General features: G+C 57.7%; 42 protein-coding genes (1 of these 42 only partly in view). 23 read left to right on the top strand and 19 right to left on the bottom strand.

Annotated elements, in window-relative coordinates; all coding sequences use genetic code 11:
* A protein-coding gene (gene hpxK, locus RTX96_RS10715) for an allantoate amidohydrolase (protein WP_312670950.1) crosses the window boundary here: on the top strand, window positions 1–409 show its 3' end. Its footprint begins 833 nt before the window's first position; 409 of the gene's 1242 nt are visible here — the last part of the coding sequence; its start codon lies off the left edge, out of view; the stop codon is at window positions 407–409.
* A 20-nt stretch (window positions 410–429) separates the two neighbouring features.
* Here hpxK and RTX96_RS10720 read toward each other — a convergent pair whose 3' ends face one another.
* From RTX96_RS10720 to RTX96_RS10730, 3 genes are read right to left on the bottom strand one after another with little or no spacing between them, the layout of a single operon-like run.
* Window positions 430–1296: an ABC transporter permease gene (locus tag RTX96_RS10720; protein ID WP_312268953.1), complete on the bottom strand. Its 867-nt coding sequence runs from the start codon at window positions 1294–1296 to the stop codon at window positions 430–432.
* Window positions 1268–2110 (bottom strand): ABC transporter ATP-binding protein, encoded by an 843-nt coding sequence (locus RTX96_RS10725; protein WP_312268952.1) that lies wholly within the window; start codon window positions 2108–2110, stop codon window positions 1268–1270. The genes RTX96_RS10720 and RTX96_RS10725 overlap by 29 nt, the downstream gene beginning before the upstream one ends.
* Window positions 2111–2131: 21 nt before the next feature.
* Window positions 2132–3139, bottom strand: a complete 1008-nt coding sequence (locus tag RTX96_RS10730) for an ABC transporter substrate-binding protein (protein WP_312670951.1) — start codon at window positions 3137–3139, stop codon at window positions 2132–2134.
* Between the two features lie 185 nt (window positions 3140–3324).
* On the opposite strand from RTX96_RS10730, the gene RTX96_RS10735 reads away from it, so the two are divergent.
* The 10 genes from RTX96_RS10735 to zigA all read left to right on the top strand — a co-directional run bounded on the left by RTX96_RS10735 (window position 3325) and on the right by zigA (window position 14040).
* Window positions 3325–4338, top strand: coding sequence for a malate/lactate/ureidoglycolate dehydrogenase (locus RTX96_RS10735; protein ID WP_312670952.1), 1014 nt, complete (start codon window positions 3325–3327; stop codon window positions 4336–4338).
* 144 nt (window positions 4339–4482) lie between these two features.
* Window positions 4483–5451 (top strand): TauD/TfdA dioxygenase family protein, encoded by a 969-nt coding sequence (locus RTX96_RS10740; RefSeq protein WP_103819566.1) that lies wholly within the window; start codon window positions 4483–4485, stop codon window positions 5449–5451.
* On the top strand, window positions 5438–6769 hold the full coding sequence (locus tag RTX96_RS10745) for an extracellular solute-binding protein (RefSeq protein ID WP_312670953.1): 1332 nt from the start codon (window positions 5438–5440) through the stop codon (window positions 6767–6769). Before RTX96_RS10740 ends, RTX96_RS10745 begins: the two co-directional genes overlap by 14 nt.
* 8 nt (window positions 6770–6777) lie before the next feature.
* Window positions 6778–7680 (top strand): carbohydrate ABC transporter permease, encoded by a 903-nt coding sequence (locus RTX96_RS10750; protein WP_219817871.1) that lies wholly within the window; start codon window positions 6778–6780, stop codon window positions 7678–7680.
* Window positions 7661–8527, top strand: coding sequence for a carbohydrate ABC transporter permease (locus tag RTX96_RS10755; RefSeq protein ID WP_312670954.1), 867 nt, complete (start codon window positions 7661–7663; stop codon window positions 8525–8527). Before RTX96_RS10750 ends, RTX96_RS10755 begins: the two co-directional genes overlap by 20 nt.
* A 2-nt stretch (window positions 8528–8529) precedes the next feature.
* Window positions 8530–9591: a sn-glycerol-3-phosphate ABC transporter ATP-binding protein UgpC gene (locus RTX96_RS10760; protein WP_312670955.1), complete on the top strand. Its 1062-nt coding sequence runs from the start codon at window positions 8530–8532 to the stop codon at window positions 9589–9591.
* Between the two features lie 14 nt (window positions 9592–9605).
* The gene (locus RTX96_RS10765; protein WP_312670956.1) at window positions 9606–11399 is read left to right on the top strand and encodes an alkaline phosphatase family protein; all 1794 of its coding nucleotides are present in this window, start codon (window positions 9606–9608) and stop codon (window positions 11397–11399) included.
* On the top strand, window positions 11396–12157 hold the full coding sequence (locus RTX96_RS10770) for an SDR family oxidoreductase (RefSeq protein ID WP_312268945.1): 762 nt from the start codon (window positions 11396–11398) through the stop codon (window positions 12155–12157). The genes RTX96_RS10765 and RTX96_RS10770 overlap by 4 nt, the downstream gene beginning before the upstream one ends.
* A 249-nt stretch (window positions 12158–12406) precedes the next feature.
* Complete coding sequence (locus RTX96_RS10775) at window positions 12407–12673, top strand: hypothetical protein (RefSeq protein ID WP_312670957.1); 267 nt, start codon at window positions 12407–12409, stop codon at window positions 12671–12673.
* Between the two features lie 143 nt (window positions 12674–12816).
* Window positions 12817–14040, top strand: coding sequence for a zinc metallochaperone GTPase ZigA (zigA, locus tag RTX96_RS10780; RefSeq protein ID WP_312670958.1), 1224 nt, complete (start codon window positions 12817–12819; stop codon window positions 14038–14040).
* 113 nt (window positions 14041–14153) lie between these two features.
* Here the strand turns inward: zigA and RTX96_RS10785 are convergent, their stop codons facing one another.
* Window positions 14154–15572 carry an L-fucose/L-arabinose isomerase family protein gene (locus RTX96_RS10785; RefSeq protein ID WP_103819557.1) on the bottom strand — a complete coding sequence of 473 codons (1419 nt, stop codon included), beginning with the start codon at window positions 15570–15572 and terminating at the stop codon, window positions 14154–14156.
* 222 nt (window positions 15573–15794) lie between these two features.
* Here RTX96_RS10785 and RTX96_RS10790 point away from each other — a divergent pair, with 222 nt between their 5' ends.
* Entirely contained in the window at window positions 15795–16745 is a 951-nt protein-coding gene (locus tag RTX96_RS10790; protein ID WP_312268941.1) for a sugar-binding transcriptional regulator, read from the top strand.
* Between the two features lie 47 nt (window positions 16746–16792).
* Here RTX96_RS10790 and RTX96_RS10795 read toward each other — a convergent pair whose 3' ends face one another.
* The 8 genes from RTX96_RS10795 to RTX96_RS10830 all read right to left on the bottom strand — a co-directional run bounded on the left by RTX96_RS10795 (window position 16793) and on the right by RTX96_RS10830 (window position 22612).
* Window positions 16793–17881: an ABC transporter permease gene (locus tag RTX96_RS10795; RefSeq protein ID WP_103819555.1), complete on the bottom strand. Its 1089-nt coding sequence runs from the start codon at window positions 17879–17881 to the stop codon at window positions 16793–16795.
* A 1-nt stretch (window position 17882) separates the two neighbouring features.
* On the bottom strand, window positions 17883–19409 hold the full coding sequence (locus RTX96_RS10800; RefSeq protein ID WP_181016606.1) for a sugar ABC transporter ATP-binding protein: 1527 nt from the start codon (window positions 19407–19409) through the stop codon (window positions 17883–17885).
* Window positions 19409–20017: a DUF2291 family protein gene (locus tag RTX96_RS10805; RefSeq protein WP_103819554.1), complete on the bottom strand. Its 609-nt coding sequence runs from the start codon at window positions 20015–20017 to the stop codon at window positions 19409–19411. Before RTX96_RS10805 ends, RTX96_RS10800 begins: the two co-directional genes overlap by 1 nt.
* Before the next feature lie 12 nt (window positions 20018–20029).
* Entirely contained in the window at window positions 20030–20971 is a 942-nt protein-coding gene (locus RTX96_RS10810) for a D-ribose ABC transporter substrate-binding protein (RefSeq protein WP_103819553.1), read from the bottom strand.
* A gap of 166 nt (window positions 20972–21137) precedes the next feature.
* On the bottom strand, window positions 21138–21398 hold the full coding sequence (locus RTX96_RS10815) for a PerC family transcriptional regulator (RefSeq protein ID WP_286140692.1): 261 nt from the start codon (window positions 21396–21398) through the stop codon (window positions 21138–21140).
* 73 nt (window positions 21399–21471) lie between these two features.
* Window positions 21472–21723 (bottom strand): late histone H1, encoded by a 252-nt coding sequence (locus tag RTX96_RS10820; protein ID WP_312670959.1) that lies wholly within the window; start codon window positions 21721–21723, stop codon window positions 21472–21474.
* 184 nt (window positions 21724–21907) lie between these two features.
* Complete coding sequence (locus tag RTX96_RS10825; protein WP_103819551.1) at window positions 21908–22237, bottom strand: lysozyme inhibitor LprI family protein; 330 nt, start codon at window positions 22235–22237, stop codon at window positions 21908–21910.
* A gap of 135 nt (window positions 22238–22372) precedes the next feature.
* Window positions 22373–22612 (bottom strand): DinI family protein, encoded by a 240-nt coding sequence (locus tag RTX96_RS10830; protein ID WP_103819550.1) that lies wholly within the window; start codon window positions 22610–22612, stop codon window positions 22373–22375.
* Window positions 22613–22767: 155 nt separating this feature from the next.
* On the opposite strand from RTX96_RS10830, the gene RTX96_RS10835 reads away from it, so the two are divergent.
* On the top strand, window positions 22768–23295 hold the full coding sequence (locus tag RTX96_RS10835) for a hypothetical protein (RefSeq protein ID WP_312670960.1): 528 nt from the start codon (window positions 22768–22770) through the stop codon (window positions 23293–23295).
* 43 nt (window positions 23296–23338) lie between these two features.
* On the opposite strand, the gene RTX96_RS10840 is transcribed toward RTX96_RS10835, so the two are convergent.
* The 4 genes from RTX96_RS10840 to RTX96_RS10855 form a co-directional block, all read right to left on the bottom strand.
* Window positions 23339–23566: a YccJ family protein gene (locus RTX96_RS10840; protein ID WP_042392585.1), complete on the bottom strand. Its 228-nt coding sequence runs from the start codon at window positions 23564–23566 to the stop codon at window positions 23339–23341.
* 13 nt (window positions 23567–23579) lie between these two features.
* The gene (gene wrbA, locus RTX96_RS10845) at window positions 23580–24182 is read right to left on the bottom strand and encodes an NAD(P)H:quinone oxidoreductase (protein WP_103819548.1); all 603 of its coding nucleotides are present in this window, start codon (window positions 24180–24182) and stop codon (window positions 23580–23582) included.
* A 436-nt stretch (window positions 24183–24618) separates the two neighbouring features.
* Window positions 24619–26130, bottom strand: coding sequence for a lysine--tRNA ligase (gene lysS / locus RTX96_RS10850; RefSeq protein WP_312670961.1), 1512 nt, complete (start codon window positions 26128–26130; stop codon window positions 24619–24621).
* A gap of 125 nt (window positions 26131–26255) precedes the next feature.
* Window positions 26256–26786: a helix-turn-helix domain-containing protein gene (locus RTX96_RS10855; RefSeq protein WP_103819546.1), complete on the bottom strand. Its 531-nt coding sequence runs from the start codon at window positions 26784–26786 to the stop codon at window positions 26256–26258.
* A 188-nt stretch (window positions 26787–26974) separates the two neighbouring features.
* Here RTX96_RS10855 and RTX96_RS10860 point away from each other — a divergent pair, with 188 nt between their 5' ends.
* From RTX96_RS10860 to RTX96_RS10880, 5 genes are all read left to right on the top strand, one after another.
* Window positions 26975–27214 (top strand): transcriptional regulator, encoded by a 240-nt coding sequence (locus tag RTX96_RS10860; protein WP_103819545.1) that lies wholly within the window; start codon window positions 26975–26977, stop codon window positions 27212–27214.
* A gap of 131 nt (window positions 27215–27345) precedes the next feature.
* The gene (potE, locus tag RTX96_RS10865) at window positions 27346–28665 is read left to right on the top strand and encodes a putrescine-ornithine antiporter (RefSeq protein WP_103819544.1); all 1320 of its coding nucleotides are present in this window, start codon (window positions 27346–27348) and stop codon (window positions 28663–28665) included.
* 10 nt (window positions 28666–28675) lie between these two features.
* Window positions 28676–30817 (top strand): lysine decarboxylase, encoded by a 2142-nt coding sequence (gene cadA, locus RTX96_RS10870; protein WP_312670962.1) that lies wholly within the window; start codon window positions 28676–28678, stop codon window positions 30815–30817.
* 321 nt (window positions 30818–31138) lie between these two features.
* Window positions 31139–31330 carry a general stress protein gene (locus RTX96_RS10875; protein WP_042392600.1) on the top strand — a complete coding sequence of 64 codons (192 nt, stop codon included), beginning with the start codon at window positions 31139–31141 and terminating at the stop codon, window positions 31328–31330.
* 168 nt (window positions 31331–31498) lie between these two features.
* Window positions 31499–32416, top strand: coding sequence for a DMT family transporter (locus RTX96_RS10880; protein WP_103819542.1), 918 nt, complete (start codon window positions 31499–31501; stop codon window positions 32414–32416).
* 10 nt (window positions 32417–32426) lie between these two features.
* Here RTX96_RS10880 and RTX96_RS10885 read toward each other — a convergent pair whose 3' ends face one another.
* Together RTX96_RS10885 and putA are read right to left on the bottom strand one after the other, a co-directional pair.
* Window positions 32427–32822: a lysozyme inhibitor LprI family protein gene (locus tag RTX96_RS10885; protein ID WP_103819541.1), complete on the bottom strand. Its 396-nt coding sequence runs from the start codon at window positions 32820–32822 to the stop codon at window positions 32427–32429.
* Window positions 32823–32920: 98 nt separating this feature from the next.
* Window positions 32921–36883 (bottom strand): trifunctional transcriptional regulator/proline dehydrogenase/L-glutamate gamma-semialdehyde dehydrogenase, encoded by a 3963-nt coding sequence (putA, locus tag RTX96_RS10890; RefSeq protein WP_312670963.1) that lies wholly within the window; start codon window positions 36881–36883, stop codon window positions 32921–32923.
* A gap of 420 nt (window positions 36884–37303) precedes the next feature.
* On the opposite strand from putA, the gene putP reads away from it, so the two are divergent.
* The 4 genes from putP (at window position 37304) to efeB (ending at window position 42338) form a co-directional block, all read left to right on the top strand.
* Window positions 37304–38809 (top strand): sodium/proline symporter PutP, encoded by a 1506-nt coding sequence (gene putP, locus RTX96_RS10895; protein ID WP_312670964.1) that lies wholly within the window; start codon window positions 37304–37306, stop codon window positions 38807–38809.
* Window positions 38810–39038: 229 nt separating this feature from the next.
* Entirely contained in the window at window positions 39039–39872 is an 834-nt protein-coding gene (gene efeU / locus RTX96_RS10900; RefSeq protein ID WP_312670965.1) for an iron uptake transporter permease EfeU, read from the top strand.
* A gap of 52 nt (window positions 39873–39924) precedes the next feature.
* On the top strand, window positions 39925–41052 hold the full coding sequence (gene efeO, locus RTX96_RS10905) for an iron uptake system protein EfeO (RefSeq protein ID WP_312455973.1): 1128 nt from the start codon (window positions 39925–39927) through the stop codon (window positions 41050–41052).
* A gap of 2 nt (window positions 41053–41054) precedes the next feature.
* Window positions 41055–42338 (top strand): iron uptake transporter deferrochelatase/peroxidase subunit, encoded by a 1284-nt coding sequence (gene efeB, locus RTX96_RS10910; RefSeq protein WP_312670966.1) that lies wholly within the window; start codon window positions 41055–41057, stop codon window positions 42336–42338.
* A gap of 256 nt (window positions 42339–42594) precedes the next feature.
* On the opposite strand, the gene RTX96_RS10915 is transcribed toward efeB, so the two are convergent.
* Window positions 42595–42735 (bottom strand): hypothetical protein, encoded by a 141-nt coding sequence (locus tag RTX96_RS10915; protein ID WP_312455975.1) that lies wholly within the window; start codon window positions 42733–42735, stop codon window positions 42595–42597.
* Between the two features lie 104 nt (window positions 42736–42839).
* Here RTX96_RS10915 and phoH point away from each other — a divergent pair, with 104 nt between their 5' ends.
* A complete protein-coding gene (phoH, locus tag RTX96_RS10920) occupies window positions 42840–43628 on the top strand; it encodes a phosphate starvation-inducible protein PhoH (protein WP_181016605.1) in 789 nt (262 codons plus the stop codon).
* Window positions 43629–43792 lie beyond the last annotated feature (164 nt).

Genomic DNA, 43792 nt, shown 5'->3' on the forward strand with positions numbered 1-43792 from the left:
CGTTATACCTGGCGAAGTGGCGCTGTCGCTGGATATTCGCGGACCGCAGGACGCGCCGCTGGATGCTTTGCTGAATGAGCTGCTGGCCCAGGCGCAGGCTATCGCCACCCGCCGGGGGCTGACGTTCAGCGCCGAGGAGTTCTACCGCATCGCCGCTACGCCTTGCGATCGACGTTTACAGAGCTTGCTTACCGATGCGGTCCATCAGGCGCAGGGTGCGTCGCTGTCGCTGCCCAGCGGAGCCGGGCATGACGCCATCGCGATGGCTGAACGCTGGCCGGTGGGGATGCTCTTTGTACGCTGCAAGGGTGGCATCAGCCACCATCCGGCGGAGTCGGTGGAAGCTGATGACGTCGCGCAGGCCATTACGGCGTTTAGCTATGCGGTGACTGCCCTGGCGAGCGCTTAGCGAAAGCGGCGCTGAACCCGCTAGCGCTGCATTCCCCAGCGCTTGACGGTGACCTTCTCCAGGGTGGCGAAGACTACCCCCTCCACCAGTAGACCGATGGCGATCACCGTCAGCAGCCCGGCGAAGACCCGATCGGTAAACAGCTCGTTGCGGTTCTGGAAGATATACCAGCCCAGCCCGCCTTCGCCGCTGGAGGCACCAAACACCAGCTCGGCGGCGATCAGCGTCCGCCAGGCAAAGGCCCAGCCGATCTTCAGCCCGGAGAGAATAGCAGGCAGCGAGGCCGGGATCAGGATGGTGGCGACGTAGCGCGGCCCGCTCAGGCCATAGTTGCGTCCCGCCATGCGCAGGGTCTCCGGCACGCTGCTGAACCCCGACCAGGTGTTGAGGGCGATGGGCCAGGTAACCGAGTGCACGATAACGAAGATCAGGCTGGCGTTGCCCAGCCCGAACCAGAGCAGCGCCAGCGGCAGCAGGGCGATAGCCGGCAGCGGGTTAAGCATGGAGGTGAGGGTGCTGAGCAGATCCCGGCCAAACTGGGTGGTGACCGCCAGGGCGCTGGCCACCAGCGCCAGTACGCTGCCGATCAGGTAGCCCTTCAGCAGGATGCTGAGCGAGTTGGCAATTTTCCCCGGCAGCTCGCCGTTGTGCATATCCTCGCTAAAGACGCGCAGGGTTTGTAGCACGCCGGGCAGCATCAGATCGTTCTGCTGGATGCGGGCAGCCATCTCCCACAGCGCCAGCACCAGCAGCACGATCAGGGACTTGCGCAGCCAGGCCTGGTTCCACAGACGCTGACCAATGGGGAGCGGTGTCTCTACCGACAGATTGCGCAGCGGCGGCAGCTCGCGCTCAAACTCAGGACGGATGTACGGTGGCTGCGACATAGGCGGGCTCCTTGCCGGTTGAGTGTGAAGTAATGTTCCCGTTAGCCGGGAAGAGCAGGTCGTGAATATGGCTGGCGGCGTGCTGGAACGCCTCGCTGCCAAAGTCGTTCAGGGTGAACTGGTGGCAGTTCAGCTCCGCCCGCACGCGGCCAGGGTGCGGAGAGAGCACCAGGATGCGGCTGCCCACCACCAGCGCCTCCTCAATGGAGTGGGTAACAAACAGCAGGGTGAAGCGCTCCTCCTCCCACAGGGCCAGTAGCTCCTCCTGCATCGTGCGGCGGGTGAGGGCATCCAGCGCGGCGAACGGCTCATCCATCAGCAGGATGCGCGGCTTCATCGCCAGCGCTCGGGCAATGGCCACCCGCTGCTTCATGCCTCCGGAGAGCATATGCGGCATCACGTCGGCAAACTCCGCCAGCCCCACCTTGTTGAGGAAGTGCAGCGCCCGCTCTTTAGCTTCGGCGCGGCTGGCCTTGCGGCTCGCCAGCAAGGGGAACATCACATTCTCCAGCACCGTTTTCCACGGCGGCAGCTGATCGAACTCCTGGAACACCATCATCCGCTCTGGCCCGGGTTCCTTAATCGCCGTCCCCGCCAGCGAGATCTGCCCGCTGCTGGGGGAGATAAAGCCACCGGCGGCCTTCAGCAGGCTCGATTTGCCGCAGCCCGACGGCCCGAGCAGAATAAAGCGGTCCCCTGGCCAGACATCAAAGCTGACGTCGTGGGTGGCGCGCACCTGCCGCTCGCGGGTCCGGTATTCAATATCGACGTTGCTGACCTGCAATAGTGGTCCATCGCTGTGCTGAGTTGCCATCTGGGCCTCCTGGGTTGCGGCTTAGCTGCCTGGGTTTTCCCACGCTTCGTTGAAAAAGTAATCCTGCCATGAGCTGGCCCTGTTCTTCAGGACGCCAAGCTCATAGAGCTTCTCGGCGTAGACGCCGGTGCGCTCGGGGGAGACGGTAAAGCTGATTTCCGGATCGTTCACAATCTTCTGCACCAGCGGCAGCGGCAGGCGCGACTTCTCTACGCGAATGTAGGTCTCGGCAGCGGCATTTTTATCGGCATTGATAATCTTTGCCGCCTCGCTCAGCGCCCGGTAGAACGCTTTGTAGGTTTTCGGGTTCTCGTCGTGGAACTTCTGCGTGGTGTAGAGCACGTTAAAGGTCGCCTGTCCGCCCAGCACATCGTAGGAGCTGAGAATTTTGTGCACGTTGCTGTGCTCCAGGGCCTGATACTGGAACGGCGGGCTGGAGAAGTGGGTGGTGATCTCGGAGCCACCGGCAATCAGGGCCGCGCTGGCGTCCGGATGCGGCAGGCTAACGCTGATTTTATCGAAGCGCTTGAAATCGTCGTTGCCATACAGTTTTGCGGTTTCGATCTGCAACGTACGCGACTGGAAACCCACCCCAGCCGCCGGAACCGCAATGCGGTCTTTATCGGTCAGATCCTTAACGCTCTTCACCGCCGGATTGTTGCTGAGCAGATAGTTAGGCATCGATCCCAGCGAGGCGATGGCCTTGACGTTCTGCCTGCCTTTAGTGCGATCCCAGAGAGTCAGCAGCGGCGGCAGACCCGCCGAGGCGACGTCCAGCGCGCCTGAGAGCAGCGCCTCGTTCATTCCGGTTGCCCCGGAGATGGTGCGCCACTCGACGTTAATATCCAGCCCCTCTTTTTTGCCCTCTTTTTCAATCAGCTGCTGGTCGCGTACCACGTCCAGAATTAAATAGCCGATACCAAACTGCTGGGCAATGCTGATATTCCCCTCAGCAAACGCCGACTGACTTATTCCACCCAGCGTTGAAAGCGCCAGCGTCCAGGCCACTAAGCTATTCCGTTTATTCATGCCAAACCCCAGAAAAGTATTTATTAATAATGAGCAATCATGGTCAGAGCAGCGGCGCCAAAGGAAATGATTTAACCAGAAATAGATTCCCGGAAATGAGATAAGGCAGCGGAAACGATCCCGCTATAATCGAAACTCGTTTAAATATCCCCTGGCATTTCAGGGATAATATCGCGGGTACATGTATGCCTCTATTTTCACATCAGCAGCTTCGCACGCTATTAACGCAGCATCTGATGGCAGTTAATACCGCGCCAGAGATCGCGCAAAAGGTAGCGGATAATCTTGTTGACGCCTCTTTAAAGGGGCATGACTCCCACGGCGTCACGCTGCTGCCGCGCTATATTCGCGCTATCGTCGCGGGGGATCTCAATCCTAAAGCGCATTTAGCACAGGTCCGCGATGCCGGGCCGGTTATCTCCTTTGACGGCGGGCACGGCTTCGGCCAGCTATTAGGCGAGCAGGCCATGACGGCGGGGATTGCCCGGGCACGGGAGTTTGGCGTGGCGATGGTCGGCCTCGCCAACGCTCACCATCTGGGACGCATTGGTGCCTGGGCTGAGCAGGTCGCTGAGGCTGGGCTGGTCTCAATTCATTTTGCCAACGTGGCCGCCCCCTCGGCTGTGCTGCCGTTTGACGGCCTGCAGGCCAGACTGGGCACTAACCCCTTCTGCGTCGGCGTACCGTTGCAGGGCCGTCCGCCGGTGGTGCTCGACTTTGCTACCAGCGCCATTGCCGGGAACAAAGCCCGCGTGGCCTGGAACGAGGGCCGCCAGGTGCCGGAGGGGTGCATCGTCGACGCCAACGGCCAGCCGACCACCGATCCGGCGGTGTTGATGACCGAACCGCGCGGCGCGCTGCTGCCCTTTGGCGGTCATAAGGGGGCCGGGCTGTCGCTGATATGCAGCCTGCTCGGCGCGGCGCTGACCGGCGGCGAGACCGAGAGCCATAACATCCCTCCCCGGGCGGGCATCATCAATAATATGCTGTCGATTATCTTCGACCCCGAGCGGCTGGGGGCAGGAGAAAGTTATAAGCAGGCGCTGCTGGCGCAGGTCGACTGGGTCCGCACCGGGCAGGATGGCCGCGACGTGCAGATCCCCGGCGAGCCGGAATTAAGGGCCTATGCCCGCCGGGTGGAGGAGGGGATCTGGATCGATGAGGTAAGCTGGCAGGAGTTTGAAGCGCTCAGTCAATAATGCCTAAGAGCGGAATTATCCGCTCTTGCGTTTTTTAACTTAGCTTATGCAAAGCGAATTACTATATTATGACCAAAAGATATTTTTGCCTGCATTAGTTTATTAATAAAGTTGTTTTCCCGACAATACTGAAGGAAAACAGCCATGACCTTAGCCAGCCGCATTGCTAATCAAGATGTCGAATTATTAGATATTCACCCCGTCGCCGGAAATATTGGTGCGGAGGTGCGTAATATTTCCCTCTCTGCTGAACTGGACGATGCGCTTTTTCGCCAAATAGAGACGGCGCTGGTGAAATATAAGGTGCTGTTCTTCCGTAAGCAGTCGCATTTAACCGATGAGCGCCATCAGGCCTTTGGCGCGCGCTTTGGCAACATCGTGGCGCATCCGACCGTCCCCGCCCCGCAAGGGACCCGCCTGTTTGAGCTGGATGCCTCCAAAGGCGGCGGCCGGGCTGACTCCTGGCATACCGACGTCACCTTTGTAGAAGCCTTTCCAAAGATTTCGATTCTGCGTGGCGTGACCATTCCCGAGTACGGCGGCGATACCGTCTGGGCCAACACTGCCCGAGCCTACGAGCAGCTGCCCGAGTCGCTGAAGCGGCTGGCCGACTCCCTGCGTGCCATCCACAGCAATAACTATGACTATGGCGCAGAGCGCATCGTCACCGAAGAGCATCGTCTCAATCACCACAAAAACGTCTTTGTCTCGTCGGTGTGGGAGGCGGAGCATCCGCTGGTGCATGTCCACCCGGTAAGCGGCGAGCGTGCGCTGCTGCTTGGCCATTTCGTCAAGAAGCTGGTGGGGCTGAACAGCCGTGAATCGGCGCAGATTTTTGATCTGCTGCAAAACCGCGTTATCCGCCTCGAGAATACCGTGCGCTGGCAGTGGCAGCAGGATGACGTGGTCATCTGGGATAACCGCAGCACCCAGCACTATGCGGTTAACGACTACGGTGACCAGCCGCGCGTGGTGCGCCGGGTTACCGTTGAGGGCGAACCGGCGATAGGAATTGACGGCAGCCGCAGCCGCACCGTTACCCGCCCGCAGCCGGCAGGCAATGAATCCCTCTCCGCAAACCAGCATACGGATGTGAACTATGCAGCGTCGTGATCTCTTAAAAGCGATGGCGGCGTTTGGCGTTTACAGCATGATGCCCGCCATCGCTCGCGGCGCCAACGTCGCGCGTAAATATGAGGGCGTGACCCTTAACGTCTCTATCTTCAGCACCGCGTGGCCGCAGCTGATCCGCAAGTGGCTGCCGGAGTTTGAGGCTCTGACCGGGGCGCGGGTGCAGCTGGATACCCCGGCGTTTCCGGTTTACAACCAGCGCGCCGACCTGGAGCTATCGACCCGCGGCTCGGCCTATGACGTGGTGAACGTCACCTTTATCTACACCAGCCGCTGGATCAACGCTGGCTGGCTGACGCCGCTGGATGAGTTTATCGCCAACCCAAACCTGACCCCGCAGGATTGGGGGCTCCAGGACTTCCTGCCCGCCACGCTGGCGGCGGAGACCGGGCGCGACGGCAAGCTCTACGGGATCCCCTATGTGGTTGAAGCCATGCTGGCGGGAGCCTCGCGCTACGACCTGATCCAGCAGGCCGGGCTGGAGTTTCCTAAAACCACCGACGAGCTGGTGAAGGTATTGCAGGCGGTGAACAAAAAGGATCGCGTAGCGGGGTATATTACCGACAACCACTACGGCTGGACCTTTATCCCCTATCTGCAGGCCTTCGGGGGCAACGTCTTCCGTACGCCGCCGGACGATCTCTTCCCCACTCTCGATACGCCGGAAGCCGTCGAGGCGGCGGACTACTTTGCCCGCCTGATCCGTGATTTCGGCCCCAACGGTGGGATCACCTATACCGCCGACCAGTCTCTGCAGGCGTTAAAGCAGGGCCGGGTCAACGTCTCCGACGCCAGCCAGACCTACCTCGCCCAGTTGGGCAATGCCCAGACCTCGCGCACCCTGAAAACGGCGCATTTTGGTTCGATGGTTAGCGGGCCGAAAGGGGCCTTCCCTGGCATGGCGACCCATGCGCTGGGTATTCCGGCCGGTTCGAAAAATAAAGAGGCAGCATGGGCCTTTATCCAGTGGTCACTGTCGAAGCAGATGACCGCCCGGGCGCTGGAGGCAGGCTACGGCTCGCCTACCCGCCACAGCGATATCGACTCCCAGGCGTTTCGCAGCAGGCAGGTGATCAACGGCGTCGACCTTGCTCAGCTCTCTATCGACGCCATCGACCAGGCGGGCAAGGGCGGCTACATGAAGTACCGTACCGTGGAGTTCTATCCGCAGGTCGACCAGCAGCTCAATAAAGCTATCGCGCTGATCGCATCAGGCCAGCTGTCGGCGAAAGAGGCGATGGCCCAGGCGCAGGCCGGGACGCTTGCCGACCTGAAACGCGCGGGCGCGAAACTCTCATGAGGACGGCGATGGGACAATCACTCGGCTGGCGGCAGCGCCAGCGTTATGCCTGGATGCTGGGGCTGGCCCCCTCGCTGGTGGTCCTGACCCTGCTGACGCTGATACCGGCGGCGGCGCTGCTGATCGTTAGCCTGACGCCGTTCAGCCTGACCAATCCAGAGGCGACCTTCACCTTCAGCAACCCGCTGGTTAACTATCAGCAGCTGCTGCATGACGATCGCTTTCTCAACTCGCTGGTGACGCAGCTTAAGCTCTCCGTGGTCAGCGTCCTTTTTCAGGTACTGATTGGCCTCCTGCTGGCGCTGCTGCTAAACGGCACCTCGCGCTGGCTGAACGGCGTACGCACGCTGCTGTTGATCCCGATGGTGCTGCCGCCGATTATCGTGGCGCTGATCTGGAAGATTATCTACACCCCGGATATCAGCCCGCTGCACCAGGTGCTGGACCGGTTTAACCTGCCGCTGGATTCGCTGATTGCCAACCCTGACACCGCACTATGGGCAATTGTGGTAGCGGATGTCTGGCAGTGGTTTCCCTTTACCATGCTGATGGTGCTGGCGGCGTTACAGATGGTGCCCAATGAGCCACGGGAAGCGGCCAGCCTCGATGGGGCCTCGCCGTTCAACATTTTCCGCTACGTGGTCTTTCCGCACCTGAAGCCGGTGCTGGCGGTCTGTATCCTGTTTCGCCTTATCGACAGCTTCAAGGCCTTTCCGCTGATCTACATCCTCACCGATGGCGGGCCTGGCTCGGTAACGGAGGTGACCAACTACTACGGCTTTATCCAGGCGTTTAACTTCTCCTGGTGGGGCTACGGCAGCGCCATCGCGGTGGTGATCCTGGTAGGCGTGTTTATCTTAAGCTGGCTGATTGGCCGGGCAGGGTGGAACGATGACAATACAACAGAGTGAGGTGGGCCGCCCGCAGGTGAGAGCCGCCGTCCGGCGTAAAACATGGCGGCTGAAGGGGAAGCGCACGCTGCTGGCCCTGCTGCTGATGGTCATCATCCTCGCGCCTTTTCTGTGGATGGTGATTATGTCCCTGCGCCCGGCGCTGGACGCGTTCGAGCTAACCCTGCTGTTTACGCCGACGCTGGACGCCTACCGGGCGCTGATTGCCGGAAACTTTCTCGAGCCGTTTGGCAACAGCCTGATGGTGAGCCTACTCTCTACTTTCTTCTCCCTGCTGCTCGGCGTGCCGGCGGCCTGGGTGCTGACCCGCTGGCGTTTTCGCGCCCGCCGCTACGTGGCGCTCTGGATCCTGGTGACGCGCATGGCCCCGCCCATCGCCTTTACCATTCCGTTCTTTCTGGCCTGGCGCTGGCTGGGGTTGCAGGACACCATTATTGGTCTGGCTATTGTTTACCTCACCTTTAACCTGGCGATTGTGATCTGGCTAATGCAGACCTTTTTCTCCGCCGTGCCGGTGGCGCTGGAGGAGGCGGCCTGGATGGACGGGTGTCCCCTGTGGCGCAGCTTCTGGCTGGTCTCACTGCCGCTGGTGAAGCCCGGTCTCGCGGCCACCGCCATTCTCTGTTTCATCTTCTCGTGGAACGACTTTTTCTACGCGCTGATCTTAACCCGGACTAACGCCGTCACCGCCCCGGTCGCCATTGTGAATTTCCTGCAATACGAAGGGTGGGAGTGGAGCAAAATTGCCGCCAGCGGCACGCTGGTGATGCTGCCGGTAGTGGCCTTTACGCTGCTGGTGCGCCGCTATCTGGTTCATGGCTTAACTGCCGGAGGAGTGAAGGATTAACTATGGCAACCCTGACGCTACAGAATATCGTAAAAACCTTTAATGGGCAGACCATCATCCCCGGTCTCGATCTGGCTATTCACCACGGTGAGTTTATCGCGCTGGTGGGACCCTCCGGCTGCGGCAAGTCTACGCTGCTGCGGATGATCGCCGGGCTGGAGAGCATTGACGGCGGCGAGCTGATTCTGGACGGCGAGGCGATTAACGATCTCTCGCCCCAGGCACGCAACATAGCGATGGTCTTCCAGAACTACGCCCTTTACCCGCACATGACGGTGGCGGAGAACCTTGGCTTTTCGCTGAAGATGCAGAGCATAGCGAAAGATGAGATCGCCAGGCAGGTACGCCAGGCCGCCGAGACGCTGGGCCTGACGCCGCTGCTGGCGCGCAGGCCAGCCCAGCTCTCCGGCGGCCAGCGCCAGCGCGTGGCGATGGGCAGGGCAATCCTCCGTCATCCAAGAGTATTTCTCTTTGACGAGCCGCTCTCCAACCTCGACGCCAAGCTGCGCGTAGAGCTGCGCACCGAGATCAAGGCGCTGCATCAGCGGCTTAACACGACCATGATCTACGTGACCCACGATCAGATCGAGGCTATGACTATGGCTGATCGCATCGTAGTCCTGCGTGATGGGCGTATTGAGCAGGTAGGCACCCCGCTTGAGCTGTACGATCGTCCCGCGAATGCCTTTGTCGCCAGCTTTATCGGCTCACCGTCGATGAACCTCTTTACCGGGCGCGTGGAGCAGCCGGGGGTTGTGCTTACCGACGATGGCGTGGCGCTGCCGGTGGCGCAGACGCCGGGGCTGAACGTCGGCCAGCGGGTGCTGTATGGGGTCCGTCCCCAGCACTTTACCCTCGCCACGGGAGCGTCGATTAAGGCACAGGTCAACGTGGTGGAGCCGACCGGCTCGGAGACGCAGATTATGCTCAACATCGGCCAGCACAAGGTCACTACGCTTTTTCATCAGCGCGTAGCGGCCCAGCCGGGTGAGACGCTTAACGTTCTGCCCGATGCCCGTCATGCGCATCTGTTTGATGCCGACAGCGGCGTGCGGCTGAATTGATCGGGAGAGGGGGAATGCATAAAAAAGTGATTGTGTTTGGCGTCGATGGATTAATGATGCCGCTGATCCAGAAGTTTGCCGCCGAGGGCGAGCTGCCACATATCAGCCGGATGCTGGAGCAGGGGGCAGCCACCGAGCTGCTGCCCTATATCTCTGCCTGGGGCGATGTTAACTGGGCGGCGTTTATTAGCGGACAGAGCCCTGGCACCTCGTGGCGGGGGCAAGCGCTACCGGCTGACTATTCACGCACGCAGCCGCTGCTGCAAAAGATGGCAGCGCAGGGGCTGCGCGCCGCGCTGATCCACTTCCCGGAGAGCGTGGCTGCGCCGACGCCCCATTTCACCCTCTCTCCCTACTGGTCCGCCCCGGAGCCGAATCCGCACACCTTTGCCGCACCGGCGATCTTTACCACCGACGCCGCCCGCTTTGATCCGCCCGGCAAAGCCCGCCAGCAGACGCTGGGCTGGCCGCCATCCTCGCCGCTGGCCTATCATGACAAGGGGCTGTGGCAGCCGCTGATTGGCGATGAGGAGGGGCGGCGCTACCGCCTGACGATCCGGTCAGCGCATGGCCCAGAGGTGACGCTCGCGCTGGATGTGCAGACCCGTACGCTGGGCGTGGGCGATACGCAGGTCACCTTAACGCCGGGGGCGTGGAGCAGCTGGCTGCCGCTGGGGGACGTGGCTGAAGGTGGCGCGGTCCGCTTCTGGCTGGCACGTTTTGCACCGCACACCCGGGAGATTGAGATTATCCAGAGCGAGGTGAGCTATCCTCAGCGCCTCGCCTCAGACAGTGTGCTGGCGCGGCAGCTTATCGACGAGCTGGGACCGTTCCATAGCCAGTGGGCGGTGAAGGCTTCGCCGGATGAGGCGCATTTAGCCTCTACCCTGGAGGATGCCGAACGCCAGTCGCTGTGGCTGGCGGAGAGCGCCCTCCGTTTAACGCATCAGCACGGCTACGCCCTTTGGGCGGCGGTGCACCACCTGATCGATGAGTCGCACCATCTCTGTCTTGGGCAGTACGATCCGGCCTCGCCGTTTTACGATCCGCAGCAGGCTTCGCGCTATGAAGCCGTCATTCGCGAGTGCTATAAGGTGCTCGATCGCTCGATCGGCAAAATCATCGACAGCATGGATGACGAGACTACGCTGCTGCTGGCCTCCGACCACGGGGCGGTGCCGAATCACTTTATGTGTGACGTAAACCGCTACCTGGCGAAACAGGGTCTGGTGACGCTGGACGCAAACGGCCTGCCGGTGCGCAGCCAAAGCCAGGTCTATCTAAAGGATGAGCGCGGCGGGCTGGAGATCTTTATCAACACTGCCAGGGTTGCCCCGGAGGAGTATGGTGCAATTCAGGATAGACTCCTGCACCTGCTGCATAACTGGCATATTGAACACCGGGGGCAAACCCGCTACGCCGTGGCCTGGGCGGTGCGCAAAGAGGATGCGGTGGGGATCGGCTACTGGGGAGAGCATGCTGGCGATGTGCTCTTTACCTATGATACCGGCTTTGTCTGGGGTACCAGCCTCGGCGGCGAGGATATTTGTCCGGTAGCCGCACCGGGGGCCAATCACGGCCCGCAAAAGCCGACGGCCGAGACGGCGCATACCGCTAACTACGGCGTGCTGCTTGCCTTCGGGGCGGGAATTCGCAAAGGCTACTCTCACGATCGCCATCGTTATGGCCCGTACCGGATGGCGGATCCCGGCGCAACCATTGCTCATCTGCTGGACGTGGAGCAGGATACCCTGGACGGCACGGTCATGCAGGCCCTGCTGACAGGAGAAAGAGAGGAGACGCGATGACCGAGCACCGTTATACCCGTTATGCCAGCCTGGAGGATAAGGTGGTGGTGATTACCGGCGGCGCCAGCGGGATTGGCGCCGATCTGGTTGCGGCCTTCAGCCAGCAGGCGAGCCGCGTACATTTTCTCGATATCGACAGCCACGCCGGAGCCGCGGTGGCGGAGGCCAGCGGTGCGCAGTTTCACTTTACCGATTTGCGCGATATTCCGGCCCTGAGAGAGGCAATTGCGTCTATTGCCGAACAGGAGGGGGGGATTGACGTGCTGATCAACAATGCTGCCCGTGACGATCGCCACGATACCTTCGCCGTGGAGCCTGAAGGGTGGCGTGCCAGCCTGGAGGTAAATCTCGATCACCAGTTTTTTGCCAGCCAGGCCGTTGCGGCCCTGATGAAGAGCCAGGCAGGGGGCAATATTATTCTTACCAGCTCAACCTCGTTTATGAAGGGGCGGCCGGGCATGGTGGGCTACACCACGGCAAAGGCGGCCATTGTGGGGCTGAGCCAGACGCTGGCGCGGGAGCTGGGGCCGTCTGGCATTCGGGTGAACTGTATTGTTCCCGGCGCAATCTCTACCCCGCGCCAGCAGGCACTGTGGCGTACGCCGCAGTCAGAGCAGGAGATCAACGCTATGCAGTCGCTTGATATTACCCTGGAGGGGCGGGATGTGGCCGCGATGGCGCTGTTTGTCGCCTCTGACGACGCGCGCGGCTGTACAGGCGCGCTCTTTTTTGTCGATGCCGGTATTCGTCTGGTTTAAATAACGATCGCACCAGAGGATCCTGCTGCGGGCTCTGGCAGAAATGGGGATGCCGTCTACACTATCGGAGGTACCTTTTTGCCATAGATATTTTTTCGGTATCACCATAACTGAAACTACCTGATCAATGTGGGGAGTTGGAGTCTGAAAATCGGGTTGTGATAGATGAAAACCCTGTACAATGCGGGCTCGATTATTTAGCGTCGTACCGTATTAAGATACCCGGCAAAAGAAGCAACTGGCACAGATATGACTAGATTTGATGATAAAAGATTGACTGATATTGTGCTGGGAGAAGCCATTCTTGCTCTTTTTAGCGAAGGCGATCCCATTACGCCATACAGTTTGATAGAAAAACTGCAGTGTATGGCCGTTTCAGAAAAGATGGCATTCAGAAAGCAGGCATGCACCAACGCCATTATTGAGGTACAAAGCAGCCTTATGGCGCAATCCTCGGAGTACGGCAGCTTTCAGGTAGGTAACGAATACCTTACTGGCAGTAAAACGATCCACTGAACCACGGTTATCGTCGCTTCGCTCTGTGCCGATGCCCCACACGCCTCGATTTTTTCTTACTCCATCCTGCTTCGCTATCTCCATCCTTTAACGCTCGCTTTTGTTATGTTATAACATTTCTAAAATAACACAGGGTGAGCGAAATGGCAGAAACACGCATTAACACAGGCGAAGTAAAAAGATTACCGGTCACTGTCCTGTCTGGTTTTTTGGGCGCAGGGAAGACCACGCTGCTTAACCACATTTTGAACAACCGGGAGAGCAGACGCGTGGCGGTTATCGTTAACGATATGTCAGAGGTCAATATTGACGCCGCGCTGGTAAGGGATGGTGGGGCCGAGCTGTCGCGCACCGACGAGAAACTGGTGGAGATGAGCAACGGCTGCATCTGCTGCACGCTGCGGGAGGATCTCCTTATTGAAGTCAACCTCCTGGCGCGGGAGGGGCGTTTTGATCAGCTGGTCATCGAGTCTACCGGCATCGCCGAGCCGCTTCCGGTGGCGGAGACCTTTACCTTTGCCGACGACGAGGGGCGAAGCCTCGCGGACGTGGCGCGCCTCGATACGATGGTTACTGTCATCGATGCCTTTAACTTTCTTAACGACTACGGCTCGGAAGAGAGCATCCACTCGCGGGGTGAATCATTAGGGGAGGACGATACCCGTAGCGTGGTGGATCTGCTGATCGAACAGGTTGAGTTTTGTGATGTGCTGGTAATTAACAAGATCGACCTGATTAGCGACGAGCAGCAGCGCAGGCTACTGGCTATTCTGCGCTCCCTCAACCCGGGGGCAAAAATAGTCACTACGCAATTCGGCCAGGTGCCGCTTAGCGAGGTATTGAATACCGGCCTGTTTGATTTCGCCAAAGCCGCCCAGTCGCCGGGCTGGCTCAAGGAGCTACGCGGAGAGCATACCCCGGAGACGGAGGAGTATGGCATCACAAGCTTTGCTTACCGCGCCCGGCGGCCGTTCCACCCGGCCCGTTTTGCACGGGTGCTGGAGAACGAGCTGACCGGTGTGGTGCGCTCAAAAGGCTACTTCTGGCTCGCTAGCCGGCCAGAGTTTGCCGGCTCCTGGTCCCATGCGGGGGGCGTAGCGCGTCAGGGTCTGGCGGGAAGCTGGTGGGCGAGCACTCCCCGTGAGCGCTGGCCGGAAGATGAGGCGTCGTTGCAGTTTATTATGGCCAACTGGCTTGAGGGGGTCGGGGATGCCCGTCAGGAGCTGGTGTTTATCGGGATGGAGATGGACGAGGCGCGGCTACGGGCGCAGCTGGATGCCGCCCTGCTGACGGATCGGGAGATGGCCGAAGGCCCGCAGCGCTGGGCAGGCTATGACGACCCGATTGACGGCTGGTTCGAGGAGTAACTTTTTACACCTGAAACTGCCCGGTGGCGCTGCGCTTACCGGGCCTACGAGGCAACAAATTTCTCCGTGCCGTAGGCCGGGCAGGCGCAGCGCCGCCCGGCATAACCCTCATCCTACCGGTGCAGATAGGTGCTGACCCCGAGGTAGCGCGTGAAGGCCTCCTGCAAAATCTCGGCGCTGGCGGAGTGGTTCATGGCCACGTGATGCTCGAAGCCGTTGCGGCAGATCCAGGCCAGCAGGTTCTCCAGGTGCGGGACCTGAATTACCGCCCGGCAGCCGACGGTATCCAGCGGATCGTCCACCGACTGGCCCTCGCCGACGTAGGCCTTGATCTCGCCGGTGAGATCGTCCGTGCTCAGACGGAAGTAGGTCAGGTTCCCGCTCTTCAGGCGACCATGCACCGCCCCGCAGGTGTTCTCTTTCCCGACGGTAGTGCCGATAATATCGGCGGTGCCCATATGCGGGTCCTCAAGGCTGGCCGCCGCGAAGTTGCCGCAGTGGAACAGCACGCACTTGTCACGATCGTCGCCAAAGTTGTTGTTCCAGTCGGCAATCGACGCCGGGCTCATATTGCTGCTGGCGAGGGCGTACATTGAGAGCGCACCCATCACATCCACCTCGCAGGCGCTGGGCATCAGCTGTCCGGACATGATGCTCATAATCGAGCAGACGTTGATGCCAAGGTTCTCCTGCAACGAGGTCCAGCACTGGATGGCGGTGGTGTCGATGTCGTTGGCGATGACCCATTCGCTGATCACCACGAACAGCTTCGCCATCGTGACAATCTTGTCTGCCGGGATCCCACTGGCGTCAGCGTTATCGAGCAGCAGGCGGCGCTTCTCATCGACGCGAATATCATCATCGCGCAGCTGCTTAACCCGGGTAAAGACCTCGGAGAGGTCCAGCGTCTCAACGGCGATACCCAGCCGCTCAAGCAGTTTCTCGCTGTAGCGCACGGTGTTGAACCCGGCCGGGCGAGCACCGATGGCGCCGACGCGTACGCCGCGCATGCTGCTCACCACGCGGCAGATCTGCTCGAAGCGACGGAGATCTTTTTCAAATACCTCGCCGCTGAGGGCACAGACGTGCTGGGTAGTCAGGGTAAAAGGGATGCCGTACTGGCGCAGGTTGTTGCAGAGGGAGATCTTGCCGCAGAAGCTGTCCCGGCGGGTCGCCAGCCCCATCTTATCGAGATTGTCCTCCTCGGCCTGGATCAGCACCGGGACGTTGAGCCCTGAGAGGCGCAGGGTTTCAGCCACCGCTTTCTCATCGCCAAAGTTAGGCAGCAGCACCACCACGCCGTGGATCTCATCCCGGTGGGTGCGGAACAGCTCGGCACAGATCTTCGCATCCTGGCGGGTTTCGACCCCGCCCAGCTCGGTCTGCGTATCGTCAAGCATAATCGTGTTGATACCCAGCCGGGCAAAGAGCGCCGTGGCCTGTTCGCGCGCTTCAGCGACCAGATAGCTGGGGAAAAACCCACGGTTGCCGATAATGACGCCCAGGGTGAGGTTCTGCGGAATTCGGGACATTGCTCTCTCTCCAGTAATCTCTCTTGAATATATATTCATTTATGATTTATTATTCATGAGAGTAAGATATGCGCTACTTTTCCCTTTGTCACGAGGTGTGCAGGCAATTTTCTGAGAAAGGAGAAAACGATCACAGTTGCTTCATCAAGCAAAAATCAGGGCGTGCTTGTTATCTATTCAGGTATGCATAAAAATAACAGACATAAAATCAAGGGGAATGTTATGTCGAAGCAGGATGAACAACGCTTGCTGGTGAAGATCGCCACGCTCTATTACAGCGAAAACAGAAAGCAGTCTGAAATCGCCTCACTGCTGCACCTGTCACAATCATTTGTCTCACGCGCGCTGACGCGCTGTCAGAAAGAGGGCCTGGTGAAAATCACCGTGGTTCAGCCGACCAATATTTTTGTCGAGCTGGAGAAGGCCATTGAAGAGCGCTACGGCATTCGTCAGGCCATCGTAGTGGATGTTGGCGAGAGCGCCAGCAACGGGCAGCTTAAACACGCTATTGGCAGCGCGGCGGCGCACTATGTTGAAACCCGCGTCCGGCCAGAAGACCTGGTGGGCATCTCCTCGTGGAGCAGCACCATTCGCTGTATGGTGGATGAGATGCATCCGCAGAATATCCGCGCAGCAGGGGTGATCCAGCTGCTGGGGGGCGTCGGCCCCAACGGCAACGTGCAGGCCACTATTCTTACCCAGCAGCTGGCGGCCCACCTGGGCTGCCCGGCGTGGCTGCTGCCTTCCCAGAGCATTGAGCACTCGGTGGAAGAGCGCGCCCGACTGGTCAACAGCCCGGACGTGGCGGCGGCAGTGGCGAAATTTGACGAGGTGGATGTTGCCATCGTCGGCATCGGCGAGCTGGAGCCATCCCAGCTGCTGAAAAATTCGGGCAACTACTACAACGAAGAGATGCTGACCCTGCTGGCCGAGCGCGGTGCGGTAGGGGATATTTGCCTGCACTACTACGATGCGGCGGGCAATCCGGTGCTGAGCCAGGAGGAAGATCCGGTAATCGGCATGGAACTGGCGCAGATGCGCGCCTGCCAGCACGTTATTGCCCTGGCGGGAGGCTTAGAGAAAAGCAACGCCATTCGCGGCGCGCTAGAGGGGAACTACATCGATGTGTTAATTACCGACTTCGCCACCGCCCGCAGCCTGATGAAGAAGTAATCTGCCTCTTCCCGGGCGTGTACCGCCCGGGAAGAGAGAGCGAGGCGCTATTTGCCCTCCATCACCGCTTTCTGCGCCACTACGGCGGCTTTCTGCTGCATGCGGTTCTGCATCTGGTCGATGATGACCGCCACGATAATGACGATGCCTTTAATGACCATCTGCCAGAATTCGCTAACACCCATCATCACCAGACCATCGGCCAGGAAACCGATGACGAAGGCGCCGATCAGCGTGCCGAGAATGGTGCCGCGCCCGCCCGCCAGAGAAGTACCGCCAAGCACCACCGCTGCGATAGCGTTCATCTCAAAGGCGGTGCCGTTGGCCGGATGGCTGGCTACCAGCTGTGCGGAGACCACAATCCCGGCAATCGCCGCGCACAGGCCGGAGAGCATATAGACCAGAATCTTAACCTGTTTAACCTTGACGCCGGAGAGTTCGGCGGCGCGCTCGTTATCGCCAATGGCATAGACGTGGCGGCCAAAGGGCAGGCGGCGAGCCACGTAGGCAATAATGAGCGCCAGCGCGATCATCATCCAGATCGCCCACGGAATGCCGAATAGCGATCCGGCCCCGATCTCATCAAAGCCGGTATTGCCCAGCAGCGGGTTTCCGGAGAGTCCGGGGAAGGTCTGCCCATCGGAGGTGAGCATCGCCGCGCCGCGCAGCACGTACATGGTGCCAAGGGTACAGATAAAGGGGGCGACGTTATAGCGGGTGATGATCCAGCCGTTGGCCGCGCCTATCAGCGCGCCGATCAGCAGCACCACCGGGACGATTACCCAGACGCTGGGAAAGATAGCGATACCAAACATCGGCAGCACAATACCTTTGGTGATCATCCACCCGGCGATCATCCCGCACAGGCCCAGCGTTGCACCGATAGAGAGATCGATTCCGGCGGTGATTATCACGAAGGTGATCCCCAGCGCCAGAAACGCGTTGATGGCGATGTGCTTAATCATGATCACCATGCTGCCTGCCGACAGGAATCCCGGCACCATCACGGTGAAGAAGCCGACGATCAGAAAAAGGGCAATAAAGGTACGTAGCTTTAACAGAATAAGCAGAATGTTTTCACGAGAGAGCGACGCTGCGCCGCGCGGCGTTAACGCTGCCGATTGGACTGTTTTCATCTTAAAACCCCTGAGCACTTGCTGTGACCAGCGCTGATTCTTCGGCCCGATCGCGAACGATATCGGCGGTAAGCTTGCCGCCGGACATCACCAGAATACGGTCGGAAACCGCCATGATCTCTTTTAAATCCGAGGTGGAGAAGACCACCGCGATCCCCTGCTGAGAGAGCTGTACCATCATGCGAAACACATCCGCTTTGGCGCCGACGTCAATACCGCGTGTCGGTTCGTCGAGAAACAGCACCTTCGGATTAGTCAGCAGCGAGCGGCCAATCACCACCTTCTGCTGGTTGCCGCCGCTCAGCGCCTGGATCTCGACCTCCGGCGAGGAGACCTTAATCGACAGATCGCCAATGGTGCCCGCCACGACGGCATCCTCCTCTTTACTGGCGATAGTCAGCCCGCGCTGAAGGCGTCGCCACAGGCTGGCGATGGTCAGGTTGCTCGCCACCGAGGAGATAGGGAAGATCCCGGTTCGCTTGCGGTCTTCCGGTACCAGACTCATCCCCATCCGAATGCGGTCAGCGGTCGCCAAACGCTGGGGCACCGGCTTGCTGTCGAGCCATAGCTTGCCGAAGTAGTTACGCTCGGTGCCCAGCAGGCACTCAAAAAGCTCGGTGCGCCCGGCGCCCATCAGGCCGTAAATGCCAACGATCTCTCCGGCATGCACCTTAAAGCTGACGTCGTTAACCACCGTATTGCCCGCGGCGTTAACGCAGGTAATATGCTCCGCCTCCAGCAACGGAGGGCCAAAGGTGCGGCCCGGCTCGAGAAAGTTACTCACCGGATCGCTGCCGAGCATCTCGCGGACGATCCACGGCACGTCAATATCTTTCACCTTCGCTTCTGCCTGGAACTTGCCGTCGCGCAGGATGGTAATGACGTCGCCAATGGCCATTAACTCCTCCAGGCGGTGCGAGATATAGATGATCGACACCCCCTGGCGAGTCAGCTCGCGGATCACCCGAAACAGGATCTCCACTTCGGTTTTACTCAGCGCCGAGGTGGGCTCGTCAAGGATCAGAATGTCTGCATCCTCCGCCAGCGCCTTGGCAATCTCTATCAGCTGCTGCTGGCCGACCTTGAGGTTGCCCACCAGCTCACGCGGGGAGATGGGCTGATCGAGGCGTTGCAGCAGCTCGGCGGCGCGCCGCTCCTGCTCGGTCTCATTGATGGGCGCGACGCCTTTTTGCAGCTCGCGGCCAAGGAAAATATTCTCGGCCACGTTAAGGTTTTCAAACAGGTTCAGCTCCTGATGCACCATGCCGATCCCGTGGGCCGCCGCCGCGCGGGTGCTTGGGAAGTGTACCGGCTCGCCGTTAAGCAGGATCTCGCCAAGGCTGGGCTGCTGAACGCCGGCCAGGATCTTCATCAGCGTCGATTTACCGGCTCCGTTCTCGCCAATGATGACGTTCACCTTGCCGCGCCAGACGTTATAGTCGACGTTATCCAGCGCCACGGTACCGGGAAAGAGCATCGAGATACCGCGCGTGCGCAGAATAATGTCATCAACAGGGGTAACGCTCATTACTGTGCCTCCTGTTTGATATCCAGCGCGGCGGCGTCTTGCGCTTTGCCGTTGGTCAGCGTCACGGCAAACAGTACGGTGGCCGGTTTACCGTTCCAGCCGGCGTCGATTTTCGGCAGGTGCTTCGCGGCTTCGCGGTTGTAGGCGCGGGAGAGCTGGGCGAACTGCACCTGGTTAGTAAAGTCTTCAAATTTAAAGCCGGTGGCATCGCGGATGGCGTTGCCGCGCATTACCGGCCCGAGCTGGATCGTCAGTGGCTGGTTGTCGACGGTGAAGGTCAGCTTCTGCTCGCGCGGGTTACTGACGTCAACGGCGGTCACCTGGCTGGTCAGGCGAACAAAAACGCTCCGGGGTGCGCCGCTGGCGGCTTTCAGCTGGCTGGTAAACGCGCTGGCATCCAGCGCGTGTTGGTTAGCGGCATCCATAACGCGGGACTGCCAGGTCTGTTGCGCGATCTGCTGCGGGGTCAGATTGTCGAAACTCTGTTTCGCATTTGGATCGGCAGGCATAATTGGCTTGCCGTTTTCATCCAGATCCACCACCGTGCAGGCCGTCAGCAACAGGGTGGTGCACCCTATCAGCGCGACACCCCATTGTTTTAAGCCCATAGCGCCTCCGCCTTACTCGCTGAGTTTAAACATGTTAAGTTTTTTAGCGTTTGACTCATCGATCAGGACGCAATCCATCAGCTGCTTTTCGTCTTTCTGCGCTTTACCGTTTTTCAGGAAGTAGTCCGCCTGAACAACGGCCATCTGCGCCTGCTCCCAGCCCGGCTGCAAAACGGTAGCTTTAATATTGCCTTTGTTAATAATGGAGTCGCGGGTGTAGTCGCTGCCGTCGAAACCGACGACGATAACATTCGTCTTACCGGCGGCCTTCAGCGCGGCCTCGGCGCCTAACGCCATCGTGTCGTTACCGGAGATCACGCCGACAATATCCGGATTGGTTTGCAGAATGGCTTCCATACGGTTGAACGCTTCGGTCTGGCTCCAGTTGGCGGTCTGCTGCGCCACCATCTTCATGTCCGGGTAGTCGTCAAGAATGTCGTGGTAGCCCTGGGAGCGGACGCTGGCGTTGGTATCCGACTGGCGACCCAGCAGCTCGACATAGGTGCCTTTACCGTTCAGAAGCTTGGCGAATTTCTCAGCTCCCAGCTGTGCGCCCTGGTAGTTATTAGAGACAATCTGCGCCACGGCGATGCCGGTTTTGTTAATTTCACGATCGATCAGGAAGGCCGGAACGCCTGCGGCCTTGGCTTTTTCCAGCGGCCCGACGGTAGCATCTGCTCCCGCATTATCGAGAATGATCGCTTTTGCCTTACGGGCAATGGCGGTCTCAATCAGCTGGTTTTGCTTATTCACGTCATCATCATGCGAGGCGACAAGGGTGGTATAACCCAGCTCTTTGGCTTTCGCCGCCGCGCCGTCGGCCTCCGCTTTAAAGAAAGGGTTGTCGTGGGAAGGGGTAATGATGGCGATCAGTCCGTTATCAGCAGCAAACAGCGAACCGGAAGCAGCAATCATCGAAGCGAGTAGGACGGATTTAACAAAGGTAGCGTTCATCGTTTTCTCCACATTGAATATTTATTCAATAATGATTTATTATTCATGTTAACGATAAGGCCGAGTTGTTAAACTGTCTACGGTTTGCGCAGGTAATTTCTTAAAAGGAGAAAAGGATCACGGTCTGTAGGTCGAGCGGCGGGAAGCAGGAGAGGGGAGCAAACTGCTACTTTATCGCCAGCAACATGCGGTGACGCTTATGGCATTTTTGGCCGCCCTCACTTCCTGCGGCACTGCTTGCCATCCGCAGGCAGGCTTCCCGGCGCAGAGCAATGCGTTCACGCGCGCGATCTGTTTCCACGCGATCGAAAATATGTAGCCAGCGGGTGGCTGCCCGACGCCAGAGGCCTGCACGCTCAAGCGCTTCGGCAATACCGTCGTTCAGCAGCATGGCTTCGGTTACCGTTGAAGATTCAATATCGGACATAGTTAATGGCTGTTTTCTGTCATGTCGACCGGTAAGAAAGCGCGGCGGGGAAACCCACCGCGTAAAGATGGGCTTACTTTTTAGCCGCGTTTTTAACGTTAGCTTTCGCGTTATCGCAGGCGGACTGATTTTTAGCACAGGCATCTTTCGACGCCTGGGCCTGCTTTTGCGCGGTGGCTTTGGCTGTAGATTTGGCCTGAGAGCACTGCGTTGGGTTATCCTGGCACGCGGATTTTGCGTTAGCGGCAACCTGACCATTCGCTGCGCTGGCCGCACCGCAAACCAGTAACGTACAGGCACCCAGCATCATTGCTAATTTTTTCATCATACTACCTTTCATTAAAGACCTATTACGGTAAGCACAGTCAGGCTGTGCTGCTTTTCCTTACGGTAGTGATAATACGTGAATATTGCATCCAATAATTTGGCTAATTAATTTCAGCGAGTAACAATATGCCAGTACTTTTTAATACTGTTACTTTTCTGGAAAGTATTAACCAAAAGTTTATCTAAAGAGGCTTATTAATAGAATCATACATAGCATTGAGCTGCTGTAAACGGCTATTGTAGGCGTGGGTCAGACAGGTAATATCGCCGCCGCACTGGCGTCGATTTTTAAGCCATGCCTGCTGGGCGTCCTGCATATCACCCTGTACGCCCATAGCAAACAATCCGCGTAGAAGGTGGTATGTTGTTGTCATTTCAACATCTTTGTCATTCAGGGAGGGAGTAGCGCAAATCGCCTTTTCGTCCGCAGCTTTCGCTTTCGTGCAATCGAAACTGGCGGCGCAGGCCGTGAAGGAGAGTAGAAGGGCAGCGATCGTTAATATCGATTTCATATCTCTTGTTTCCGTCTGAAAGATAATGCCTGGCGGTGTATAAATAAATGAGGTTAATATTATTTGGGTAGTGAATATTTAAATCTCTTCTGTGTACACGAGTATGACACATATAAAAAAACCGCCGAAGCGGTTTTATTCTGCCACAAGCCACATGTCGGCCTCTTCAAACATCTCTTCCAGCATGCGGTTCAGTTTCTCTCTGTCGCTTTTACTGGCGTCGCTGTTTAGCCCGTTAGCCTGCATCGGTTTAACGCGCACCTCAGCGTCCGGGAAGATGCGGTGAACCCGGCGCGTTAGCTCGTCCAGGATAATTTCACGCGCGCCCGGCAGCCCGGCCACGTTTCGCTTGTCATACACTAATTCAACAAACACACATCTACCCTCGAAGCCTGGTTATATATACAGGCGTTACTATAGAAGGCTTGCCAGCCAAGGTAAAGCAAAATACATCGCTTTCGGGTTGCGCTTTATCACGTTCATAGTTAAAGCTTTAATGGCGGTTTTAAGCATGTACAGGAGCAATACTGATGAAAATTGTTTGTCTTGGGTGGGGATCGCTGGTGTGGAAATCTGGCGCGCTGCCGGTAGCGGGTGAGTGGCAGGCTGATGGCCCGGAACTGCCCATCGAGTTTACGCGCGTCAGCGACGGCGGGGAGCTGGCTACCGCCATCTGCATTAACGCAACGCCTGTTCCGGTGCTTTGGGCGACCCTTGCCACCCACTCTCTCAGCGAGGCTTGCCAGGCGCTGCGCGAGCGGGAGGGGATCCCGGAGGAGCGGGTGGATGGAGTTGGATCGTTGACCCTCTCTCCTCAGTCATCTGGGCTGCTCGCCGACTGGGCGCGGCCTCGCGGCATCGATGCCCTTATCTGGACGGCGCTCCCGGCACGCATTGATGATATTGAGGGCAAAGTCCCGACGCCAGAAGCGGCAATCGCTTATCTGCGGACGCTAACGGGAGAGGAGGGGGAACATGCGAAAAGCTATATTCAGCAGGTACCGGAACAGATAGATACGCGCTATCGGCGAGAAATCAGAACGGCATTAGGCTGGTAGGAAATGAGCTACCCCCCCTGCTTAAGCAGGGGAGGCATGGGGATCAGACGTTTTTACGCTCAATGGTTTGTTCACCCCAGAACAGTGAATCCGCATCGGTTTTCTTAAAGGCACGAATCAGTACTTCATCGTTTCCCTCTTCCCAGATCTGCTCTGCCAGCTTCTCGTCATAGTTGGCAACTTCAAAAATGGCTTCGGCAATTTCTGGCGAAGTATTACGGATACTTGCCCATTCGCCGACGTGATGAGCTTTTGCTTCCTGATTTGGCATCTTACTTCTCCTGTTAGGGTTTATCTTTTAACTTAACGGTCAGTCCAGCCACATATTCACCCTGATAGCGGGCAATGGCTAACTCTTCCTCGCTGGGTTGACGGGAGCCGTCTCCACCCGCAATGGTCGTCGCGCCGTATGGCGTACCGCCGCGTACTTCAGAGATGTCAAACAGCTCTTTTGTGCCATAGCCGATAGGCACAATTACCATCCCATGATGTGCAAGCGTAGTCCATGTCGAGGTAATCGTGTGTTCCTGACCGCCGCCCGTACCGGTGGAGCTGAATACGCTGGCGACTTTGCCGTAGAGCGCACCGGACGCCCACAGCCCACCTGTCTGGTCAAAAAAGGTACGCATCTGCCCGGACATGTTACCGAAGCGCGTTGGGGTGCCCACGATAATGGCGTCGTAATCGGCCAGCTCCTGCGGGGTAGCCACCGGGGCTGTCTGCGCCTTACCGCCCGATTTTTCGAACAGCTCCTGCGGCATGGTCTCTGGTACGCGCTTAACGACCACCTCGACGCCCTCTACCTTTCCTGCGCCCTCAGCCACGGCCTGCGCCAGGGTTTCAATGTGCCCATACATGGAATAATAAAGAACCAGAACCTTTGCCATCTGTTCACTCCTCGGTTGCCATTGGGTATATTTAAAGATATGCCGTCAGGCTGAGAGTGCAAATCGGATCGCGCTTATTTTGCAAAGGGATTAGCTCGCCACAGCCGAAAACTAATCCCTAACATAGAGAAGAAAAGCAATTTATTGTGTCATTTTCTGTAACAAATTGACCGCGTGCGCTTCCGAACGGGTTCGATATTTAATATCAATATCCAGTGTAAGGTTTGATGATAAATTCAACACCGTTGTCTGGCCATAACACTCCATATTACTGCTGAGGAGATCGCCAGATAATACCTTGCAGCCGGTTAAGGTGGTAGCAAGCGTAAATTCCCCCTTTTCATTAAGCGTACAGAGGCAGCCGGTATTGACGTTGTAGTGGATAATAATGCTGCACAATTCACTCCTCCTGTTGAGCGTATTTATTGATAAATAACTACTGTTTAACCGGACGCAGCGCCGGGAAAAGGATCACATCGCGAATGGAGGGGGCGTTAGTGAACAGCATTACCATGCGATCGATACCAATACCGAGCCCGGCGGTGGGGGGTAATCCATATTCAAGCGCCGTTACGTAGTCCTCATCATAGAACATCGCCTCGTCATCTCCTGCCTCTTTCGCCTTCACCTGCTCTCTAAAACGCTCGGCCTGATCTTCGGCGTCGTTAAGCTCGGAAAAGCCGTTGCCAATCTCTCTACCGCCAATGAAAAACTCAAAGCGATCGGTGATGTCCGGATTGGCGTCGTTTCTACGCGCTAGCGGGGAGACCTCCGCCGGGTACTCGGTAATGAACGTAGGCTGAATAAGCTGCTTCTCAGCGACCGTATCGAAGAGTTCGGTGATGAGGCGGCCATGTCCCCAGCCCGCATCAATCTCAATGCCTAAGCGGTCGGCGAGACTCCGCGCCGCTTCCAACGACGCCAGATCCGCAGGGACAATACCGTCGCCGTAGCGGAGGATCGCGTCGGTCATGGTCAGACGGACAAACGGCTGGCCAAAATCAAACGTCCAGTCGCCGTAGTGAACAGTTGTGGTGCCTAATACCGTCTCGGCAACGTGCCGGAAGAGCGATTCGGTGAAGGTAATAAGGTCGTTGTAGTCGGCATAGGCCTCATACATCTCCATCATGGTGAATTCTGGATTATGGCGGACTGAAATGCCCTCATTGCGAAAATTGCGGTTGATTTCGAATACCCTTTCGAAGCCGCCCACCACCAGCCTTTTTAGATAGAGCTCAGGTGAAATACGCAGGTACATCTGCTGGTCAAGCGCATTATGGTGGGTCATGAAAGGCCGGGCAGAAGCACCGCCGGGAATGGGCTGCATCATCGGCGTCTCTACTTCCAGAAAGCCGCGCGCCTGCATAAACGTGCGAATGGCGCTAAGGATCTTCGAACGAGTCACAAAGGTTTGGCGTGCGCTGTCGTTGACGATCAGGTCCAGATAGCGCTGTCGGTAACGCATCTCACGATCGGCTAAGCCATGAAACTTATCGGGAAGCGGCCGCAGGGCTTTGGTCAGCGGCACGAGCCGCATAGCGCGTAGAGTGAGCTCGCCGGTTTGGGTCTTAAACAGCGTGCCCTCGACGCCAATAATATCACCTAGATCGCAGCGCTTAACGTGCTGCTGATAGGGCGACTCACCCAAAGAGGACTGGGCAGCATAGACCTGAATTTTTCCGCCGCAGTCCTGCAGAACCAAAAAGGCCGCTTTGCCCATGAGGCGGCGTGACATTACGCGACCGGCTATGGCCACCTGAATATTTTCAGCCTGTAGCGTAGCGCTTTCACAACCCCCATAGCGCTTATAAAGCTCGTCTGCAGTTCTGTTCCGGCGAAAATCGTTTGGGAAAGCGATGCCCTCCGCACGTAGCTGCGCCAGTTTTTCGCGGCGCACTTCCCGTTCGCCCGTTACCGCGTGTTCAAACACTGCTCTCTCTTCGCTCATAGCCCCTCCTTGTGTATCGCTGTTTTCACAACAATCTACGGCCAGGCGCAAGGCAAAAGCAAGCGTTTTATCTAATAAGAGATCAAAATGATCTTAATTGGGGTTAGCAGAGCCTCTAATAAGCATCATGCGGATGCCTCGCGCCTGATCTTATCGATAATCAACATCGCCTCATGCATAAACCGGTTCTTTTCGCTGGTGGAGAGCGAGGCAATATGCCGCGCCAGCGGGCCGAAGATCTCGGCATGGCTCATGATCCCCTGCACGCCCTCTTTATGAATAACGCGCAGCAGCGCCTCACGCTCGCTGTCGTCGAGCGATGAATAGACCATAGACCAGGCGAACTGCAGCGGATCGTCAACCGGCCTGGACGTAGCATGCCACCGGGCCTCATTCTCGCTCAGGGCGCGGGGTGTACGCTGGGTGCCGCCGTACGCCAGCCACTCCAGGGAGACATTCTCCCGTTCGGCAATTTTTATTGCCACATTAAAGGAGGGGTCGGTTCCGCGGCTGATGTAGTTATTCAGCGTGGAGTAGGGTAGCTGCCACTCTTCAGCGGCCGCCCGGGTACTGCGGCTGCCAATCAGGAGTCTTAGCCTGTCCGCCAGCGTCTCTTGCCCGGCTGTACGGTAAGAAATTGTCTCTTCGCCTTCCATTGTTAGTCCATCCGCGACGGTTTAGGTAGTCTGATCTTCATAGAGACCACAAAACGAGTTTAGAATCACAAATTCTTCAAATAACGCTTTTATTCATCTCAAAAGAGATCAATGATACGCCCACGTTAACACCTGGTGATTAACGTTCGGGATTATCCCATAGGGTTGAACAAGAGGTTAGATGAATTATGAGTAAAGTTGAAGCCACGCAGGCTGACTGGTGTCGTATCGACATTGTCGCCGCGCTTCACAAGCGCGGCTACTCAATTCGGGAGCTGTCGATTCAGGCCGGTCTCAAACCGGACACCTTAAAAAATGTGCTCTCACGCGCCTACCCAAAAGCAGAACGCATTATTGCCGACGCGATTGGTGTAGAACCCGCGCAGATCTGGCCCAGCCGTTATGCCAGGCAGAAGGATACGCACTGACAGAGGCACCCGCTGGCGAACTATAAACAACGCCGTGCCATGAATATTTCAGCGCAGTAAAAAACGCATTATCAACAGGACAGTAATTAAATATTACTGGCAATCTATTTTTATATCTGTAAGAGGGCATTATGAGTCAGCCTGGAAATAAAATGGGTGTGCTTCAGCTCACCGTATTAACAGCCGTTAATATGATGGGGTCGGGAATTATTATGCTGCCGACGAAATTAGCTGAAGTAGGAACAATATCTATTCTGTCGTGGTTCGTCACGGCGTTGGGATCGCTGGCGCTAGCCTACGCTTTCTCTAAGTGTGGCCTGTTTAGCCAAAAAAGCGGCGGCATGGGCGGCTATGCAGAATATGCATTTGGTAAGTCCGGAAACTTTATTTCTAACTATACCTATGCGATTAGCCTGTTAATTGCCAATATTGCCATCGCCATTTCTGCGGTAGGTTACGGCAGCGATCTTCTCGGCGTGGTTCTCTCGCCGGTGGGGGCATGCATGGCGACCATCGCGGTTATTTGGGTGACCACAATCTGTAACTTTGGCGGGGCAAAAATCACCGGGCGTATTGGCTCCGTGACCGTCTGGGGCGTGATTATCCCGGTTGTTGGCCTGAGCATTTTCGGCTGGTTCTGGTTTAAACCTTCGCTCTATATCAGTGCATGGAACCCTAACCACAGCAGCTTCTTCTCCGCAGTCTCTACCTCCATTTCAATGACGCTCTGGGCGTTTTTAGGTCTGGAGTCAGCCTGCGCGAATATGGATGCGGTCGAGAACCCGCAAAAGAATGTCCCTATCGCCGTATTTGGCGGCACGCTGGCCTGCGCCGTCATCTATATCCTGTCGACGAATGTCATCTCCGGCATCGTGCCTAACGCCGACCTGCTCAACTCCACCGCGCCTTTTGGTCTGGCGTACGCCAGCATGTTTACCCCCTTCGTCGGGAAAGTGGTGATGTTGCTCATGACCCTGGCCTGTATCGGTTCCCTGTTGGGGTGGCAGTTTACCGTGGGCCGGGTTTTTAAATCCTCGGCGGATATCGGTTATTTCCCGCCTATTTTCTCCCGCGTCACGAAAGCCGACGCGCCCGTTGTCGGCATGATCGTTCTCGGCATTATCCAGACGCTGCTGGCATTAATGACCATTAGCCCCTCCCTGAATAAACAGTTTAACAGCCTGGTTAATCTGGCGGTTATTACCAACCTTATCCCCTACGTCCTCTCAATGGCGGCGCTTATTCCCATGCAGCGCCTGGCAGAGGTCACCAAATCCCAGTTCAGAATCAACGCCTGCACCGCCCTGATCGGCACTGTCTACAGCTTCTACGCCCTCTATGCCTCTGGAGAGGAGGCGATGATGCTCGGCGCGCTGACCACATTTGCAGGCTGGTCGTTCTGGGGAATTTTTATTGATAAGCAAGATAAACACACTCTGATTACTAAATAAGGATATTAAAATGAAAACCATAGCAATAATGAATCACCCTGGCGTTATTTTTAAAGAGACCGCACTGCAGGAGCTGAGCAAGCGCTTAGGTGCAATGGATTTCCGTATTCTCTACCCTGAGGATGCAGACGATCTGCTGGGGCTCATTAACAATAACGCCAAAATCTGCGGCGTGATTGTTGACTGGGATAGCTACAACCTCAGTCTGACCCAGCAGATAAGTGCTCTCAACGATCGTCTCCCGATGTATATGTTTGCCAATAAGAACAGCGCACTCGATCTTACGCTGCGTGACCTGGATGCGAATATTCATTTTTTTGAGTATGCGCTTGATGTTGCGTGCGATATTGCTAATAAAATCCAGCAGGTTACGGAAGCCTACTACGATAAAATTCTGCCGCCGCTCACAAAGGCGCTCTTTAACTATGTGAACGCGGGGAAATATACCTTCTGTACGCCCGGCCATATGTCAGGAACCGCATTTCAGAAAAGCCCGGTGGGTAGCCTGTTTTACGACTTCTTTGGTGCCAACACCATGAAGTCGGATATCTCGGTATCGGTGACGGAGCTGGGGTCGCTGCTGGATCACTCCGGTCCGCACAGAGAGGCAGAGGAGTATATCGCCCGTACCTTCAATGCCGAGCGGAGCTATATGGTGACCAACGGCACCTCCACGGCCAACAAAATTGTTGGCATGTACTCTGCTCCGGTGAAAAGCACAGTGCTGATCGATCGCAACTGCCATAAATCCCTGACGCATTTGCTGATGATGAGCGACGTTACGCCCATCTACCTACGGCCTACCCGTAATGCCTTTGGTATTCTGGGGGGTATTCCGCAGAGCGAGTTTTCACGTGTCTCAATTCAGCAGAAGGTGGACGCAACGCCGGGAGCCAGCTGGCCGGTGCACGCGGTGATCACTAACTCTACCTACGACGGCCTGCTCTATGACACCGACTTCATTAAGCAGAACCTTGAGGTGAACTCGATCCACTTTGATTCCGCATGGGTGCCCTATACCAATTTCAATCCTATCTATAAAGGGCTGTGCGGTATGAGCGGCGAGCGCACAGAGGGCAAGGTGATCTATGAAACGCAGTCGACACATAAGCTGCTGGCGGCATTCTCCCAGGCGTCAATGATCCACATTAAAGGTGACTTCAACGAGGAGACCTTTAACGAATCCTTTATGATGCACACCTCGACCTCGCCCCACTACGGTATTGTCGCCTCCATTGAAACCGCGGCGGCGATGATGGAGGGCAGCGCCGGGAAACGGCTGGTGCAGGATTCTATCGATCGCGCTATCTCTTTCCGTCAGGAGATCAAAAAGCTTCGTGCCGAGAGTGACGGTTGGTTCTTTGATGTCTGGCAACCCGAGGATATCAGCACTGCCGAATGCTGGCCGTTGAAAGGGGAGGATGGCTGGCACGGATTCAGGAATATAGATGACAACCATATGCACCTGGATCCGGTGAAGGTGACGCTGTTAACGCCGGGAATGAATAAGCAGGGAAAAATGACGGAGCGCGGTATTCCGGCATGGATCGTTTCGAAATACCTCGACTCGCACGGCATCGTGGTAGAGAAAACGGGCCCCTATAATCTGCTGTTCCTGTTCAGCATCGGCATAGATGAAACCAAGGCCTTGAGTCTGCTGCGGGCGCTAACAGACTTCAAGCGCGAGTACGACAGTAACCAGCGTATTAAGGAGATGATGCCCGCGCTCTATGCGCTCGATCCAGAATTCTATCAAGAGATGCGTATTCAGGAGCTGGCCCAGGGAATGCATGAGGTGATTGGCAAGCATAACCTACCTGAACTGATGTACCGCGCCTTTGAGACCTTACCAGAAATGGTGATGAATCCGTGGGCCGCCTGGCAGAAAGAGCTGAACGGTGACGTCGAAGAGGTGTACATCGATGAGATGATTGGCCGCGTCAATGCCAATATGATCCTGCCGTATCCGCCGGGCGTGCCGCTGGTGATGCCGGGCGAAATGCTGACGGAGAAGAATCGTCCTGTGCTGGAGTTTATTCAGATGTTATGCGAGATCGGCTCGCACTACCCTGGATTTGAGACCGATATCCACGGCGCATACCGCAAGGCGGATGGCAGATACACAATTAAGGTGCTGAAAAATAATAATTAAATTTTGCTGTTGAATCGACTGTGGCGGGTGGGTAGCCCGCCAGAGCAAGCGGGGTAACAGGCTGTTGCAAATTGACACACTTTCAGCAAGCTTAATTTCGTAAGAGATAAGAAAGGCTTATGAATTAAAAACCGCAGATGTCATGCTTTTGCCTGATATCCTGTTGCAGAATATTACTGTCCGGTGGCCGTTAACGCTGGTTGCACTAAGCTTACTTTCACGCGGCGACGAAATATCTACTCTTTATACGCCGTGAGGTGAAAGAATTCTCTTTTACTGAATGCAGTATGATGTCTAATGTATTAATTCTGGAGGTCAGAAATGGCAGAACATCGTGGTGGTTCTGGTAACTTCGCAGAAGATCGTGAAAAAGCATCAGAAGCAGGTCGTAAAGGTGGCCAGCATAGCGGGGGTAACTTCAAAAACGACCCTGAGCGCGCATCAGAAGCTGGCAAAAAAGGGGGCAAAAGTAGCCACGGTGGTGGCGGCCAGGGCGGTGGCGGTAACCGCTAGATGCCAGTACCATCGCAGCGTGAGATAAGTTAATAGTATGACCTCTCTTACGTTTGTCCCGCCGTCGGGTTCGCCCGGCGGTTTTTTTATGCCTTTTTTTCGCTAAGCCGTTGAACTGACTCTTCTGCCATCGCACACTACGGGGCTTCGTCCTGAGCTGGTGGCAAAATGACCCCGTTTTTCTCTCGCTATAAATTCTCTGTAAAGCCGCAAGAAGCACTGCTGATCCTCATCACCATGTTCTGGGGCGGTACCTTTTTGGCCGTTCAGTACGCGGTAACCCTGAGCGGTCCGCTCTTTTTTGTCGGTCTGCGCTTTGCCACGGCAGCGATCGCGGTGGCGCTGCTCTCCCTTAAGGTGTTGCGCGGTATAACCTGGCTGGAGGTCAAGGCCGGGGTGGCGATTGGTGTCTCCATCGCCTTTGGCTATGGCCTGCAAACCTGGGGGCTACAGACCATCTCCAGCAGCAAATCCGCTTTTATTACGGCAATGTATGTGCCACTGGTTCCGCTGCTGCAGTGGCTTTGCCTGGGCAGGCTGCCGGGCCTGATGTCCTGCGTAGGGATCGCCCTGGCCTTTGCCGGGCTGGTCTTACTGGCGGGGCCGGAGGGTAATATGCTGGCGATGGGGGAGGGAGAGTGGATCACCCTGGTCAGCGCGGTAGCGATTGCCGCTGAAATTATTCTTATCAGTGCCTGGGCGGGCAGGGTAGATATCCGGCGGGTGACTGTGATCCAGCTGGCTACCGCGTCGGTAGTGGCATTTGCCGCCGCGGGTCCGGCGGGCGAGGCCGTGCCGTCGTTCTCCCCGGCGCTGCTGTTAGTGGCAGCCGGACTGGGCATTTTCAGCGCAATTATTCAGGTCACAATGAACTGGGCGCAGCGCAGCGTTTCGCCGACCCGGGCAACGGTAATTTATACCGGCGAGCCGGTCTGGGCAGGTATTTTTGGCCGGCTGGCAGGGGAGCGTTTGCCGCTGCTGGCGCTGTTCGGCGGCGCGCTAATTGTGCTTGGCGTGCTGGTGAGCGAGCTCAAGCTGAGCAGAAAAAAGACGCCGTCGGCAACGGCGTCGTTAAACGAAGAGTAGCGCCGGGCAGTCAGTTAGCAGGCGGCAGCGGGCAGCTGAGATCGCCCTCTTCGCACTGCATTAGCGAGGCCAAAAAGGCTTCGCGTTCGGCGGTTTTATCGTGCAGACACTGGTTATGGATCATCGGCTGCACGCTTCCCCCTTCGGTACCGGAGGCGATCAGCGCGCAGTCGGCGTCGCGCACGCTAATCCACGTCTGCTGCGCCTTCTGCAACAGCTCGCGCTGGGGTGCGGCGGCCCGCTGCATAGCGGCCTGATAAGTCTCATTGAGCTTTTTATCCGCGGCTTGATACTGCTGCGCGGTACAGCTGTTCAGATCGGACTGGGTGCTGGCATTGTCACACTCGTCCGCCAGCGCGCCGGTACTCAGCAGTAATGCCGCGCCTGCCATAAATAGACGTTTCATTTTTTCCCCCATAAAAAAGCCGGATGCGCTGCGCTTATCCGGCCTACGGTTATAGTGTAGCCCCGGTAAGCGTAGCGCCACCGGGGAATTTTACCTCATTAACCGATTGTCATCAGGCTGGCGTTGCCTCCCGCTGCTGCGGTGTTGACGCTCAGGGAGCGCTCAAGGTAGAGCCGCTCCAGCACGATCGCCGTTTCGCCCCGGGCAAAGCCCTGTACCGAAATAATCGCGCCGTCGCGAGCAGCCACCTGCTCGCAGAGTGCCCGCAGCTGGTCTGAGTCACCGTGGTAGATCACCGCGTCAAACGCCTGAGCCAGCAGCGTATCCGGCTTCGCGAAGGTAATACGCTCCGCAACCGCCTGCGGCAGCTGTTTCGCCAGATCGCGATGCAGCCCATCTTCCGGCCACAGCACCTTGCTGCCTACTGCCAGCACCGCTGCCAGCTGCACCAGCGCATCCTGCTCGTTGTCCGCCATGCACAGCACGCTATCACGCGGCAGCAGCGTCCAGGTGTTGCGCTCGCCGGTCGGGCCAGGCAGCAGACGCTGGGTGCCGCTCTGCGCCTGCTCGCCAAACTGCTGGCAGAGCGCCACCAGCTCAGGGCGGCTGGTCGCCCAGGCACTCAGGGCCTCCAGCGGCTGGGCCAGCACGCTGCGCAGGCGGGCATCCACCGGGCGCTCTGCATCATGGCGTGCCAGAGTAATGCCCAGCGCATTTTGCGGTCGGCTTGCCAGCAGGCGGTAGAGATAGAGCGGCCCGCCCGCTTTAGGACCGGTACCGGAGAGCCCCTCACCGCCAAACGGCTGGACGCCAACGACCGCGCCGACCATATTGCGGTTGACGTAGAGGTTGCCAACGTAGGCGTTACCGGTGACCTGGGCGATGGTCTCGTCGATACGGGTATGCACCCCGAGCGTCAGGCCATAGCCGGAAGCGTTGATCTGGCGGATGGTCTCATCCAGCTGGCTGCGGCTGTAGCGCACTACGTGCAGCACCGGGCCGAAGACCTCTTTTTTCAGCTCGTCGATGCTGTCCAGCTCAATGAGCGTCGGGGCAACGAAGGTGCCGCTCTGCCACTCTTTCGCGTCCTCGCTGTTTTCCCGCACCGCCTGGAACACCGCATGGCCTTTGGCCCGCATCGCCTGGATATGGCGCTCGATAGCGTTTTTCGCTTCCGCGTCGATCACCGGACCGATATCGGTAGAGAGGCGGCCTGGGTTACCCATCCGGCTCTCGGCCATCGCGCCGCGCAGCATTTTCAGCGTGTGGTCGGCAATATCCTCCTGCAGGCAGAGCAGACGCAGCGCCGAGCAGCGCTGACCAGCGCTGTCAAACGCCGAGGCCATCACATCGACCACCACCTGCTCGGTCAGCGCCGAGGAGTCAACGATCATCGCATTCATACCGCCGGTTTCGGCGATCAGCGGCGTCGGACGACCCTGCGCATCGAGGCGCGGCGCAATGCTGCGCTGCAGCAGAGAGGCGACCTCGGTCGAGCCGGTAAACATCACGCCGCGCACGCGGTTGTCAGCGGTCAGCTGTGCGCCAACGGTCTCACCCCGGCCCGGCAGGAGCTGGACAACCCCGGCAGGGACGCCCGCTTCCCGCAGCAGGGCCACGCTCTGGGCCGCAATCAGCGGCGTCTGCTCCGCCGGCTTCGCCAGCACGCTGTTACCTGCTGCGAGGGCCGCAGCAACCTGTCCGGTAAAGATCGCCAGCGGGAAGTTCCACGGGCTAATACAGACTACCGGACCGAGCGGACGATGAGTCTCGTTGTCAAAGTCATCCCGCACCTGGCCCGCGTAGTAGCGCAGGAAATCAACGGCTTCGCGCACCTCGGCGATGGCGTTACTGAAGGTTTTACCCGCCTCACGCACCAGAATACCGATCAGCTGCTGGGTCTGATCCTCCATCAGCATGGCGGCACGCTCCAGAATGGCAGCGCGCTCTTCGGGCGGGGTGGCAAACCAGATTGGCCCGTTGTTCACTGCGCTCTCCAGCGCCTGCTCAACTTCTGCGGCGGTGGCTTCCCGGGCGTAGCCGACAATGTCCTTTGGTTCAGCCGGGTTGATAACGGCTGACATCTCGCCTTCCTCTACCGGCTGCTCCAGCAGCGGCGCGGCCTGCCAGCTGTGCAGGGCGCTGTTGAGCAGGGCAGAGGAGAGGGACGCCAGCCGGTGCTCGTTCGCCAGATCCAGCCCGGCGGCGTTAACCCGACCTTCGCCGTAGAGATCCACCGGCAGGGGGATCTTCGGATGCGGCAGGCCAATCTGTCCCTCCTGGGCCGCCAGTTTTTCAACGGCGCTTACCGGATCGGCCACCAGCTCGTCGAGGGGCAGGGTGGTGTCGGCGATGCGGTTAACAAAGGAGGTGTTCGCGCCGTTCTCCAGCAGGCGGCGAACCAGGTAGGCCAGCAGCGTTTCATGGGTGCCGACCGGGGCGTAGATGCGGCAGGGGCGGTTCAGCTTGCCGTCGGCAATATTCCCCACCACCTGCTCGTAGAGCGGCTCGCCCATGCCGTGCAGGCACTGAAATTCATACTGGCCCGGATAGTAGTTCTCCCCGGCAAGCTGATAGATAGCGGCCAGGGTGTGGGCGTTGTGGGTCGCAAACTGCGGGTAGATCAGGTTCGGTACGCTGAGCAGTTTCTTCGCGCAGGCGATATAGGAGACGTCGGTGTAGACCTTGCGGGTGTAGACCGGATAGCCCTCCAGCCCCTCCACCTGGGCGCGTTTGATTTCGCTATCCCAGTAGGCGCCTTTTACCAGACGGATCATCAGGCGGCGACGGCTGCGAGAGGCGAGATCGGTCAGGTAGTCGATAACAAACGGGCAGCGCTTCATATAGGCCTGGATCACGAAGCCGATGCCGTTCCAGCCCGCCAGATCCGGATCGAAGCAGAGTTTTTCCAGCAGATCGAGGGAGATCTCCAGTCGGTCCGCCTCTTCGGCGTCGATGTTGATCCCGATATCGTACTGGCGTGCCAGCAGGGTTAATGACTTCAGGCGCGGATAGAGTTCGCTCATCACCCGCTCATACTGCGCCCGGCTGTAGCGCGGATGCAGGGCCGACAGCTTGATGGAGATCCCCGGACCTTCATAGATACCGCGACCGTTGGAGGCTTTGCCGATAGCGTGGATCGCTTGCTGATAGGAGACCATATAGGCCTGCGCATCCGTAGCGGTCAGCGCCGCCTCGCCCAGCATATCATAGGAGTAGCGGAACCCTTTCTCCTCCAGCTTGCGGGCGTTGGCCAGCGCTTCGGCGATGGTTTCCCCGGTAACAAACTGCTCGCCCATCAGGCGCATCGCCATATCCACGCCTTTGCGGATCAGCGGCTCGCCGCTCTTGCCGATGATGCGGTTCAGCGAGCGCGAGAGGCTGGCTTCGTTATGGGTAGAGACCAGACGACCGGTAAACAGCAGACCCCAGGTCGCCGCATTAACAAACAGCGAGGGGCTGCGGCCGATATGCGACTGCCAGTTGCCGTTGCTGATTTTGTCACGGATCAGTGCATCACGGGTTGCCTTGTCGGGAATACGCAGCAGCGCTTCGGCCAGGCACATCAGGGCCACGCCCTCCTGCGAGGAGAGAGAGAACTCCTGCAGCAGGCTCTGCACCATCCCGGCGCGGCCGGTGGCGGTTTTCTGGTTACGCAGCTTCTCTGCAAGGCGGTAGGCCAGCTTCTGCGCCCGATCGGCAACCGGCTCCGGCAGGCGCGCCTGCTCCAGCAGCATCGGCACGGCGTCGGTTTCTGCACGTCGCCAGGCGGCGGTGATGGCCGCGCGGCTCACGGACTGAGGCAGGATCTGCTCGGCAAACTCCAGGAAGGGCTGATGCGGCTCATCTTTCACTACGCTGGCGTCGGCATGCTCGCTCTCTACGCCGTTGATCTGGCCCGGTAGCTCCGGCAGCGCATCACCGCTCTCGACGCGCTCAAGATAGTTAAAGATGGCCTGCTTAATCAGCCAGTGCGGCGTGCGATCGATCTGCGTCGCTGCCTGCTTAATACGGTCACGCGTGGCGTCATCAAGCTTAACCCCCATCGTGGTGCTACCCATGCATCTACTCCTCGTTATTATCGTCACTCTGTGTCGTTAGCGAGAAATATCTACCATGTTGCAACTTTGTGCAACCGTGTTAATTGTGACGCGGCCAACAAGCTGAATAATGAATGGATTGTTAACGATGATCGGACGTTAAAAAGTTGCGCTAGCACCCCTGGAAGCCAGAAACCATGCGGTACTTAACACTTTTTCACGGTGTTACCTTGTAAAGCGTGAGCGAGTGCAACCTATTAGAAAATGGTATCGTAACGGGGATGTAATTCATGTGAATGCCATGTTAAATCGATTGTGGTTAGAAATCGCTTCCGGCAGGATACGGTCGCCCAACACTACAACGACACCTTTTCCCCGTTCCGGAAAAGGTCAACGCAGCAGATATGACGTTTGCTGACGAAGAGATCTGGAGACTTTTGAATGGCAATGAGCACCCCAATGCTGGTGACGTTTCTTGTTTACATCTTTGGCATGATTTTGATTGGCTTTGTCGCCTGGCGATCGACAAAAAACTTTGACGACTACATTCTCGGCGGACGCAGCTTAGGCCCGCTGGTCACCGCGCTCTCCGCGGGCGCCTCTGACATGAGCGGCTGGCTGCTGATGGGCCTGCCGGGGGCGATCTTTATCTCCGGTATCTCCGAGAGCTGGATCGCTATCGGCCTGACGCTGGGGGCATGGATTAACTGGAAGCTGGTGGCGGGCCGTCTGCGCGTGCACACCGAAGTAAACAACAACGCCCTGACGCTGCCAGACTACTTCACTGGCCGTTTTGAAGATCGTAGCCGCGTGCTGCGCATCATCTCGGCGCTGGTTATTCTGCTCTTCTTCACCATCTACTGTGCGTCCGGCATCGTTGCGGGGGCGCGTCTGTTTGAGAGCACCTTCGGCATGAGCTACGAAACGGCGCTGTGGGCTGGTGCGGCAGCAACCATTATCTACACCTTCGTAGGCGGCTTCCTGGCAGTAAGCTGGACCGACACCGTGCAGGCCAGCCTGATGATTTTCGCCCTGATCCTCACCCCGGTGATGGTGATGGTCTCCGTAGGTGGCTTTGACGACTCGCTGGTGGTGATCAAGCAGAAGAGCATTGAAAACGTAGATATGCTCAAAGGGCTGAACTTCGTGGCCATCGTTTCACTGCTGGGCTGGGGTCTGGGCTACTTTGGCCAGCCGCACATCCTGGCACGCTTTATGGCAGCGGATTCTCACCACACCATCGTTCATGCCCGCCGCATCAGCATGACCTGGATGATCCTCTGCCTGGCCGGTGCGGTAGCCGTAGGCTTCTTCGGTATTGCTTACTACAGCAACAACCCGGCGCTCGCCGGGGCGGTAAACCAGAACGCCGAGCGCGTGTTTATCGAGCTGGCGCAGGTGCTGTTTAATCCATGGGTTGCAGGCGTGTTGCTCTCCGCTATCCTGGCGGCGGTAATGTCCACCCTGAGCTGTCAGCTGCTGGTCTGCTCCAGCGCCATCACGGAAGATCTCTACAAAGCATTCCTGCGTAAAGGCGCAAGCCAGACCGAGCTGGTATGGGTCGGACGCGTAATGGTACTGGTCGTCGCGCTGGTAGCCATCGCTCTGGCCGCCAACCCGGAAAACCGGGTGCTGGGTCTGGTGAGCTATGCCTGGGCCGGTTTTGGTGCCGCCTTTGGTCCAGTAGTGCTCTTCTCGGTCATGTGGTCACGCATGACCCGGAACGGCGCGCTGGCGGGGATGATTATCGGTGCGGTGACCGTTATCGTCTGGAAGCATTTCGAACTGCTGGGCCTGTACGAGATCATTCCAGGCTTTATCTTTGGCAGCATCGGTATTGTGCTCTTCAGCCTGCTGGATAAAGCACCGTCGGCAAGCATGCAGGCGCGCTTTGCCGAGGCGGATGCGCATTACCACTCTAAGCCGGAACCACGCGTAGCAAACTAACTGTTGTTCACGCACCGGAGCCGCTCTCCGGTGCGTTTTCTCACTTCTTCTTCACAATTTATCAACCCTCGATTCACCTTCCAGCCCGCGCCTTGGCCTGCGTAACATTCTGAGAAACTTCCGCGCAGAAATTACTTGTGTTTATTGCTGCCGTAATGATAATCACTATCATTGAAATTTACTTTTCTTTGCATCTTTTGACGCTGCTTAACATTCAAAGGCTTATCGCATGTTTGTACCATTTCTCATTATGCTGCGCGAAGGACTCGAAGCGGCGCTGATCGTTAGCCTCATCGCCAGTTACCTGAAGCGTACCCAACGCGGCCGCTGGATAGGCGTGATGTGGATCGGCGTCTTTCTCGCCGCCGCACTCTGCCTTGCTCTCGGGATCATCATCAACGAAACCACCGGGGAGTTTCCGCAAAAAGAGCAGGAGCTGTTTGAAGGCATCGTGGCGGTGATTGCCGTGGTGATCCTGACGTGGATGGTCTTCTGGATGCGCAAAGTGTCGCGCAACGTTAAGGTCCAGCTTGAGCAGGCGGTAGATAACGCCCTGAGGCAGGGCAATCATCACGGCTGGGCACTGATAATGATGGTTTTCTTTGCCGTCGCACGGGAAGGGCTGGAGTCAGTCTTCTTCCTGCTGGCGGCGTTTCAGCAGGACGTGGGTATCTGGCCGCCGGTGGGGGCACTCACCGGGCTGGCGACAGCCGTCGTGATTGGCTTTCTGATCTACTGGGGCGGTATTCGCCTCAATATGGCGGCGTTTTTCAAATGGACCAGCCTGTTTATTCTGCTGGTAGCCGCTGGGTTGGCCGCCGGAGCGATCCGCGCCTTCCATGAGGCGGGCCTCTGGAACCATTTCCAGCAGGTGGCCTTCGATCTCAGCAATACCCTGAGCACCCACACGCTGTTTGGCACTCTGCTGGAGGGCATCTTTGGCTACCAGGAAGCGCCCAGCGTTAGTGAAGTGGTGGTCTGGTTTGCCTACCTTATTCCGGCGCTGGTGATGTTTATGCTGCCGCCGCGCCCGGGGGCACAGATGTCTCCCGGTGCCTCCTGATATTAATTGATAGCGACAATAGTAGTTACAACATACTTTTAAGGGAAAGGTCATGGCAACGCATTTTCGTCGTAGTGCTTTACAGGTTGGTATTGCCGCGCTGCTCGCCTGCGCATTCAGCGCCCAGGCGGCCGATGTTCCACAGGTGAAGGTCACGGTAACGGATAAGCAGTGTGAACCGATGAACCTCACGGTCAACGCCGGGAAAACACAGTTTATTATCCTCAACCACAGCCAGAAAGCGCTGGAGTGGGAGATCCTCAAGGGCGTCATGGTGGTTGAGGAGCGGGAGAATATTGCTCCTGGCTTTAGCCAGAAGCTGACCGCTAACCTGCAGCCGGGCGAATATGAGATGACCTGCGGCCTGCTGACCAACCCGAAGGGCAAGCTGATTGTTAAAGGCGCAGCGACGGCGGATGCGGCTAAAGGTGACGCGCTGCTGAGCCTGGGCGCTGCGATTACCGAGTATAAAGCTTACGTGACTCAGGAGATGAAGGGTCTGGTAGCGAAGACCAAAGACTTTACCGACGCGGTGAAGGCGGGTGATGTTGAGAAAGCGAAATCGCTGTATGCTCCAACGCGTCAGCACTACGAGCGCATTGAGCCGATCGCCGAACTCTTCTCTGACCTCGACGGCAGCATCGATGCCCGCGAGGATGACTACGAGCAGAAGGCTGCCGATCCGAAATTCACCGGCTTCCACCGCCTCGAAAAAGCGCTGTTTGGCGATAGCTCCACGAAGGGCATGGAGCAGTATGCTGACCAGCTGAATAGCGACGTGCTGGAGCTACAAAAACGCATCAGCGAGCTGGCCTTCCCGCCGTCAAAAGTGGTCGGCGGTGCGGCTGGGCTGATTGAAGAGGTCGCGGCCAGCAAGATTAGCGGCGAAGAGGATCGCTACAGCCATACCGACCTGTGGGACTTCCAGGCTAACGTTGACGGTGCGCAGAAGATTGTTGATCTGCTGCGTCCGCAGCTGCAGAAAGGCAACGCCGAGCTGCTGGCGAAGGTGGATGCTAACTTCAAGAAAGTTGATACCATCCTCGCGAAATACCGCACCAAAGATGGCTTTGAAACCTATGACAAACTGACCGACGCCGATCGCACGGCGCTGAAAGGACCGATCACCACCCTGGCGGAAGATCTGGCCCAGCTTCGCGGTGTACTCGGACTGGATTAAGCATGACAGAGCATGATGAGCACGGCGTGAGCGAGCCTTCACGCCGCCGTTTACTGAAGGGCATGGGCGCGCTGGGTGGCGCCCTGGCGCTGGCGGGCGGCTGTCCGGTAGCCCATGCGGCAAAGCCTAAAAGCGCTCCCGGCACCCTGTCGCCGGATGCGCGGATGGAGACCCAGCCGTTCTATGGCGAGCATCAGGCAGGTATTCTGACGCCGCAGCAGGCTTCGATGATGCTGGTCGCGTTTGACGTGCTGGCCAGCGACAGATCGGAGCTGGAGCGGCTGTTTCGCCTGCTGACCCAGCGGATTGTCTTTTTAACCACCGGCGGGCCTGCGCCAGATACGCCTAACCCGCGTATGCCGCCGATGGACTCCGGTATCCTCGGCGGCTTTATTGCCCCGGATAACCTGACCATCACCGTCTCGCTGGGGGCATCGCTGTTTGACGACCGCTTTGGCTTAGGCCCGCAGCGCCCGGCGAAGCTGGAGAAGATGACACGCTTTCCCAACGATTCGCTGGATGCAGCCCTGTGCCATGGCGATCTGCTCCTGCAGATCTGCGCTAACACCGGGGATACGGTGATCCACGCCCTGCGCGATCTCATTAAATACACGCCGGATCTGCTCAGCATCCGCTGGAAGCGGGAGGGGTTTATCTCTGACCACGCGGCACGCAGCAAAGGGAAAGAGACACCCATCAACCTGCTGGGCTTCAAAGACGGCACCGGTAACCCGGACGGTCAGAACGGCGCCCTGATGAAGCGCGTGGTGTGGGTTACGCCTGACCAGCAGGAGCCAGCCTGGACGGTGGGCGGCAGCTATCAGGCGGTGCGCATTATTCAGTTTCGCGTCGAGTTCTGGGATCGCACGCCGCTCAAGGAGCAGCAGACCATCTTCGGGCGTGACAAGCATAGCGGCGCCCCGCTGGGCATGCAGCATGAGCATGACGTGCCGGACTATGCTCGCGATCCCGACGGGGAGGTCATCGCCCTCGACAGCCATATTCGTCTTGCCAACCCGCGTACGCCGGAGACCGAGGTTAATCTGATGATGCGTCGGGGCTACAGCTACTCGCTGGGGGTAACCAACTCTGGCCAGTTAGATATGGGCCTGCTGTTTGTTTGCTTCCAGCACGATCTGGAGAAGGGCTTCCTGACCGTGCAGAAGCGGCTCAACGGCGAAGCGCTGGAGGAGTACATCAAGCCGATCGGCGGGGGCTACTTCTTTGCTCTACCCGGCGTGAAAGATCCGCAGCACTACCTGGCTCAGCCGCTGCTGGAGGCGTAGCCTGCGCTCCTCTGTCCTGCGGGGCAGGGGAGAACTATCATTTTTTTCTATGAGCGCAGTCCTGTTATATTTTTGTAATATTAATGTCAGAAACTGGCTCCAGGTAAGAGGGCAGGCTCGTTATATTTTGGTAAATATAATGTTGCTTTTATGAAAATTTTTGTTTTACTTATATCAACAGCGGTAGTTCCCGGCAGTGAACGATTCACTATGGAGATCGCGAATGGTAAGGTCCGGCTCAGGACAATCAGAACACTCAATCCGCCATGTTCGGTGCGGGCAGCACGCCACCGATAGCGATCGTCTCACCGCCAGAATCTCCTCTTCCCTCATCAAAAAAACTGAATTTACCGACGTGGCCAACGACACAGTGGGTGGGTTTGCCGCGTCTTTTCATCAGCAAGTCATGGCTTACAAGGAAGCCAAACCTCAGACGTTCGTGCGCATAATCGTGCCGGCAGCGGCACGTGTGATGTAAACCTACAACTCAAGGTGCTATCCATGGGAAGACAGAAAGCAGTGATCAAAGCTCGTCGTGAAGCAAAACGTGTGCTGAGACGAGATTCGCGCAGCCACAAACAGCGTGAAGAAGAGTCGGTCACCTCGCTTGTGCAGATGAGTGGCGTTGAATCAATTGGCATGGCGCGGGACAGCCGTGATAACTCGCCAATTGTCGCGCGTAATGAAGCTCAGGCGCACTACCTGAATGCAATTGAGACTAAGCAGCTCATCTTTGCAACAGGTGAAGCAGGATGCGGTAAAACTTGGATCAGCGCAGCGAAAGCGGCGGAAGCCCTGATCCACAAGGATGTGGACAGAATTATCGTCACCCGTCCGGTCCTGCAAGCCGATGAAGATCTTGGCTTCTTACCCGGAGATATCTCGGAGAAGTTCGCTCCCTACTTCCGGCCCGTCTATGACGTGCTGGTCAAGCGCCTTGGAGCGTCCTTTATGCAATACTGCCTGCGGCCAGAGATTGGTAAGGTGGAAATCGCGCCGTTCGCCTATATGCGCGGACGTACATTTGAAAACGCGGTCGTGATTCTTGACGAGGCTCAGAATGTGACCGCCGCGCAAATGAAGATGTTTTTAACACGCCTCGGGGAGAACGTGACCGTGATTGTAAACGGCGACATCACCCAGTGCGATTTGCCGTCGGGCGTCCAGTCCGGCCTGAGCGATGCGCTGGCACGTTTTGAGGAAGATGAGATGATTGGCGTTGTTCGCTTTACTAAAGATGACTGCGTGCGCTCGGCCCTTTGCCAGCGAACGCTGCTCGCCTACTACTGATGAAATAGCGTGATTGCGAATGTGATCGCAAAGCCCGGGTAACCGGGCTTTGTTTTTTTGTAGGGTGGGGCAGGGTATAAAGCGTAGCCCCGGTAAGCGTAGCGCCACCGGGGGGGATTGACTCGCTTCGCTCGCCCTTCGGGCAGCCCGCTCGCTGCGCTCCC

Origin of the sequence: Pseudescherichia sp. (genome assembly GCF_032052675.1) — a bacterium.
Taxonomy (GTDB): domain Bacteria; phylum Pseudomonadota; class Gammaproteobacteria; order Enterobacterales; family Enterobacteriaceae; genus Pseudescherichia.

What these genes read in the sequence shown, in the direction of transcription:
- RTX96_RS10720 (WP_312268953.1), bottom strand. Translation starts at nt 1,296, where the DNA reads ATGTCGCAGCCACCGTACATCCGTCCTGAGTTTGAGCGCGAGCTGCCG.
- RTX96_RS10725 (WP_312268952.1), bottom strand. Translation starts at nt 2,110, where the DNA reads ATGGCAACTCAGCACAGCGATGGACCACTATTGCAGGTCAGCAACGTC.
- RTX96_RS10730 (WP_312670951.1), bottom strand. Translation starts at nt 3,139, where the DNA reads ATGAATAAACGGAATAGCTTAGTGGCCTGGACGCTGGCGCTTTCAACG.
- RTX96_RS10735 (WP_312670952.1), top strand. Translation starts at nt 3,325, where the DNA reads ATGCCTCTATTTTCACATCAGCAGCTTCGCACGCTATTAACGCAGCAT.
- RTX96_RS10740 (WP_103819566.1), top strand. Translation starts at nt 4,483, where the DNA reads ATGACCTTAGCCAGCCGCATTGCTAATCAAGATGTCGAATTATTAGAT.
- RTX96_RS10745 (WP_312670953.1), top strand. Translation starts at nt 5,438, where the DNA reads ATGCAGCGTCGTGATCTCTTAAAAGCGATGGCGGCGTTTGGCGTTTAC.
- RTX96_RS10750 (WP_219817871.1), top strand. Translation starts at nt 6,778, where the DNA reads ATGGGACAATCACTCGGCTGGCGGCAGCGCCAGCGTTATGCCTGGATG.
- RTX96_RS10755 (WP_312670954.1), top strand. Translation starts at nt 7,661, where the DNA reads ATGACAATACAACAGAGTGAGGTGGGCCGCCCGCAGGTGAGAGCCGCC.
- RTX96_RS10760 (WP_312670955.1), top strand. Translation starts at nt 8,530, where the DNA reads ATGGCAACCCTGACGCTACAGAATATCGTAAAAACCTTTAATGGGCAG.
- RTX96_RS10765 (WP_312670956.1), top strand. Translation starts at nt 9,606, where the DNA reads ATGCATAAAAAAGTGATTGTGTTTGGCGTCGATGGATTAATGATGCCG.
- RTX96_RS10770 (WP_312268945.1), top strand. Translation starts at nt 11,396, where the DNA reads ATGACCGAGCACCGTTATACCCGTTATGCCAGCCTGGAGGATAAGGTG.
- RTX96_RS10775 (WP_312670957.1), top strand. Translation starts at nt 12,407, where the DNA reads ATGACTAGATTTGATGATAAAAGATTGACTGATATTGTGCTGGGAGAA.
- zigA (WP_312670958.1), top strand. Translation starts at nt 12,817, where the DNA reads ATGGCAGAAACACGCATTAACACAGGCGAAGTAAAAAGATTACCGGTC.
- RTX96_RS10785 (WP_103819557.1), bottom strand. Translation starts at nt 15,572, where the DNA reads ATGTCCCGAATTCCGCAGAACCTCACCCTGGGCGTCATTATCGGCAAC.
- RTX96_RS10790 (WP_312268941.1), top strand. Translation starts at nt 15,795, where the DNA reads ATGTCGAAGCAGGATGAACAACGCTTGCTGGTGAAGATCGCCACGCTC.
- RTX96_RS10795 (WP_103819555.1), bottom strand. Translation starts at nt 17,881, where the DNA reads ATGAAAACAGTCCAATCGGCAGCGTTAACGCCGCGCGGCGCAGCGTCG.
- RTX96_RS10800 (WP_181016606.1), bottom strand. Translation starts at nt 19,409, where the DNA reads ATGAGCGTTACCCCTGTTGATGACATTATTCTGCGCACGCGCGGTATC.
- RTX96_RS10805 (WP_103819554.1), bottom strand. Translation starts at nt 20,017, where the DNA reads ATGGGCTTAAAACAATGGGGTGTCGCGCTGATAGGGTGCACCACCCTG.
- RTX96_RS10810 (WP_103819553.1), bottom strand. Translation starts at nt 20,971, where the DNA reads ATGAACGCTACCTTTGTTAAATCCGTCCTACTCGCTTCGATGATTGCT.
- RTX96_RS10815 (WP_286140692.1), bottom strand. Translation starts at nt 21,398, where the DNA reads ATGTCCGATATTGAATCTTCAACGGTAACCGAAGCCATGCTGCTGAAC.
- RTX96_RS10820 (WP_312670959.1), bottom strand. Translation starts at nt 21,723, where the DNA reads ATGAAAAAATTAGCAATGATGCTGGGTGCCTGTACGTTACTGGTTTGC.
- RTX96_RS10825 (WP_103819551.1), bottom strand. Translation starts at nt 22,237, where the DNA reads ATGAAATCGATATTAACGATCGCTGCCCTTCTACTCTCCTTCACGGCC.
- RTX96_RS10835 (WP_312670960.1), top strand. Translation starts at nt 22,768, where the DNA reads ATGAAAATTGTTTGTCTTGGGTGGGGATCGCTGGTGTGGAAATCTGGC.
- RTX96_RS10840 (WP_042392585.1), bottom strand. Translation starts at nt 23,566, where the DNA reads ATGCCAAATCAGGAAGCAAAAGCTCATCACGTCGGCGAATGGGCAAGT.
- wrbA (WP_103819548.1), bottom strand. Translation starts at nt 24,182, where the DNA reads ATGGCAAAGGTTCTGGTTCTTTATTATTCCATGTATGGGCACATTGAA.
- lysS (WP_312670961.1), bottom strand. Translation starts at nt 26,130, where the DNA reads ATGAGCGAAGAGAGAGCAGTGTTTGAACACGCGGTAACGGGCGAACGG.
- RTX96_RS10855 (WP_103819546.1), bottom strand. Translation starts at nt 26,786, where the DNA reads ATGGAAGGCGAAGAGACAATTTCTTACCGTACAGCCGGGCAAGAGACG.
- RTX96_RS10860 (WP_103819545.1), top strand. Translation starts at nt 26,975, where the DNA reads ATGAGTAAAGTTGAAGCCACGCAGGCTGACTGGTGTCGTATCGACATT.
- potE (WP_103819544.1), top strand. Translation starts at nt 27,346, where the DNA reads ATGAGTCAGCCTGGAAATAAAATGGGTGTGCTTCAGCTCACCGTATTA.
- cadA (WP_312670962.1), top strand. Translation starts at nt 28,676, where the DNA reads ATGAAAACCATAGCAATAATGAATCACCCTGGCGTTATTTTTAAAGAG.
- RTX96_RS10875 (WP_042392600.1), top strand. Translation starts at nt 31,139, where the DNA reads ATGGCAGAACATCGTGGTGGTTCTGGTAACTTCGCAGAAGATCGTGAA.
- RTX96_RS10880 (WP_103819542.1), top strand. Translation starts at nt 31,499, where the DNA reads ATGACCCCGTTTTTCTCTCGCTATAAATTCTCTGTAAAGCCGCAAGAA.
- RTX96_RS10885 (WP_103819541.1), bottom strand. Translation starts at nt 32,822, where the DNA reads ATGAAACGTCTATTTATGGCAGGCGCGGCATTACTGCTGAGTACCGGC.
- putA (WP_312670963.1), bottom strand. Translation starts at nt 36,883, where the DNA reads ATGGGTAGCACCACGATGGGGGTTAAGCTTGATGACGCCACGCGTGAC.
- putP (WP_312670964.1), top strand. Translation starts at nt 37,304, where the DNA reads ATGGCAATGAGCACCCCAATGCTGGTGACGTTTCTTGTTTACATCTTT.
- efeU (WP_312670965.1), top strand. Translation starts at nt 39,039, where the DNA reads ATGTTTGTACCATTTCTCATTATGCTGCGCGAAGGACTCGAAGCGGCG.
- efeO (WP_312455973.1), top strand. Translation starts at nt 39,925, where the DNA reads ATGGCAACGCATTTTCGTCGTAGTGCTTTACAGGTTGGTATTGCCGCG.
- efeB (WP_312670966.1), top strand. Translation starts at nt 41,055, where the DNA reads ATGACAGAGCATGATGAGCACGGCGTGAGCGAGCCTTCACGCCGCCGT.
- RTX96_RS10915 (WP_312455975.1), bottom strand. Translation starts at nt 42,735, where the DNA reads ATGAAAAGACGCGGCAAACCCACCCACTGTGTCGTTGGCCACGTCGGT.
- phoH (WP_181016605.1), top strand. Translation starts at nt 42,840, where the DNA reads ATGGGAAGACAGAAAGCAGTGATCAAAGCTCGTCGTGAAGCAAAACGT.